Annotated in this window: 48 protein-coding genes (1 of these 48 running past the window's edge); 27 read left to right on the top strand and 21 right to left on the bottom strand. The window is 43.4% G+C overall.

The features are described 5' to 3' along the window. Positions 1 to 536, bottom strand: the 5' portion of a protein-coding gene (locus tag H8698_RS10485) for an aldo/keto reductase (protein ID WP_249313453.1). The gene continues 406 nt to the left of window position 1, outside the view; 536 of the gene's 942 nt are visible here — the first part of the coding sequence; its start codon is at positions 534 to 536; its stop codon lies off the left edge, out of view. Positions 537 to 687: 151 nt separating this feature from the next. Here H8698_RS10485 and H8698_RS10480 point away from each other — a divergent pair, with 151 nt between their 5' ends. Further along, a complete protein-coding gene (locus H8698_RS10480; RefSeq protein ID WP_249313452.1) occupies positions 688 to 3,081 on the top strand; it encodes an S-layer homology domain-containing protein in 2,394 nt (797 codons plus the stop codon). 59 nt (positions 3,082 to 3,140) lie between these two features. Here the strand turns inward: H8698_RS10480 and mgsA are convergent, their stop codons facing one another. The 10 genes from mgsA to H8698_RS10430 form a co-directional block, all read right to left on the bottom strand. Further along, positions 3,141 to 3,548, bottom strand: coding sequence for a methylglyoxal synthase (gene mgsA, locus H8698_RS10475; protein ID WP_177680196.1), 408 nt, complete (start codon positions 3,546 to 3,548; stop codon positions 3,141 to 3,143). Between the two features lie 263 nt (positions 3,549 to 3,811). Next, positions 3,812 to 4,435 carry a septum site-determining protein MinC gene (locus tag H8698_RS10470; protein WP_249313451.1) on the bottom strand — a complete coding sequence of 208 codons (624 nt, stop codon included), beginning with the start codon at positions 4,433 to 4,435 and terminating at the stop codon, positions 3,812 to 3,814. Between the two features lie 39 nt (positions 4,436 to 4,474). After that, a complete protein-coding gene (locus H8698_RS10465) occupies positions 4,475 to 6,538 on the bottom strand; it encodes a penicillin-binding transpeptidase domain-containing protein (RefSeq protein WP_249313450.1) in 2,064 nt (687 codons plus the stop codon). After that, complete coding sequence (gene mreD, locus H8698_RS10460; RefSeq protein WP_249313449.1) at positions 6,531 to 7,088, bottom strand: rod shape-determining protein MreD; 558 nt, start codon at positions 7,086 to 7,088, stop codon at positions 6,531 to 6,533. Before mreD ends, H8698_RS10465 begins: the two co-directional genes overlap by 8 nt. 20 nt (positions 7,089 to 7,108) lie before the next feature. Next, a complete protein-coding gene (mreC, locus tag H8698_RS10455; RefSeq protein ID WP_177680779.1) occupies positions 7,109 to 7,942 on the bottom strand; it encodes a rod shape-determining protein MreC in 834 nt (277 codons plus the stop codon). Positions 7,943 to 7,959: 17 nt separating this feature from the next. After that, complete coding sequence (mreB, locus tag H8698_RS10450; RefSeq protein WP_249313448.1) at positions 7,960 to 9,003, bottom strand: rod shape-determining protein; 1,044 nt, start codon at positions 9,001 to 9,003, stop codon at positions 7,960 to 7,962. A gap of 41 nt (positions 9,004 to 9,044) precedes the next feature. Next, positions 9,045 to 9,635, bottom strand: coding sequence for a Maf family protein (locus tag H8698_RS10445; protein WP_249313447.1), 591 nt, complete (start codon positions 9,633 to 9,635; stop codon positions 9,045 to 9,047). Further along, positions 9,626 to 10,159 carry a Gx transporter family protein gene (locus H8698_RS10440; protein ID WP_249313446.1) on the bottom strand — a complete coding sequence of 178 codons (534 nt, stop codon included), beginning with the start codon at positions 10,157 to 10,159 and terminating at the stop codon, positions 9,626 to 9,628. Before H8698_RS10440 ends, H8698_RS10445 begins: the two co-directional genes overlap by 10 nt. Further along, positions 10,149 to 10,514, bottom strand: a complete 366-nt coding sequence (locus H8698_RS10435) for a NusG domain II-containing protein (protein ID WP_177680771.1) — start codon at positions 10,512 to 10,514, stop codon at positions 10,149 to 10,151. Before H8698_RS10435 ends, H8698_RS10440 begins: the two co-directional genes overlap by 11 nt. Before the next feature lie 3 nt (positions 10,515 to 10,517). Next, positions 10,518 to 12,557: a U32 family peptidase gene (locus H8698_RS10430; RefSeq protein ID WP_249313445.1), complete on the bottom strand. Its 2,040-nt coding sequence runs from the start codon at positions 12,555 to 12,557 to the stop codon at positions 10,518 to 10,520. Positions 12,558 to 12,766: 209 nt separating this feature from the next. Here H8698_RS10430 and guaB point away from each other — a divergent pair, with 209 nt between their 5' ends. From guaB to H8698_RS10405, 5 genes are all read left to right on the top strand, one after another. Beyond that, positions 12,767 to 14,221, top strand: coding sequence for an IMP dehydrogenase (gene guaB / locus H8698_RS10425; protein WP_283245463.1), 1,455 nt, complete (start codon positions 12,767 to 12,769; stop codon positions 14,219 to 14,221). A gap of 30 nt (positions 14,222 to 14,251) precedes the next feature. Beyond that, positions 14,252 to 16,225 (top strand): DNA gyrase/topoisomerase IV subunit B, encoded by a 1,974-nt coding sequence (locus H8698_RS10420; RefSeq protein ID WP_249313443.1) that lies wholly within the window; start codon positions 14,252 to 14,254, stop codon positions 16,223 to 16,225. A 61-nt stretch (positions 16,226 to 16,286) separates the two neighbouring features. Continuing rightward, complete coding sequence (locus H8698_RS10415) at positions 16,287 to 16,634, top strand: Spx/MgsR family RNA polymerase-binding regulatory protein (RefSeq protein WP_249313644.1); 348 nt, start codon at positions 16,287 to 16,289, stop codon at positions 16,632 to 16,634. Continuing rightward, complete coding sequence (locus H8698_RS10410) at positions 16,631 to 17,167, top strand: GNAT family N-acetyltransferase (protein WP_249313442.1); 537 nt, start codon at positions 16,631 to 16,633, stop codon at positions 17,165 to 17,167. Before H8698_RS10415 ends, H8698_RS10410 begins: the two co-directional genes overlap by 4 nt. A 55-nt stretch (positions 17,168 to 17,222) precedes the next feature. Further along, positions 17,223 to 18,341, top strand: coding sequence for a uroporphyrinogen decarboxylase family protein (locus H8698_RS10405; protein WP_249313441.1), 1,119 nt, complete (start codon positions 17,223 to 17,225; stop codon positions 18,339 to 18,341). Positions 18,342 to 18,400: 59 nt separating this feature from the next. Here the strand turns inward: H8698_RS10405 and H8698_RS10400 are convergent, their stop codons facing one another. Then, positions 18,401 to 19,228 (bottom strand): AraC family transcriptional regulator, encoded by an 828-nt coding sequence (locus tag H8698_RS10400; protein WP_249313440.1) that lies wholly within the window; start codon positions 19,226 to 19,228, stop codon positions 18,401 to 18,403. A gap of 141 nt (positions 19,229 to 19,369) precedes the next feature. On the opposite strand from H8698_RS10400, the gene H8698_RS10395 reads away from it, so the two are divergent. Continuing rightward, positions 19,370 to 20,161 (top strand): ThuA domain-containing protein, encoded by a 792-nt coding sequence (locus H8698_RS10395; protein WP_177678491.1) that lies wholly within the window; start codon positions 19,370 to 19,372, stop codon positions 20,159 to 20,161. Then, complete coding sequence (locus tag H8698_RS10390) at positions 20,161 to 21,210, top strand: Gfo/Idh/MocA family protein (protein WP_249313439.1); 1,050 nt, start codon at positions 20,161 to 20,163, stop codon at positions 21,208 to 21,210. Before H8698_RS10395 ends, H8698_RS10390 begins: the two co-directional genes overlap by 1 nt. A 104-nt stretch (positions 21,211 to 21,314) precedes the next feature. Here the strand turns inward: H8698_RS10390 and rny are convergent, their stop codons facing one another. After that, positions 21,315 to 22,877, bottom strand: coding sequence for a ribonuclease Y (gene rny, locus H8698_RS10385; protein WP_249313438.1), 1,563 nt, complete (start codon positions 22,875 to 22,877; stop codon positions 21,315 to 21,317). Positions 22,878 to 23,090: 213 nt separating this feature from the next. Here rny and H8698_RS10380 point away from each other — a divergent pair, with 213 nt between their 5' ends. Beyond that, a complete protein-coding gene (locus H8698_RS10380; protein ID WP_249313437.1) occupies positions 23,091 to 24,395 on the top strand; it encodes a CCA tRNA nucleotidyltransferase in 1,305 nt (434 codons plus the stop codon). A gap of 100 nt (positions 24,396 to 24,495) precedes the next feature. Here H8698_RS10380 and H8698_RS10375 read toward each other — a convergent pair whose 3' ends face one another. Then, positions 24,496 to 25,299 carry an AraC family transcriptional regulator gene (locus tag H8698_RS10375; RefSeq protein WP_249313436.1) on the bottom strand — a complete coding sequence of 268 codons (804 nt, stop codon included), beginning with the start codon at positions 25,297 to 25,299 and terminating at the stop codon, positions 24,496 to 24,498. 186 nt (positions 25,300 to 25,485) lie between these two features. On the opposite strand from H8698_RS10375, the gene H8698_RS10370 reads away from it, so the two are divergent. Both H8698_RS10370 and H8698_RS10365 read left to right on the top strand, forming a co-directional pair. Further along, positions 25,486 to 25,989: a YgjV family protein gene (locus H8698_RS10370; RefSeq protein ID WP_249313435.1), complete on the top strand. Its 504-nt coding sequence runs from the start codon at positions 25,486 to 25,488 to the stop codon at positions 25,987 to 25,989. Positions 25,990 to 26,185: 196 nt separating this feature from the next. Next, positions 26,186 to 27,181, top strand: a complete 996-nt coding sequence (locus H8698_RS10365) for a sialidase family protein (RefSeq protein ID WP_249313434.1) — start codon at positions 26,186 to 26,188, stop codon at positions 27,179 to 27,181. 127 nt (positions 27,182 to 27,308) lie between these two features. Here the strand turns inward: H8698_RS10365 and H8698_RS10360 are convergent, their stop codons facing one another. The 3 genes from H8698_RS10360 to H8698_RS10350 form a co-directional block, all read right to left on the bottom strand. Beyond that, the gene (locus H8698_RS10360; RefSeq protein WP_249313433.1) at positions 27,309 to 27,863 is read right to left on the bottom strand and encodes a hypothetical protein; all 555 of its coding nucleotides are present in this window, start codon (positions 27,861 to 27,863) and stop codon (positions 27,309 to 27,311) included. Between the two features lie 24 nt (positions 27,864 to 27,887). Continuing rightward, positions 27,888 to 28,325: a cell wall hydrolase gene (locus H8698_RS10355; protein WP_177680096.1), complete on the bottom strand. Its 438-nt coding sequence runs from the start codon at positions 28,323 to 28,325 to the stop codon at positions 27,888 to 27,890. A gap of 105 nt (positions 28,326 to 28,430) precedes the next feature. Continuing rightward, positions 28,431 to 29,081, bottom strand: coding sequence for an HAD hydrolase-like protein (locus tag H8698_RS10350; RefSeq protein ID WP_249313432.1), 651 nt, complete (start codon positions 29,079 to 29,081; stop codon positions 28,431 to 28,433). Between the two features lie 359 nt (positions 29,082 to 29,440). On the opposite strand from H8698_RS10350, the gene dnaN reads away from it, so the two are divergent. From dnaN to H8698_RS10315, 7 genes are all read left to right on the top strand, one after another. Next, positions 29,441 to 30,544, top strand: a complete 1,104-nt coding sequence (gene dnaN, locus H8698_RS10345) for a DNA polymerase III subunit beta (RefSeq protein WP_249313431.1) — start codon at positions 29,441 to 29,443, stop codon at positions 30,542 to 30,544. Further along, positions 30,541 to 31,116, top strand: coding sequence for a ribonuclease M5 (locus H8698_RS10340; RefSeq protein ID WP_249313430.1), 576 nt, complete (start codon positions 30,541 to 30,543; stop codon positions 31,114 to 31,116). Before dnaN ends, H8698_RS10340 begins: the two co-directional genes overlap by 4 nt. Before the next feature lie 48 nt (positions 31,117 to 31,164). Then, positions 31,165 to 32,004, top strand: a complete 840-nt coding sequence (locus tag H8698_RS10335) for a hypothetical protein (protein ID WP_249313429.1) — start codon at positions 31,165 to 31,167, stop codon at positions 32,002 to 32,004. Between the two features lie 102 nt (positions 32,005 to 32,106). Continuing rightward, on the top strand, positions 32,107 to 32,586 hold the full coding sequence (gene greA / locus H8698_RS10330) for a transcription elongation factor GreA (protein WP_249313428.1): 480 nt from the start codon (positions 32,107 to 32,109) through the stop codon (positions 32,584 to 32,586). A gap of 143 nt (positions 32,587 to 32,729) precedes the next feature. Beyond that, positions 32,730 to 33,503, top strand: coding sequence for a ParA family protein (locus H8698_RS10325; protein WP_249313427.1), 774 nt, complete (start codon positions 32,730 to 32,732; stop codon positions 33,501 to 33,503). 4 nt (positions 33,504 to 33,507) lie between these two features. Further along, positions 33,508 to 34,374, top strand: a complete 867-nt coding sequence (locus H8698_RS10320; RefSeq protein WP_249313426.1) for a ParB/RepB/Spo0J family partition protein — start codon at positions 33,508 to 33,510, stop codon at positions 34,372 to 34,374. A 132-nt stretch (positions 34,375 to 34,506) separates the two neighbouring features. Then, a complete protein-coding gene (locus H8698_RS10315) occupies positions 34,507 to 35,022 on the top strand; it encodes a DUF4446 family protein (protein WP_249313425.1) in 516 nt (171 codons plus the stop codon). A gap of 54 nt (positions 35,023 to 35,076) precedes the next feature. On the opposite strand, the gene htpG is transcribed toward H8698_RS10315, so the two are convergent. From htpG to H8698_RS10295, 4 genes are all read right to left on the bottom strand, one after another. Then, a complete protein-coding gene (gene htpG / locus H8698_RS10310) occupies positions 35,077 to 36,957 on the bottom strand; it encodes a molecular chaperone HtpG (RefSeq protein ID WP_249313424.1) in 1,881 nt (626 codons plus the stop codon). A gap of 139 nt (positions 36,958 to 37,096) precedes the next feature. Next, positions 37,097 to 37,954, bottom strand: a complete 858-nt coding sequence (locus H8698_RS10305) for a stalk domain-containing protein (protein ID WP_249313423.1) — start codon at positions 37,952 to 37,954, stop codon at positions 37,097 to 37,099. Positions 37,955 to 38,068: 114 nt separating this feature from the next. After that, positions 38,069 to 38,611 carry a hypothetical protein gene (locus H8698_RS10300; protein WP_249313422.1) on the bottom strand — a complete coding sequence of 181 codons (543 nt, stop codon included), beginning with the start codon at positions 38,609 to 38,611 and terminating at the stop codon, positions 38,069 to 38,071. A 78-nt stretch (positions 38,612 to 38,689) separates the two neighbouring features. Further along, positions 38,690 to 39,457 carry an inositol monophosphatase family protein gene (locus tag H8698_RS10295; RefSeq protein WP_249313421.1) on the bottom strand — a complete coding sequence of 256 codons (768 nt, stop codon included), beginning with the start codon at positions 39,455 to 39,457 and terminating at the stop codon, positions 38,690 to 38,692. A gap of 300 nt (positions 39,458 to 39,757) precedes the next feature. Between H8698_RS10295 and rpoB the strand changes: the two genes are divergently transcribed. The 9 genes from rpoB to H8698_RS10250 all read left to right on the top strand — a co-directional run bounded on the left by rpoB (position 39,758) and on the right by H8698_RS10250 (position 57,315). Further along, positions 39,758 to 43,522, top strand: coding sequence for a DNA-directed RNA polymerase subunit beta (gene rpoB / locus H8698_RS10290; protein WP_249313420.1), 3,765 nt, complete (start codon positions 39,758 to 39,760; stop codon positions 43,520 to 43,522). A gap of 39 nt (positions 43,523 to 43,561) precedes the next feature. Further along, on the top strand, positions 43,562 to 47,320 hold the full coding sequence (gene rpoC, locus H8698_RS10285; RefSeq protein WP_283245453.1) for a DNA-directed RNA polymerase subunit beta': 3,759 nt from the start codon (positions 43,562 to 43,564) through the stop codon (positions 47,318 to 47,320). Between the two features lie 65 nt (positions 47,321 to 47,385). Then, on the top strand, positions 47,386 to 47,640 hold the full coding sequence (locus tag H8698_RS10280) for a L7Ae/L30e/S12e/Gadd45 family ribosomal protein (RefSeq protein ID WP_249313419.1): 255 nt from the start codon (positions 47,386 to 47,388) through the stop codon (positions 47,638 to 47,640). A gap of 64 nt (positions 47,641 to 47,704) precedes the next feature. Beyond that, on the top strand, positions 47,705 to 48,124 hold the full coding sequence (rpsL, locus tag H8698_RS10275) for a 30S ribosomal protein S12 (protein ID WP_177679776.1): 420 nt from the start codon (positions 47,705 to 47,707) through the stop codon (positions 48,122 to 48,124). 144 nt (positions 48,125 to 48,268) lie between these two features. Further along, positions 48,269 to 48,739: a 30S ribosomal protein S7 gene (gene rpsG, locus H8698_RS10270; protein ID WP_177679775.1), complete on the top strand. Its 471-nt coding sequence runs from the start codon at positions 48,269 to 48,271 to the stop codon at positions 48,737 to 48,739. 117 nt (positions 48,740 to 48,856) lie between these two features. Then, positions 48,857 to 50,938, top strand: coding sequence for an elongation factor G (fusA, locus tag H8698_RS10265; protein ID WP_346726844.1), 2,082 nt, complete (start codon positions 48,857 to 48,859; stop codon positions 50,936 to 50,938). 86 nt (positions 50,939 to 51,024) lie between these two features. Next, a complete protein-coding gene (tuf, locus tag H8698_RS10260; RefSeq protein WP_177679773.1) occupies positions 51,025 to 52,227 on the top strand; it encodes an elongation factor Tu in 1,203 nt (400 codons plus the stop codon). A gap of 210 nt (positions 52,228 to 52,437) precedes the next feature. Beyond that, positions 52,438 to 55,782 (top strand): carbohydrate-binding protein, encoded by a 3,345-nt coding sequence (locus H8698_RS10255; RefSeq protein WP_249313418.1) that lies wholly within the window; start codon positions 52,438 to 52,440, stop codon positions 55,780 to 55,782. A gap of 183 nt (positions 55,783 to 55,965) precedes the next feature. Continuing rightward, complete coding sequence (locus H8698_RS10250; RefSeq protein ID WP_249313417.1) at positions 55,966 to 57,315, top strand: MATE family efflux transporter; 1,350 nt, start codon at positions 55,966 to 55,968, stop codon at positions 57,313 to 57,315. The last annotated feature ends 356 nt before the right edge of the window (positions 57,316 to 57,671 follow it).

The following is a 57,671-nucleotide window of genomic DNA, read 5'->3' as shown; positions in this document are numbered from 1 at the left end:
TTTATCTGGCTCACACAGATGCGCGCCTTGCTGTGCTGCTTTGCATATTCATTTGCCTCTTTTATTCTGTCCGTTCTCCAGTTCGACACGCCGCACACCTTTGCCAACCCTGTTTTCACAAGTTCGTCTAAGGTGTCTACAATTTCGCCCACGGGCATTTCGCGGCAGTCCCGGTGAAGCAGATACACATCGGTGTAATCTGTGCCCAGCGCCGCCAGGCTGGCCTTTATGTCAGAAAAGATATTTTCCCTGTCCAGCCGGGGCTTATGCATATCCCCTGCCGGTGGATGCCCTCCCTTTGTTGTGAGAACAATTTTATCGCGGTTTTTCCGGGTTTTAAACCATCTGCCAATGGCCTCCTCGGTCTGACCGCCGCTGTAAACCCTTGCCGTGTCAACACTGCTTCCGCCGGCCTCGGTGTACATGTCGAGAAACATTAAATATTTATCCATATTCTCCTCGTCGCCATAAGTGTTCGGGCCGAACGTCAGCCTCTGCATGGCGACCTCATTGATTCCGTTAAAAAGCTTTATCATGTAACCCACTTCCTTTCCTGTTTATTATATCAAAGGGAGATTTTGGTGTCAATAAAATTGAAAAGCTTAGCCTCTTTTTTGCGAAAAACATTGATTTTTATAACAAAAAAATATATAATTGAAGAATGAATGAATTGATGGAGGAATGGAATTGAAAAAGCTCATTGCAATATTCCTGTTTGTTTTGATTATGCTGTCTTTTCCTGCAGGCGTATTTTCTGAAAACGAACAGCCGTGGGAAGCGGAATATACAAGAATTATCAGCCAAATTCCGACCAAAAGCCAAACAAAATATATTTTGGCCGACTTAGATTATGACGGCACGCCGGAGCTCATAGCCGGAGATAAAGCAATTGTTTCGGCCTATACGTTTCAAAACAATTCCGTGATAAAAATCACAGATAACAAAGATATTCCGATTCAATATTTTGAAAACCTGAAAACAGCACAGAACAGCCTGACAAACCTGACGGAGTTTATGGGCCAGATTGCAGACGGTTCGGACATTGTAACCTATAAAATGAGCTTTTCAGATGGGCTGCCCCACGTGGAGGTTGTGGCGATTGAGCACAGCGACCGCACCGGCACCTTTAAAGGCAGCGGTGAAACTCCCCAAAGCGTGCCGGACTGCACCAGCCTGGTGGCCGAATATCTGGCTGGATTTACATTAAAACCTTTTACGCTCTGTGTATTATCAGCCAAGGAAATTGACGCCGCCGGGTCTAAAATTGAAGCCATCGAAAGCTTTTTGAAGCGGTATCGTTTTTTAAGTGCCCTTTCCGACGACACGTCGGACTTTTCAAAACAGCAGCGGGAAGCAATAAAAAAAGCAGTTGGAGACGGCCTGTTTGCAAGCTTTGACAAAATTTCGCGGCTGAGCGGCACAGACGTGTTTGTTCAGTTTTATGTAAACGACGCCGCGCAGGCATCTTTTGTCTTTCCCTATGCAAAACAATATGCTGTGGTAACCAACGCTGACAGCACCTCCGGTGGACCGGGCGCCGCCGTGATTTACGGCCACGAGAGCGAGCTTGACATTTCGTATCTTTCTGGTCTGAAAACCCAGGAAAACGAGGCCTCAAACGTTTATATTGATTATACGAAAACCATGTCGTTCCGCGGAATTGACGATTATGTTAACTATTTATCTGCAGTTTTGTCCTCCTCCGGAAAAAACGCCAACGAAAACGGGAAAAAGGCCATTTCAGAATATATGGAGCATGCGGTAAACAGAAGCTCGCGGACGGAAATCAGAGCAAAAAACAACACGGTGACAGTAAATGACTATGGGGTATCGTTTATTGCGGAAAACGCGGCGGACTGTATGGAGCGGCTGTTAAAGCTGTGCGATTCCCAGGGGTTTTCCCAAATCAGGAAAGCACGCACCATTCCGGAGCTGGTTTGCGCTGATATTGACCTGTCACAGCCTGTCAGAATTGAATATGAAAAGGGCGTTGCCCAAAAGCTTGCCGGCGTATCTGGAATTCGGCTGATGCTCAGCGACAACCTGGGCATTTACATCACCGCGTCTGACCTGGCAAATTTAGAAGCCTCTTTTGATTTGTTCTGCATTGAATTTAAGAAAAACGGCGATGTTTTTTCTGTTGTGTTTACAGACAAAAACAACCAGACCATTGACTATATTAACGCGCCTGTGTGGTTTATCGTTCCTGCTCAAAGCGAATATTCCACCGTTATGGCCAGCTTTAAAGGCGGCACGGACAACTGGGGCGGGCAGTTCGACCCCAAGAACAAAACCATTGAATTTTCAACCAACTATTCCGGCGACTATGACATTGTGGAAAACGACATCACCATGAATGACATTGGCGGCGTGCCCTCCGGCACAAAGGAGGCCATTCGCTTTATGGTATCGAAAGGGATTTTTACTCTGGACAAGCACAACAATTTTAAACCGGAGGCTACCCTAAGCCGCTATGATTTTACGGCCGCTTTGGTAAAGATGTTTTATGCTACCAACGTGGATGCAAAGTCGGCGTTTTCCGATGTGCCGGAAAACAGCGAATTTTACCGCTATGTTGCCTCCGCTGAGGAACAAAACATTGCGGCGGGCTATGCGGACGGAACATTCCGCGGCAGCGAGCCGGTCTCTAAAGAACAGGTGGTTACCTTTTGCGGCAGAACGCTGACAGAAAAAAAAGGATATGCATATCCTGAAAACGACGATGCATATTTAAATTTTACCGACGCAGACCAAATTTCCCAGTGGGCGCGGCCGGACATTGCCGTTGCAGCCCAGTGCGGCCTGGTGAACAATGTGGGGGCCTTTTCTCCCTCCGGCGCGGTTACGCGGGCAGAGGGAGCGGAAATTCTTTATAAAACGTTTATGCTGCTTTACGATGTTTCACCTGTTACCACTGTGTCGTCCCTGCAATCCGGTGCGGACAGCGCTGTTTCGAACGCGCAGGAAACCTTTGACTTTGAATTTCGGGCGGCGCTTTGCATTTTAATTACCATTGTGCTGTTGTTCCTCTCTTATGTTCTTGTGAAAATCAGCAAGCGGAAAAAGGCGAAAAAGAAATAAAAAATGACAAAACGGCTGCTGTGCGAATGCACAGCAGCCGTTTTATATTCTACAGATTTTTATTTATCTTTTGGGTTTACAATGTCACGCCAGTCTAAATCGCCGCGCTCTAATCCCCGCACCAAAACCTCGGCCGTGGCAACATTGGTGGCTAACGGCACATTGTGCACGTCGCAAAGCCTTAATAGGGCCGAAACGTCTGGCTCGTGAGGCTGTGCCGTTAAAGGGTCGCGGAAAAACAGCACCAAATCGATTTCATTATAGGCAATTCTTGCTCCAATCTGCTGGTCGCCGCCCTGGGGGCCCGACAAAAATCTGTGAACGGAAAGGCCCGTTGCGTCTGACACCAACCCGCCGGTTGTTCCTGTGGCACACAGCATGTGCTTGGCAAGAATTCCTTTATATGCAATGCAGAACTGCACCATCAATTCCTTTTTCTTATCATGCGCGATCAACGCAATATTCATTCCATACCCTCCTGTCTGCAATTTTTAAATAAATGAATCATTTCGTGGTTATTTTACCATAAAGCAAAAATATTTGCTTGCAAGGACATTCTTGCAAAGCCGTCAATATGCACTTCTGCGCTTAGCGCAAATCGGCGGAGCCGAAGTCTTGCATAGCAAGGATTATCTGTGCATATTATACCATAGATAAGGTATGAAGTCCACAGCAAATTTCGTTTTTTTTGTATATTTCATATAAAGTTCACAATTATTTAACTTCTTTTTTATGTATATTGTTCAATTTTTATAGCATTTCCGGCAATATAGGCAATTTCCGGTACATTAGAAAACAACCGCTTAATTGCACTTTGCTTCACTTTAACCGACAAATCGCAGATTAAAAGCCGCTCGGGCATAAGCTTCATTGCAACCACAGCGGCGTCTTTTCTGCCGCCGGCACCGGCATGCACGCTGCCATATAAAGAGCCTAAAATAAACACATTTCCGCCGGCAATCACCTTCGCACCAGCCTCCACATCACCGATGACAACCAAGTTGTTGTCATATTCCACCGTTTCGCCGGCTTTCACCGTCTTTCTGCAAAACTTTGTAATGCCTTCATCCGTACCCAATTCGTCTAAGGGAGAATGCTTTTTGGGAATCATTTTCGGTTCTGTTTCAATGAACGTAACATCTGTTTCGCACAGGGCCTCGCGCACCGCGGGCTGAAGCAGATAAACCTCAGCTTCGGTAAGGGAGTTGCTGGTTAGAAAGACCTCCAGCGCAATGTCTTTAAAAAACTCTTTCGAGGCAGAAAGCTTTTCTATCAGCTCTGCGCGGCCTGTTTCAAAATCTGTATCGTCTACCGAAACGGAAATTCCTTTCGGGCTTCCTTTTAAAATAATCATTTGCAGCATGTCCTTTCTGTTTCACGTTAAAAATTTATGTTACGGAAGAAGCGTATATGGTTTTTCTTCTGTTGGTTTTTTATCGTCAGTTTTCGGTTTTTCAAAGTAGCTTTCCAATACTTCCCGGGCGACCCTTGCCGCCTTGGTTCCCGAATCGCCGTTTTCCAGCACCACACTGACGGCAATCTGGGGATTTTCCGCAGGGGCATAGCCGACAAACAGGCCGTTTGTGCCGCCGGGTACCTGGGCCGATCCTGTTTTGCCCGCAACAGACACGGGAAGGCCTGCAAACACGGAATAGGCCGTTCCCCCCGGTTCCGTTACCTTTAGCATTCCGTCCTTCACTGCGGTCAGCGCCTCTTTCGACGCACCTGCCATCTGGTTAATTTGGGGCTGCGCCGATTTTAAAATGGTTTCATCTGTTTCTGATTTCACAGCCTTTAAAAGCTTTGTTTTATAGTTTGTTCCCCCGTTGGCCAACGTGGCTGTGTAGTTTGCCAATGCTAAGGGAGAAAACAAGTTGTCCGACTGACCGATAGCGGCCTGAAGCACGTCCCCCGGATACCATTTCCCGCCGTTTTGCTCCCTGTTTTCCGGCGTTGCGATTTTTCCCTTTGCCTCTTCGCCGGAAAGCTCAACGCCGGTGAGACTGCCTAACCCAAACTTTTCAGCCGTTTCGGCAATTTTTTCAATTCCTGTGCGTCTTCCAACCTCATAGAAGAAATAGTTGCAGGACACGCCAATGGCCTCAGAAACGTTGATTGTGCCATGAGTTATGCCCTTTGTTCTGAAAATATTGCACTTAAATGTGCGGTCAAGATATTTATATTCGCCCTTGGTTTCCATTATTTCGTCCGGTTTCAGCACGCCGCTGTCGATTGCTGCAATGGTGGTGATGGGCTTAAACGTTGAGCCCGGCTCATAAAGCCCGGAGAGAGCGCGGTTAAACATAGGCTTTGATGGATCCTCCGCCATTTCATTATATTTTTCGCTGAATTCTGTAATATCATAGGTGGGATAAGACGCGGTGGCTAAAATTTCGCCGGAGTTTACGTCTACCGCCACCACCGACCCGCCGTTTTTTGAAGAAGCGGAGGATTTTGTCTCTTCCACCGTTTTCTTAAGTGTTTGTTCTGCGGCCAGCTGCAAATCCAAATCCAACGTTAAAATTACGGTATTTCCCGGTATGGGGTCTACCGATTCGATAAAGTTCGTCGACTCACCGTCAATTTTCCGCTCAATGCTGCTCACGCCGTCTGTGCCGCGCAGATATTGTTCAAAGGCCTTTTCAGCGCCCTGTTTTCCGATATAATCATTCCTGCCGTAGCCGCTGTTTTTCAGCTGGTCATACTCCGTACTGCTGATTTTGCCCACCCTGCCTAAAATGTGGGTGGCGGTTTGGGGGTAGAGATATTCCCGCACAGGCCGCTCATGCACGGCAACGCTGGGAAACAGGTCGGCGTGCTCTTTAATTTTTGTCACTGTTTCCATGTCGGCGTCTTCTAAAATGGTATAGGGCGCAGACACGGAAAACCCGTTTTTCTCCATTCCAAACCTTACGCCTGCAATTAGCCGTTTTTCTTTGTTTGAATAATTTTCGTCAATTTTATATTTTTCGCACAGCGCGTTCATTACGTCCGCTGCCGTGCTGTTTTCATCAAATCCATTTTCCGTTTTAAACTTTTTTTCCTGCTCGGCCTTATTTTTTTCTTCCTTGGGATATTGAAACCGGAAAGGAGAATCAAAAGAAATGGGCAGACTATCTTCATATTCCGCCGTGCTGCCCTTTTCTGTGAGAATTTTCAGCACATTTAAGATAGATGCATGTCGTTCCTGGGTTGTTTCGTTTACTTTTTCCAGCACAACAAAATATCCGGTGCGGTTGGTCACAAAGGGCCTGCCGTAACGGTCAGTAATCTCACCCCGCGGGGCAATTACCGGCACGGATAGAGACAGTCTTGCGTCCGACACGCTGCGATATTGCTTCCCACTTTTTAATTGCAGGGAAAACAATCTTGTAAAAATCATCACAAAAAACACCGCGGCAAAGACATACAGCACAAAATAGCGCCTGCGCGTGCTTTTTTTTAAGTTTCTATTCACGGCAAACACTCCTCCTCGAATCTTTGCTTACCGAGCATTTACACACAAACGGATATAGAATCGGTGTAACAATGCAATTATACAGCGCCTCGGGAATGATTTTATGGGTAAATGCAAAGCCAATCCGCGTTTCCCCCCACAAAAGAAAGTTCAGCCCAAATGTCGCCGCGCCATAGACAACAGACGCTGCAAGAACCCCCGCCGTTAACACCTTTAAGGACTTGTTGTAAAGACAGTCATGCAATGTAACGCACCCCAGCGATATGTATAGGTACAAAAGTGCGTCAAGCCCCTGAGGCCTTCCATTCAGCATATCCAGCAAAAATCCGCAGGCCGCGCTGAGCACAACGGCTGGCAGACCTCCTTTTTTTATACTGTAACACATGCAAAACACAAAAACAAGTCCCGGAACTACATGAAACACCGCGGCGGCATGGACAATGGTGGTTTGAACGACGATTAAAAACAAAACGAAAACGACGGCGAGCAGATATTGCACCGCGCTGCCCATAAAATCTGTTTTCGGTTGAAACCTGTTTAAAACCCTCATTTTTTGTGCCTCTCCCTGCTTTACTGTTTCGATTTAATTACCATTACCTCACGGATCCGCTCAAAATCCACTTCTGTATCTACAACCGCATAGTTGGTGTTTTTGGCGCTGTCCGTTAAAATTTCGCTGACGGTTCCAATTAATAACCCTTTCGGATAAACGCCCCCAATGCCTGAGGTTTCTATGGAGTCGCCGGCAACCAGCCCGGCGCTGTCGGCAATGAACGAAAGCTTTAGCTTGCCTTTGTCCTTTAGGCCCAAATCCCCTTCTGCAATGGCAATGTCCTGCGTTCTTGTCACTAAGGCGCCCACAGAGCTTTCCGGCTCGATAATGGAAGTAATTTCCGCCCAGTTGTCGCCCACCTCTGTCACCTTGCCCACCAGCGCCCGGCGCAGCACCGCCACGTCGTCTTTTTGAATGCCGCTGCTTGTGCCCTTATCCACCTTAAAGGTACCAAACCAGTTTCCTGCGTCTTTGGCAATGACCTCACAGCCCACCATATCATATTCCGTGCTGGTTTCCTTAAAATTCAAAAGTTCCCGCAGCCGCTCGTTTTCCTGTTTTAACGACTCAATCGACCGGGTTTCCTGTTTTAACACATCTATTTCTGTTTTTAACCGTTCGTTTTCTTCCCTGTAGGTATAAACATTTGAAAGCGCTTCAAAAAAACCGCCGACGCTTCTGCCCGCTTTGGAGAACACGCTTTGCACCGGGCTGAAAATAAACTGCGCGGCGCTGCTTAGCGGATTGGCCCTCCCCGCGCTGGTCAGCGAATAGGACACGCCCATAAATACGAATATCAGCGCCGTCAGAACCAAAACAACAATCAACCGTTTTTTTTCACGCTTTTTCATTCCTTCTGTCATCCCCTTTATTTGCGGCCGAACAGCCCCCTTTTTTGTTTGCGGGCGCCGTTTTGACTTCTGTCAGCAAGAACAGATAAGGCCATTCCCGCCCCAACGGCCACACAGTCTTCTGCATTTTCTGACACGGTAACATCAATGCCCGTCTTTTCCTGAATCAGCAAATCCAGGCCGGGCAGCTTTGCGCCGCCGCCCGTCAGCACAATGCCGCGGCTGACAATGTCTGCGGCAAGCTCCGGCGGCGTATTTTCCAGCGTGTCCCGCACCGCGCCGATCACCTTGCTGATGGTCCCCGCAATGGCACCCCGCACCTCGGACGAGGTAATGGTGAGGAGCCTCGGCAGGCCGGAAGCCAAATCGCGCCCCATTACGGATATGCTCTTTTCCTCACAGGAGGGATGGGCAGTTCCGATGCTGATTTTAATATCTTCCGCCGTCCGCTCCCCAATCATAAGATTATATATATTTTTTACATACTCTGCAATATCTGCATCCATTTTGTCGCCTGCATAGCGGATGGAGGTGCTGGCCACAATTCCTCCGAACGACACCACCGCCACCTCGCAGGTGCCGCCGCCAATGTCCACCACCATGCTGCCGGTGGCCTCGCTCACGGGAAGCTCCGCCCCCAGTGCCGCCGCCATTGGTTCTTCAATCACATAGGCGTTTTTGCCGCCGGAGCGCATTACCGCCTCTAACACCGCCCGGCGCTCAACCTCCGTCACGCCAAAAGGCACGCAGATGGTGACATGGGGGCGCATTACGCCGCCGGGGCAGGAGCGTTCGATAAATGCTTTTAACATGGCCTGCGTCACATCAAAATCTGCAATTACGCCGCCTTTCATGGGACGGATAACCATCACCTCATCCGGCGTTCTGCCAATCATGTTTTTGGCTTCCCTGCCAACGGCCAAAACCCTGCCGCTTTCGCTTTCTACCGCCACAACCGACGGCTCTTTCAGCACAATTCCCTTCCCCTTGCAGTAAACCAGCGTATTTGCTGTTCCCAGATCCACACCAATATATTTTGTCAACGAAAATTCCTCCCTCATAATTTATGTAAGGTTTTGCTGCTGAGGGATTTCAATTTGTATTAAGCCATACAGTCTATGTCAAACTCCGCTTTTAAAACCTGGGCCAGTTTGCAAACAGGCAGCCCCACTACGTTAAAATAGTCGCCGTCTAATTTGTCCACAAACAGAGCGCCCCTGCCCTGAATGCCATAGGCGCCGGCCTTGTCCATTGGTTCGCCTGTTTTCACATAGGCGTCGATTTGTTCTTTTGTTAACGCAATAAAATGCACCTTTGTCTCCACATAAAAGGACTCGCTTTTGGCGTTTTTTGTGTTCATAACCGTAACGCCGGTTAAAACGCTGTGCCATTTCCCCGCCAGGGCGGATAAAATAGCCTTTGCATCTTCTTCATCGCTTGGTTTTGTTAAAATGGTTCCTTCTGACACCACAATGGTGTCCGCCCCGATGATAACAGCCTCTTTGCCCTCACTTTTCACAATTGAGGCAACAGAAGACGCTTTTAACAAAGAGAGCTGTTCCACAACAAAAAAGGGCGGCAGCCCTTCCTCTATGGTTTCGTCCGCGCAGCTTGTCCGCACGGAAAAGGTAAGTCCCATTGCGCCTAACAGCTCTTTTCTTCTGGGCGACCCCGACGCAAGTATTATTTCCATATATTGTTGTCTCCATTCTTGCTTTTAAAATTCTTTTCCATGCAGAGGGGTATAATTCGGTTTGCCGCATATCCGGTGAGGCTTCCGGCAACAGCCGAAACCAGTAAAAGCGCCGGAAAATAGCGGAACACCCCAAGGCTTTCCAGCACGGCGGCGCAAACGGCAAGCTGTCCCAAATTAAAAAACGCAGCGCCAATGATGGATAGTCCGATTTCGGAAACTTTGTCCCTTAACATCATTTTTGCCGCTGCCATGGACAAAACAGACAAAACCGTTCCTGCACAGCCGTAAAAAAAGGCAAAAAATCCGCTGTATAACACAGAGGACAAAAAGCACCGTAGAACGCCAAAGGCAAGCGCCGGCTTTGCACCCATCAGGCAAAACACCACCATGGTAACAATGTTTGCCAGGCCGATTTTGCCGCCAGGCACTACCAAAAACGCAGGAATCAGGTTTTCAAAATATCCCAAAACCAACGCCAAGGCGCAGAACAGGGCAAAAACCGCCGTTCTTTTAGTATGCAACGCCGTCCACCTCCCCGCTTCCTTCGATTTTCACAATCAGCCTGTGGGGCAGGCAGACAATCATTTCTCCGGATTTTTGGATTTCGCCGATACACTGTCTGTCTTTGCAGTCCGAATCTATTACCCTTGCACCCTTTTTAGAAACTTCTATTTTATTATAGCCGAATTCCGTTTGAATTTCAAGTGTTTTAGGCTGGCTTAAAGCGTCTTGCTGATACCGGGCATATTCTTTCCCGCCAAGTTCAATTACAATGGTTTCACGGCCTGTTTTCGCAAAAATTACATTTGAAAACAGCAGAAGAAAAACCGCCGATAAAAGCACGCTCCAAAAAATAAGTTTGTCCGTTTTCGTCATGGCTTATTCAACTCCGCGGTAAAAATGTCCCCTTGTGATTTTATCAAACACACTCCGGGGCGCTTTTCCCATTAACCCCGCCTGATACGCTGAAAGCACTTTTTTTACCTCGTCCCCGGTTTCCGTCGTGAACACCAGCCGAATTGCCCCGGCGTTCAGCGAGACAATATCGTCTAATTTGTCCGCCATGTAAAGAGGCACGCTGTTTAACATCACGTTGCGGCACCCCTCGCACAAAACCGGAAACCGCTCGCCCTTTCTGTCGCACAGCTCAAAAAATCCTTCTCCCTTTGTGCACCGGTATGCACTTTTGATGACGCAGTTTTCCAGAAGCATAACCGAAAGCCTGCCATATGCTATGACCTCTGCCGGCACTGCGCAATGATCTGTGATTTGCTTCATTTCCTTCAGGTTCAGCTCCGGCGATAGCGTTACCCGTTTCATTCCGATGGAAGATAATATTTTCATTGTTTCGCTGTTTGTTACGTTTAGCCGTTCCCCGCCGCACATAATTTTTTCTTTGGCGGCCTCTATCTGGCCAATGTTCTGCACCATAACCCGGGCCGCACTTTCTAAATGCAGTGTTTCGCCCTCTTTGGTCAGGGGCGGAAGCACGCAGACGTCTTTCTCGGTTCCAAACCGGCGAAACAAGTCATAAGACAGATATTTTGCTTTAATTCCGCAGGAGGCGGCTGCCTCCATCTGCTCTTTTGTGCGCACCTGAACACAAACTTTTGGCGGCCTTGTCTCTCGCTTGGCTATTTGTCCGATTGCTGTTATTTTGTTCACGTTCCGCCGGTAAGATGCGCAGATTTGTTCCTGCAAGTCTGCGCACACCTGCCGCCGCAAGCTGTTCAGCGCGGATACGGGCACAAAGGGCTGCCCCTCTGTTTCTGTGGTGATTTTTTTCACGACAAAAGCCGTGTCTCCCAGCTTTCCGATTTGCTCTTTGGCACGCATTTTATCAAAAGCAGCGCTTTTCGCCCTTTCACAGGGCGCTCCTGCCGCATTTGCCGAAAAGCCGTCACATTCCGCCGCCAGCGCGAGGGGAAGCCCCTCCCGGGCCGTAAGGCGAAAGGAAATAGCCCTTTTTTTGGCGATGTCCGTCTGTTGAATTTCTGAAATCAAGTCTTTCGACGCAGTGACCTTTTCCGTTCCGGTATAGTCCATTAACTTATCAAAGCCCCTGCCGTGAAAATATCCGCTACCTGAGCCGCCGCGGGAGAAAAACGACAGCATGTCCTGAATTCCCGCCCTGTCTGCCGCGCCCTCCATTGCCTGTTTATACACCCTTGTCACCACGCCTGCATATTCCGGGCTTTTCATTCTGCCCTCAATTTTGGCAGAATCTGCAATGGTTTGAAACTCGTGCATGTGCTCTGCCAGGCACAAATCCTTCATGCACAGCAAGTTTTTCGCATTTGTAACGGCCTGTCCGTTCCGATACAGCGTATAGGGCAGGCGGCAGGGCTGGGCACAAAGCCCCCTGTTTCCGCTTCTTCCGCCAATAATGCTGCTTAAATAGCACTGGCCGGACCAGCTCATGCACATGGCCCCGTGGACGAATGCCTCAAGCTCTATCGTGGTTTTTGCATTTATTGATGCGATTTCTTCTTTCGACAGTTCCCGGGACAGCACCACCCGGTTTGCCCCCAGCTTTTGAAGCAAATTCACACCGTCTGCTGAGCAAACCGTCATTTGTGTGCTGGCGTTGAGCCTGATATCGGGCGACAGCTTTCTTATGGCGCATAACAGGCCCAAATCCTGTACGATAATGCCGTCTGCGCCTGTTTCTGCCAAGAACGAGGCAAAGGACAGCGCATCTGAAAATTCATCCTCTTTGATTACGATGTTAACGGTTACATACACCTTCACCTTGTGCAGATGGCAAAAATCTACCGCTGCGGCAATTTCCTCGTTTGTAAAATTGTTTGCATTTCTGCGGGCGCTGAAACACTTGCCCCCTATGTAAACGGCGTCTGCGCCGCACCGCACCGCGGTTTTTAAAGACGCAAAGTCCCCTGCCGGCGAAAGTAGCTCCATGTTATTCCTCCACATTGTATAACTTATCTATTTTAGCATACCACAAAAATGTGAATATCTCATTACATTTCCTTTAATTTTAAATTTCGTGCAGTGCAAAGTTTTCCTTGATTTTGACATTGAACTTTGTTATACTATATGGTAAAAAGGTAGAGTTATAAGCTTTTTTCAAACAAAACTGACTACAAATTGAGAAAGGGTGCAAAATGATGAACAAGGTGATTAAAGAAGGGCTGACATTCGACGACGTATTGCTGGTTCCTCAAAAAAGTGAAGTTACCCCCGATATGGTGGAGCTGTCTACGCAGCTTACAAAAAATATTAAACTCAACATTCCGCTGATGAGTGCGGCAATGGACACGGTAACAGAATCGGCAATGGCAATTGCAATGGCCAGGGAGGGCGGCATTGGCATTATTCATAAAAACATGACCATTGAGGCCCAGGCCACCGAGGTGGACAAGGTAAAACGTTCGGAACACGGCATTATCATTGACCCGTTCTATTTGACGCCCGAGCGCACATTGGAGGACGCCGACAATTTGATGGGCAAATATCGGATTTCCGGCGTTCCCATTTGCGAAAACGGCAAGCTGGTTGGCATTTTGACCAACCGGGATTTGCGGTTTGAAACCGATTTTTCAAGAAAAATCAGCGAAGTGATGACCAAGGAAAACCTGGTTACTGCTCCGGAGGGCACCACGCTTACGGAAGCGCAGGAAATTTTAAGAAAACACAAAATTGAAAAGCTGCCCATTGTGGATGGCAGCGGCATGCTCAAGGGTTTAATCACCATTAAAGACATTGAAAAAAGCGTAAAATATCCCAACTCCGCAAAAGATGCCAACGGAAGGCTGTTAGTCGGCGCGGCGCTGGGCGTGACAAAAGACGTGTTAGACCGGGCCGGCGCCCTTTACGACGCAAAGGTAGACTGCTTTGTGTTAGACTCGGCCCACGGCCACAGCGCAAACATTATAAAAGCTGTGGAACTGGTAAAAAATAAGTTTCCGGATATTTCTTTAATTGCAGGCAACATTGCCACGGGCGAAGCGGCGGAGTGCCTGATTAAGGCGGGGGCAGACGCAGTGAAGGTTGGCATTGGGCCCGGCTCCATCTGCACCACCAGAATTGTTGCAGGCATTGGCGTGCCGCAGATTACGGCGATTTCAGACGTATATGAGGTTGCAGACAAATATGGTATTCCTGCAATTGCAGACGGCGGAATTAAATATTCCGGCGATTTACCCAAGGCCATTGCGGCAGGTGCAAATGTGATTATGATTGGCAGCCTGTTTGCCGGCTGCGAGGAAAGCCCCGGCGTGGAAGAAATTTATCAGGGCAGAAAGTTTAAGGTTTACCGCGGCATGGGCTCCATTGCCGCCATGGAGGTCGGCTCGAAAGACCGTTATTTCCAGACAAACACGAAAAAACTGGTTCCCGAAGGTGTTGAGGGCCGCGTTCCGTTTAAAGGCGCGGTGGCCGACACAGTTTATCAGCTGATGGGAGGTCTGCGTTCCGGTATGGGTTACTGCGGCACGAAAACAGTTGAGGATTTAAAGAAAAACGGAAAATTTATTAAAATTACCGGGGCCGGCTTAAAAGAAAGCCACCCTCACGATATTTCCATTACGAAGGAATCGCCGAACTACAGTGTGCAATCGTAATGTTTCATTAATTTTGAAAGGCTGAACTGAATGAAAAAAAAGTATGGTGACAACAGCATATCGTCTTTAAAGGGCGCAGACCGTGTGCGCCTCCGTCCCGGCGTTATTTTCGGCTCCGACGGGATTGACGGCTGTGAACATTCGTTTTTTGAGATTTTGTCAAATGCAATTGACGAAGCAAGAGAAGGGTTTGGGAAGGAAATTGAGATTACCCGCTTTGCGGACAAGTCGATCGAGGTGAAGGACAACGGGCGCGGAATTCCTATGGGGTATAATGAAAATGAGAAGCGCTACAACTGGGAGCTGGTGTTTTGTGAGCTTTATGCCGGCGGAAAATATAAAAACAACAGCGGCGAAAACTATGAATACAGCTTAGGGTTAAACGGTCTGGGCACCTGCGCCACACAGTACAGCTCGTCTTATATGGACGTGAATGTGCAGTATGGCGGAAAAAAATATTCCATGCACTTTGAAAAGGGCAACCCGGCAGGCGAGCTTGTGGTTGAGGAGGTAAAATCAAAAAAAACGGGGAGCACCATTAAATGGCGGCCCGACACAGAGGTATTCACCGACATTAACATCCCTTTGGAATATTTTCAGGACGTGTTAAAACGCCAGTCAGTTGTAAATTCCGGCATTAAGTTTATCTTGTATAACCAGACGGCGGACGGCTGGGATATGTATGAATATCTATATGAAAACGGCATTATGGACTATGTGAAAGAAATTTCTGCCGGAAAGGAATTTACCCCCGTATTCACCTTCGATGCACAGCGCCGGGGGCGCGACCGGGAGGACAAACCTGACTATAATGTAAAAATGCAGTTTGCCTTTTGCTTTAACAACGAGATTAATATGATTGAATATTACCACAACTCCAGCTTTTTAGAGCACGGCGGCGCGCCGGACAAGGCGGTGAAAAGCGCCTTTGTTTCGGTTTTGGACAAATATTTAAAAAATAACAATAAATATAACAAAAGCGAAAGCAAAATCAGCTTTGTGGACATATCCGACAGCTTAATCCTCGTTTCAAACTCCTTTTCCACCGTTACAAGCTACGAAAACCAGACGAAAAAGTCCATTACCAACAAGTTCATTCAAGAGGCCATGACAGAGGTTTTAAGGGAGCAGATTGAGGTTTGCCTCATTGAAAACAAAGAGGCGGCGGAAAAAATTGCCCAGCAGGTTTTAATTAACAAGCGCAGCCGGGAAAGCGCCGAAAAGGCAAGGGTGGCGGCGAAAAAGAACCTGACCGGCACTTTAGATATGACCAACCGCATTAGCAAGTTCATTAACTGCCGCACGAAGGACATTGACCGGCGGGAAATTTACATTGTGGAGGGTGACTCTGCCTTAGGCTCCTGCAAAAAGGGACGCGACGCAGAATTTCAGGCAATTATTCCCGTCCGCGGAAAGATTTTAAACTGCCTAAAGGCGGACTACGGTAAAATTTTTAAAAACGACATCATTACGGATTTGGTGAAGGTGTTAGGGTGTGGCATTGAGATTAAAAGCAAGCACTCGAAAGACATGTCCACGTTCGATTTGGACAATCTGCGCTGGAGCAAGGTTATCATCTGCACCGACGCCGACGTAGACGGCTATCAGATCAGAACGCTGATTCTCACCATGATTTATGTTTTAATGCCCACGCTGATTAAGGAGGGTAAGGTGTATATCGCTGAATCCCCGCTGTTTGAAATTACCTGCGGGAAAGACACCTATTTTGCATTTAACGAAATGGAAAAACAGGAAATCACCGAAAAGCTGGGCAGCAAAAAGTACAAAATTCAGCGCTCAAAGGGGCTTGGTGAAAACGAGCCGGAAATGATGTGGCAAACCACCATGAACCCCGAAACCAGGCGGCTGGTTCGCGTTACCTATGACGACGCAGGAAAAACCTTTGAAATGTTTGATGTTTTGCTTGGAGACAATTTGCAGGCCAGAAAAGAATTCATTGCGGAATTCGGCCATAAATTTCTCGACTTAGCGGACATTAGTTAAACGAAAAATGTGACCGGCATTGTGCCGGTCATTCTCATATTATGAAAGAGGTGTTTTTATGATTCATTTTATTTGTTACCCGAAATGCTCCACCTGCCAAAAAGCAGAAAAATGGTTAGAGCAGCACGGTTTGGAGTTTGATGTGCGGGACATTAAGCAAAACAACCCTACCTATGAGGAGCTTTCCCAATGGCACAAACAAAGCGGCCTGCCGCTGAAACGTTTTTTTAACACCAGCGGGCTTTTGTATAAGTCCATGCAGCTAAAGGATAAACTGCCTGAATTCAGCGAGGAGGAACAGCTGAAACTGCTCTCCACCGACGGAATGCTGGTGAAACGGCCAATTTTAATTAATGAAAACACCGTTTTGGTGGGGTTTAAAGAAAGTGAATGGGAGAAGCTGTTATGAAAGCAATATTAGAAACCCAGCGGTTAAGTTTGCGGGAAATGACAAAGGACGATTTTCCAGCTCTGTGTAAAATTCTTCAGGACACAGAGGTGATGTATGCCTATGAGCATGCTTTTTCTGATGAAGAAGTCGCCGAGTGGCTCGATAAAAACCTGACCCGTTATGAAAAAGACGGCTTTGGACTTTGGGCAGTGGTTTTAAAAGAAACCGGTGAAATGATTGGCCAGTGCGGCCTGACACTGCAAAATGCCGATGACAAGGAAGTTTTAGAGGTGGGCTATCTGTTTCAAAAAGCGTTTTGGCACAAGGGCTATGCCACAGAAGCCGCAATTGCCTGCAAAAATTATGCCTTTCAGGTGCTTGGGGCAAAAGAGGTATATTCTATAATCCGCGACAACAATCTTGCCTCACAGAACGTGGCAAAGCGCAACGGAATGAAAGTTTGCGGGAAAATTGTAAAACATTATTATAATATGGATATGCCCCACCTGCTGTTTAAAACGGAAAAAAACTGCATTACAATTGACAATTGAACACCGGTGTGGTATAAAAGGATTATAAAAATGAAATATGCCGGAGGTTCATAAAATGGCCATAAAACATATTCGCAGCAAGTGGAACGGCACCATGACCGACCGCGAGCGGTTTAACAGGCAAATGCATTATAAAAGCGTTGACAGATGCTTTAACATGGAATTTGGATATTGGGACGAAAACTTTGATCTTTGGGATATTTTTGTTGACAACGGAATTCGGTCAAACGAGCAGGCTGCAGAGTTTTTCTCTTTTGACCGTTTCGAAATTGTCGGCGGCGTGTGCGACTTACACCCAACCTTTGAAGAAAAAGTGATTGAAGACCGCGAAAGAACAGTGATTATGCAAAACACCGACGGTCTTTTAGCAGAGGTTACAAAGGGCTCGGCCTCCATTCCGCACTACATGAAATCTTCCATTGTCACTCCCGAAGACTGGAAAAGAGTGAAGGAAGAAAAATTTGTGCGCAACGACCCTGCAAGAAAAGTGGATATAGCAGCGCTGAAACAAAAGCATCCTGCTGACCGCGATTATGCCTTAGGCGTTGACTGCGGCTCAATGATCGGAAGAATCCGCGATATGCTTACATTTGAAGGCACTGCCTATGCGTGCTACGATTATCCAGACATGGTGGAGGATATGGTGGAAACGCGCTGTGTGCTCATAGAAGACTTTTTAGACCAAGTGCTTCCTCATTTTGACTTTGATTTTGCTTCTGGCTGGGAGGATATCTGCTATAAAAACGGCCCGATTGTTTCTGTTAATTTCTTTAAAGAGGTGGTTATGCCCAGATATAAAAGAATTAACAAAAAACTGAAAGAATATGGCATTGACGTTTGGTATACGGACTGTGACGGAGATGTAAGGCCAATATTGCCGTATTTGCTGGAGGGCGGAATTAACTGCCTGTTCCCTTATGAGGTAAACAGCTGCGCACACCCGGCAGAGCTGTTAGACGAATATGGCCGTGACCTGATGATTATGGGCGGCATTGATAAAATGCAGTTAAAGGCGGGAAAAGACGCCATAAAAGATTATTTAAAAAGTGTCGAAAGACTGGTTGCCCGCGGGGGATATATTCCTTTTTGCGACCATCGCTGCCCTCCTGATGTTTCCGTTGAAAACTATTTATATTATCTTGATTTAAAAGAAAAAATGTTTGGTATGAAATGATATATGATTCTTCATATTACCGATGCAGCATTTTGCTGCATCGGTTTTTTTTAGCTGTTTTATTTTTTGCTCAGTGCTAAATATTCCTTAGCTGTCGTGCCGGTGTGTTTTTTAAAGAATTTACAAAAATAAGGCAGGTCCTGAAAACCAAGTCTTTCTGATATTTCACTTACCGTCATGGTATTGCTCAGCAGTAATTTTTTTGCATAATCTACCTTTACACCAATTTGGTATTGTACAGGGGGAAGCCCGGAATATTTTTTAAAGAGTCTTCTGAAGCAGCTAGTGCTTACATGACACATAGCAGCAATTTCTGCAATGCTTTTGTCAAAAGATATGTTGTTTTCAAGGTAAAGAATTCCTTTTGCAATCTGTGAAAATTCTTTTGAATTAATATTTTTTAATCTACGTGCGTCGCTTAATTCTGATAAAAACTTGTATAATATCGACTTTATCATGGCAAGTGACTGGACCGGCGAAAGATATAAGCTAATAATTTCTATAAACAATGTTTTATTGATCCCCTGTACATCTGATAGCTTCATAATATGGGAACAGAAAACAAATGGCATTCCACTTAAATCTGTGGTAGTAAATTCAATCAGCATAGATGATGTTTTCCCCTTAATCGTATGATGAAAAACCGTTTTATATTTTGCCCCCTGAGGAATATACACAATTTCGCCCTTTTTAACAAAAAATCGCTTATTGTTATCTAAGATATATTCTGCAGTGCAGTCTTCTACATATAAAAGAGCTGATGTAGGCCGCCCTGTATGAAACACCGTATCAAACACATGATTATTTTCCCAGCATTGGTTCATTGCAAAAACATTTATTATGTGATAATCAATTGAAATAAGCTGTTCCATTTTTACACAATTCATTTCATTCACCTCAGTTTTACTGTATCACAAGTTTTTCTGAAAATCAATCATAAAGAAGCGAAAAATACAATTTTCAGCGTGTAAAATACATTGTATTGTTGCTTTTATCACTATATAATACAGTTAAAAGGAGGTTTATTTATGTCAAAAATTAATGTTACAGTTTGGAATGAATTTATTCATGAAAAAAAAGAGGAGGCCATTACAAAAATATATCCTCAAGGAATTCACGGCGCAATTGCGCAAATTCTGCGAAGTGAGGAAACAATGCAAGTTAGAACTGCAACTCTTGATATGCCGGATCACGGGCTTTCAAATGAAGTTTTAAACAGCACCGACGTTTTAATCTGGTGGGGGCATATTGCCCACGAAAAAGTTTCTGATGTTGTGGCGGAGAGAGTGAAGCAACGGGTATTAGCCGGCATGGGACTGATTGTGCTCCACTCCGGACATTTATCCAAGCCGTTTGTGAAGTTAATGGGAACGTGCTGCCGCTCTAAGTGGCGTGAAAATGATGAAAAAGAACGAATTTGGATTATTGAGCCTTCTCACCCAATTTCGCGGAACCTGCCGGAATATATTGATCTGCCGCAAGAAGAAACGTATGGCGAACGATTTGATATACCAACACCTGATGAATTGGTGTTCATTAGCTGGTTTTCCGGTGGAGAGGTTTTCAGAAGCGGTTGTTGCTATAAGCGGGGACTTGGCAAAATATTTTATTTTCGTCCCGGACACGAAGCATACCCAACTTTTTATCGTAAAGATATCATTCAAATATTAAAAAATGCGATAGAATGGGCAAAACCTTCAAACGGACCGACCCCCTCTTTTGGATATTTTGATGCATTAGAAAATATATCCAATAAATATGAAGACGCAGATGAAAGTGTGAAAAAACATGAAAACTTGTATAAACTGGAGGATGTATAATGGTAAACATTGGAATTATTGGAGTTGGAGGAATTGCTAACAGCACACACATTCCTCAGATTTTAGAAAGCAACGGCGGACAGCTATGCGCCATTTGCGACATTGATAAAAAACGACTGCGTCAAACAGGTAAAAAATATCATATTCCGCCGGAACTTCAATTTGAAAACTACTTGGATTTAATCAACTGTGAAAAAGTGGATGCTGTGGAAATTTGTACACCGAATTATCTTCACGTAAAAATGGCACAAGATGCTATTGCCGCTGGTAAAGCGGTAAATGTTGAAAAACCGCTGTCGGTTAACTTTGGTGAGGCAAGTAAGTTAAACTCTTTTGCTGCCAATCCTACCGTGCCGAATATGATGTGCTTTTCTTACAGATTCATGCCTGCGGTGCGGTATGCAAAAGAAATTTTAGATAAAGGAATGCTTGGCAAAATTATTAGCGTAAATGTGGAGTATTTAAAATCCAGTGCCTTTTCAAAAGACCGTCGGTTAGAATGGCGTTTTATAAAAAAATATGCAGGAACTGGTGTTTTAGGTGATTTAGGCGTGCACTTGATTGATATGGCCCAGCTTTTAATTGGCGAAATGAAACGTGTATGTGCAACTTGCGGCATTGTTATAAAAGAACGTCCAAAAGAAGGCAGCAAGGAATTAGGAGCTGTTGAAACCGATGATTATTGTAACTTTCTTGTTGATTTTGAAAACGGTGTTACTGGTACATTTTCCATCACAAGATGTGCAATCGGTCACAACAACACAATCAAATATCAAATATTCGGTACGAAGGGCGTAATTTCATTTGATTTAACCCGGACGGATATCTTACAGGTCTGTTTGGGCGAGATTGATACCGAAAGCTGTGGAATGCACGAGATTAAGGTTCCCAAAAGATTCTCTATTTCCCAGGAGCAAATGTTCATAGACTTGTTAAACGGTAAAGAATGTTCACTTTTACCCACCATTGCGGACGGTTTAAAATGTCAAAAGATTTTAGATGCATTGCTTTTATCCTCAGAAAACAAACAATGGGTTGATTTAATATAAAAACACTTAAAAAACGGCACCCCCGAAAATAACGGGGGTGCCCAAATCTATATTGAGTATAATTATTTCACTTAATCACTCTATATATATTTCAATTTTTAACGCTATTTTGCGTACTCAACTGCTCTTGTTTCACGAATTACGTTAACTTTAATCTGCCCCGGATATTCCAGTTCATTTTCGATTTTCTTAACGATGTCGCGGGCAATGAGTGTGATGCTGTCGTCCTTAATATTTTCAGGACTAACCATAATTCTGACTTCTCTGCCAGCCTGGATTGCAAATGATTTTTCAACGCCCTCAAAGGAATTTGCGATTTCCTCAAGCTTTTCAAGGCGCTTTATGTACGATTCGATATTCTCTCTTCTTGCACCCGGCCGCGCCGCTGAAATTGCATCTGCCGCCTGAACGATAACTGCAACCACTGTGGTTGCTTCAATATCGCCGTGGTGCGCCATAATCGCGTGGACAATATCTTTGCTCTCTTTATATTTTTTCGCAAGGTCTGCACCAATGGTAACGTGTGAGCCTTCCATTTCATGGTCGGCAGCTTTACCCAAATCGTGCAAAAGCCCTGCCCGTTTTGCCATGGTAATGTCGGCTCCCAGCTCGCCTGCAATAAGGCCTGCTATGTGGGACACCTCAATGGAATGTTTCAGCACATTTTGTCCATAGCTGGTGCGGAACCGCAGTTTGCCCAAAAGTTTAATAATTTCAGGATGCAGGCCGTGAACGCCGGTTTCAAACGTTGCGTTTTCACCCTCCTGCTTAATTTGTGTTTCAACTTCTTTTTTCGCCTTTTCATACATCTCCTCAATTCTTGCCGGGTGAATTCTGCCGTCAACAATGAGTTTTTCCAGCGATAGTCTTGCAATTTCACGCCTTACCGGGTCGAACCCTGAAAGGATAACCGCCTCCGGCGTATCGTCGATAATTAAATCAATTCCGGTGAGTGTTTCCAGCGTTCTGATGTTACGTCCCTCACGGCCGATAATTCTGCCTTTCATTTCCTCATTGGGCAGGTTCACGACGGAAACAGTTGCTTCTGCAACATGGTCGGCCGCACATTTCTGAATGGCGCCCGCAATAATGTTTTTCGCTGTTTTTTCGGCGTTTTCTTTTGCCTGAGCTTCAATGTCTTTCACCATAATTGCCGCTTCGTGCTTCACTTCGTTTTCAAGCTTTTCCAGTAAATACTGTTTTGCTTCGTCTTTCGACAAACCGGCAAGCTGCTCTAACATGTTTAACTCTTTTTGTTTTATCTTTTCAATTTCTTCCCGCAGTGCATCAAGGTCTTTATCCTTTTTGCTTAAAGCTTCTTCTTTTTTCTCGATGGCATCTGTTTTTTTATCGAGATTTTCTTCCTTTTGCTGAATTCTCCGCTCCTGCCTTGAAATCTCGTTGCGCCTGTCTTTTATTTCCTTATCAAGCTCTTGTCTTGATTTATGGTTTTCTTCTTTTGCCTCTAAAATGGCTTCTTTTTTCTTGCTTTCGCCTTCTTTTTTGGCAGCTTCAATAATCCGTTTTGCTTCTGCTTCAGCAGAACCGATTTCTGCTTCGTCTTTCTTTTTTCTGGAAGCGTCGCCCATTTTAAATGCGATAACCCACGCAACAATAATCAAAACAAGTGCGGCAGCACATATTATGATTAGTGTTAAATCATTCATTTCCTATAACTTTACCTCCTTCTCCTATTATTGTTTAAAAAGCACTTTTATACTACCTTAATATAAAAACACACTTTTATTATACAATCTTTTTGGCAAACTGTCAATATTTTTCAATTATTTATTTCACGTCTGGCCCCTTGACCTGTGTTTTGATTTTCTATATAATGGATATGATAAAAGAAAAAGGAGGCGGGCGCAACGAAAATAAAGATGCCAAACACGGTGAACCGCATTATTAACACGTTCATAAAAAACGGATTTTTCGCCTATGCCGTCGGCGGCTGCGTTCGGGACAGCCTGTTAAATACAGTTCCATCAGACTGGGACATTTGCACTTCGGCACTTCCCAAAGACATAAAACGGCTGTTTCAAAAAACAGTTGACACGGGAATTCAGCACGGAACCGTCAGTATTTTATTAGACGGCGGAATTTTTGAGGTGACCACGTTCCGCTGTGACGGTGATTATAAAGACCACCGCTGGCCGGAGCATGTGACCTTTACAAAATCCATTACAGAGGATCTTGCCCGCCGGGATTTTACGGTGAACGCCATGGCCTATAACGAAACAGAGGGATTTATTGACCCCTTTGGCGGCGCTAAGGATTTGAAAAACAAATGCATAAAATGTGTCGGCGACCCTGACACAAGGTTTTTAGAAGACGCACTTAGAATGCTGCGGGCTGTGCGCTTTGCTGCACAAAAGGATTTTAAAATTGAAGAAAAAACTCTGGCTTCCATTCAAAAAAACGCCGCTTTGGTTCAAAATTTAAGTGCGGAACGGGTGATTGCAGAGATTACAAAAATTTTGTTGTCTGACCATTTGGAACAAATAAAAACGCTTTATGATGTTGGAATTTTGCGGTTCATTATGCCTGAACTATGCAAATGCTTTGATACGCCCCAAAACATTAAATGGCACATTTATGACGTGGGAACCCACAGTTTAACGGCGGCACAGTTTTTGGAGAAAAAATCCTACCTTCGGTTCAGCGCTTTGATGCATGACTGGGGAAAGCCCGGTACAAAGGGAAAAAATCCTGATGGGAGCGACAGCTTTCGCAATCATGCGAAGTTAAGCGTCGCGCTTGCGGAGGATTTTTGTAACAGGTATAAGTTCAGCAACGCAGATAAAAGTAAAATACTGCGGCTGATAAAATTTCATGACAGACAGATTTTACCGGAAAAAAAATATATTAAGCGCGCGGTAAATGACGTTGGGGACGACATTTTTTTAGACCTGATCAATTTAAAGAGGGCGGACTGCAAAGCACAGAATTTTGCGCTTACCGCTCCGCGCCTTGAAACATATGATGAAATTGAGCGGCTTTACCGTCAAATAAAAGAAGACAAGGAGTCTTTTTCATTAAAACATCTTGCAGTTAACGGCAATGATTTAAAAGCTTTGGGACTTGAAGGAAAACAAATTGGCAAGGCGTTATCCTTTTTGTTATACCATGTGATTGACCACCCGGAAGACAACCAAAAAGAAATTTTATTGAAAAAAATAAAATAATAAATTCATTGCAGACATAAAAGGCGTGATTTTCGTTAAATGAAACAAAACGCGCCTTTTTTGTATTAATTGAAATGACTTTTCGGTATAACCGAAATAATTATTTTTTATATTTAGAAGGGAGCTCTCTCATATATTTTTTAAACACTTTTGTAAAATAAGACATATTATGAAAGCCGCACATGAAAGCAGCTTCTTGCACGGTTTTGCCGCTTAGAATAAGCTCTGCTGCCCTTTTACAGCGATAATTATTAATATATTGAAATATCGTCTGTGCTGTTATTTTTTTAAATTCCCGCGATATACTATATTTATCCATTAATACATTTTTTGATATTTCATCTAACGAAAGCGTTCTGTTATAGTTCTGTCTGATATAATTTATTGTTTGTCTAACCGTTTCCAGCGATTTTTTTTGCATTGATTTATTAACTTTTGATATGTGATGTTCACACAATTCAATTAATATTTTCAAAACAATTTCTTTTGATTTGGCAACTCTGCAGATATCCTTATTATTGTTATATATTGTTTGTAAATTATTCAATAAGTCTATAAATGTTTTGCTCTTAAAATGAGGTTCAAATAGAAAGGCCGTGTGATCTATATCCGCCTGTTCACAAAATTTTGTGTCAATAATAAGACAGGAATATTTTAAGTTATTTTCCGTTCCGGTATGGTGTATTACGTTTGAGTTCACTACTACAATATCGTTTGTAAGAAAATGATGTTTTTCCCCGTCCAGCAATACGGTTCCTTCACCTTCTTCACACACTTGAATTTCCAGATTTTCATGCCAATTTGCTTCATTGCTGCAATTTTCCGGCGTTCTTTCCAACCCAACGTAAAGTGTAAACGGCAATTTACTCTTAAAACCGAAATATTCTTCATATCGAGTATTCATCAATAAATGTTCCTTTCTTGTAATGAATTGCATTTTGCAATATAGTGTTATTTTTATCCAATATACGGCATTGTTCTTCTGTTAAAACTCCTATATACTTTCATTATAGAATGAATTAATAAATATAGCAATCATTTTAAACCATTTTTACGAACATTTTTAAGCCGAACGGAGAACAACATAGAAATGATCATAATAACTCAAATTTTTGGTATAGCGGCAATGATATTTCTTTTTATGCTTTATCAACAGCAAAATCGCAAGCATTTACTGGTATGCAAATTATGTGCTAATTTTTTTTGGTCGGTTCATTATTTATTTTTAGGGGCATACGGCGGAATGATACCAAACTTTGTAGGAATTTTCAGAGAACTCGTTTTTGTAAATAGAGAGAATAAAAAATGGGCAAATCATATAATTTGGCCGCTTGTCTTTATTATTCTGAATTGGGTACCGGGACTTATCACTTATAAAACTGCTGTTAATCTATTACCGATAACGGCATCTTCATGTGTTACTCTATCTCTGTGGTGTAAGAAACCGAAAATCACAAAAATAATATCCGTACCAGTATCAATTATGTTTATGATATATGACGTTTTTGTACATTCATGGATTGGATTCATAAATGAAAGCATTGCGCTTTCTTCAATTATATTTTATTTTATAAAAGAAAAGAGGAATGTTTAACATGATGCAAACAAAAAATTTATTTCTTCCTGATATTCATACAACAAAAGAACATAAAATAATAGAAAGCGGACCAATTCTTGATTATTCCAATATTTTAAGAGCTGACATATCATACGACATAAAGGAAAAAAGTGATTGTTTTGCGGAAGAAATTGAAAAAAACTTTTTATCAGATTTCAAAAAAAATGGGGATATGATGGTACATGTGTCCAGTTTTGCTTTTATTAAAAACGTGATATATATGACTTACTATGCAAGTCAAAACAATGAGGCGGAGGATCCAAAATATCATACTGCCCGTCTTGTATATTGTCCTGCAGATGATGTGGAAAATAAGACATATATAGACCTGCAAGCTGCTGGTGATACCTTTGGAGGGAAAACCGTTGATGCCGTATATGATACAATTTTAATGCACAAAGATGACGAAACAATCTATCTGATGTGGACAGCCATGCTATCGGGAAATTATTACAGACTATACCGTACTTTTAACACCTCTGAAAAAACATTCAGTGAAATAAAGATTAATAAACTTAAAATCGATGATTTCATTTGTGATTTTAGTTATTCCGGTATTCAAACGATATTTGCCGAAAAAAATTTAGGATATAAAAAAATGTATTCTGATATTGGCATTATGCAAAAAATTTCATCAAGAACAGAAAACGGCGAAGTTTATTATTACACAGGCGCATACAGCGGAGATCATACGTTTATTATAAAAAGCAAAGATTTGGAAACATGGGAGTTTGTTGCACAGCCTGATTTTGTTAATGAATCGAAATGGGAAAACGCCACCTATGTGAAGGATGATAAATGCTATTATTTTGTCAGACAAAAAGACGAGTCACCATACGGTTTTTTAACCGTTTATCATTTAAAAGAAAAAATATGGGAAAAACCGGTGCTGATAGAGGACTGTCAGTCACGGGCAGATTTTATTGAATATGGCAATCATTTATATCTGTTTCATGCACCCATTGACAGAGAACATATCGGCATCGTCCACATTAATTGCAACAACATTAAAGACAGCAGCATTGTGTTACAGGCAAAAATGAAGGAAAGCTGCTTTTATCCATTTGTTCAATATGGAAACGGTGCGTTATATATGTCATATACGGTAAACCGTCATCATATTAAATTGGCAAAATTCGACGCAAAAAATTACCTGAATGCATTATAATTTTTTAGCAAATCTGAAAAAAATTACGTTACTGCTTATGCTGTAATCCCCTTATCGCAGACAAAAAATTTAATGCTCTGCAATAAGGGGATGGAGCAAATAGAAAAATATAATACTTTTCGTTTATTTAAACAAATTTTCTATTTGTGCTTCGCATTACGCTGTTTGCCTGCGTGCCGTTGTTATATCCTCTCGGTCTTACACCAGGCTCGTAAAATGTAACAAACTTAATAGAGAAAATGTCGCACACAATATATCTGTTTTGCAGTTCCTCATACAGCACAACAAATCCTCTGCCAACGGAATATAGAATCCCCATTTTTTCCGTCATGGCCTGAGTTCCAATTAAAAATTCAATCATCACAAACTGACCTAAGTTTTCCGATAAAATCTGCTGCATAGATCCCTGAAAGGCAGGAGTGTCAAAATCACCCTGGGGCGGTGTTGTAATGGTTCCTGACTGCTGGTTTTCCGGCGTTTCTGTCATTTCTGTCTGTGCCGGAACATTTTCCGGATCGTTATTTTGCATCATCCTGTCTCTGGCAGAATCAGACATGGTATATGTAGTAGTCCCTGAACCAATGGTCATTCCAGACCGCTGCGGCGGCAGCATTGTTCCATTGCCGTCTATATGGCAGGTTTGACCGCCGGAGCAGTTAAAAAAATTATTTCTTTCCATCATCGAAAACATCCTTTCTATTTTTGATTATGTCTGCGCATAAGCTTCCGTCGGGTTATAAAAACAATGGTTTCCAATTCTGATTACAAAAAAACCAACATCTGACGGAAAATTTGGCCTGCAGTTTGGTGAAAAAGGGTTGTAATACCACAGCGAAAATGCAACCGTTCCGATTTTGTTTCCTGCAATTGCCCAGTTTGCAATATCATAGTGAATTTGTTCCGGCCGCATATTATAAATGTTTTGCGGATTATATCTTCCGCCAATGGTTTCCCGCAGGCAGTCGAACTGCCCCGGCTGGTATAACACATCCCGTAATCCATTGTTTACTCTGCCGTATTCTCCATATCCTACTGTAGCCCTGTTCATAATCACAGTTGCAACAGCTTTCATTCCTGTGTCTCCTTCGCCTCCGGCTTCGCACAAAATCGTTCGTGCCAAAAGCTCTACATCAGAAAATGCCATAACACTCCCCTCCGCCTTCTAACGTCTGCTTCCATTATATGTAATGAAAACAATAAAGTGACAAAAAAAAGAAGTGGAAATTAATAACCACTTCCGTTTCAATCATTACTGTAATATAAAACTTTTGGTTTCTGCCACTGTTTTTGCAAAGTGAATGCATCCGGCTGTTTCAAGTTCAAGCCTGCTCCCATAGCCATACAGCACGCCCAGAACCTCCACATGGTTTTGATGCGCTCCTTTTACATCATTTTCTCTGTCGCCCACCATTAAAATTCTGTCTTTATGAAATCCATTTTGGGTGATCACATAGTCAATAATATCTGCTTTTTCATTTCTCGTTTCGTCCATGGTCGCACCGGCCAAATAATCAAAATATGGTGCGATTCCAATCCGTTTTACAATTTGTTCTGCAAATTTCAGCGGTTTTGAGGTGGCAAGGCACACCGTCATTCGATTTTCTTTTAATGTTTTTAACATTTGGTCAATTCCATCATACATAGAAAGCTGATAAATTCCTTTTTTGACAAAATTCTCCCTGTATTTCACTAAAGCCAGCTCTGCGTTTTTTTCGCTCATCTGATAATATTTCATAAATGCCTGAACCAAAGGCGGCCCTAAAAACAGGCTCAACTTCTCGTCGTCTGTTTCTTCTATATCAAAAAATTTCAGTGCATACCGTATTGAGTTAAAAATGCCTTCTTTTGAGTCTGTCAGTGTTCCGTCCAAATCAAAAAGTATGATATCCCTGCCCTGCATGTTTTTCCTCTTTTCTGCATAAATTTAATTTATTTTATCATATTTTACTTTAAATTTCAAATCGTTTATGGTATAATAATCGTAAAAGAAAAAAAGTTATCCACAGTTTTTTGTGTATAAACTGTTATCTGTTAGATATTTGCCTGTTCATTATTTTATAAATTACATTTTTTTACATATTGTGTGGATAGACCTGTGAATAGTCTAAATTTATACACAGATTGAGAACATACTTATCCGTAAGCCTTTTTCGCGAAATACAGCCTTGAAACGAGGTTTTCCACAGAATTAACAGACACTACTACTATAACTACTAAAATATTATATATTTTTTTAATATAACGGAGGATTTTTTGAAGATGAATTTAAAATGCAAACGAACCGATTTGATTGAGGCTGTGAATATTGTAGAAAAAGCCGTTCCCGTTAAAACGACGCTTCCCATTATGGAGGGGATCTATTTAGAAGCCAAGGACGATTGTTTTCATTTAGTCGGCAATAACATGGATTTAGGGCTGGAATGTGTCATTCCTGCCGAAGTGAAAGAAAAAGGCATGGTTGTAGTGAAAGCAAACCTGTTCAGCGTGGCAGTGAAAAAGCTGCCTGATTTTGAAGAAGACGTTTATTTAGAGGTTGACGACAAGGAGCAAATTAAAATTGCCTGCGGCAACGCAAAATTTGATTTTGCAACCGCTTCAGCAGAAGACTTTCCCCTGCTTCCGTTGGTGGAAGATGAAAATTGTTTTGAAATAAAAGAAACATATTTAAAGAATATGGTGCGCCAGACAGTTTATGCCATCAGCACCAAAGAGGATAAGCCCGTTTTAACCGGCATTTATTTTGACATTTCAGACGGAACTATTCATGTGGTAGGTTGCGACGGATATCGGGTGGCAATTCGGAAAGAAGAAATAGACACAGACAAGGAAATTAAATTTATTTTGCCGGGAAAAAATGCAAAAGAGCTTTTGTCCATTATCGGCGACAGTGAAGATTCTATTCAGATTTCCCTGTCGAAAAACAACGTAAAAATGTCTCTAAAAAACTGCACCTTTGTTTCCAGAATTATTGACGGGGAATATTTAAACTATAAATCGGTTGCTGACCACAAAAACAACCTTGTAATTGAGGTGGAAACAAAGAAAATTTTGAATTCCATCGACAGGGCGGCGATGATTGTCAGTGAATCGGCTAAATCCTATGTTCTGTTAAACATTGAAGACGACAATGTGTTTATCAACTGCGAAAGCGTTATGGGAAAAGTGAACGATAAGTTCAGTGTGAATATGATTGGCGAACCCATGCAGATTGCATTTAATCCACGATATTTAATCGACGCATTTAAAAATGTAGACGACGAAACGGTGAAATTCAGCTTTTCCACACCGGTTACGCCAACGGTTATCAGTCCTGTTGAGGGCGACCGTTTTACCTATATTGTTTTGCCCGTCCGCATGAAATGATTACTGTAAAAGAAACCATTGTTGTTGAAGGCGCTTATGACAAAATAAAACTCAATTCTATTGTGAACGCAAATGTGTTGGTGACCGGCGGATTTTGTATTTTTAAAAATAAGGAAATGCAGCGTTTGATGAAACGGCTTGCACAGAAAGACGGTATTGTAGTGCTTACGGATTCTGACAGGGCAGGCTTTTTAATCCGCAATTTTATCAAGAGCTGTACAGCCGGTGAAACGGTTTATCATGCGTTTATACCGGAATTAAAAGGGAAAGAAAAGAGAAAAACAGAGCCTGGAAAGGAAGGGCTTTTGGGCGTTGAAGGAATGGAAGCAGACGTTATTATCGGTGCTTTGCAGCGCTCGGGCGCTACCCTTTTTGGGGAAACCAAATTAGATTGTAAAAATGAAATTACAAAGCTGGACCTTTACCGGGCCGGCTTTTATGGAAAAGAAAACAGCAAATTGAAGCGGGAAGAATTTTTAAAGCAAAACGGCCTTCCAACAAAAATATCGGCAAATATGCTGGTTGATGTGTTAAATTTGCTGTTTCACAAAGAAGATTTAGAATTATTTTAAGATTTCCTCAATATATTGAGTTATATCAATATATTGAGGTGTTTTTTTATGAAGAATTGTTATATAACTGCTGCAGAGAAATTTTCAAAATTTGATTTGCTTTTGTTTCGCTGTTTTGGGTGTAAAAGATTATTGAAAAAAAATATGGTCAATAAAAATGGTTTGAACGTAATTAAAATACCATTGCCGCCAAAGATGAAAGAAAAACAAAAAAAACGTTATTTTACAAGATTTTGTGCATATTTACACGATATGGATGTACAAACGATTTGTGTACAAAATATACAAGATCATTTACTGCAGTATTATTTGCGGTGTGAATTTCAAATTATGAAAGGAAGCGCCATTTTCTATGAAATGTTTCAAGACTTTTTAACCTATTTTGCTGAAAAAAAAGGATATCATTTAAATGAATGTGATCTGGTTTTGATATCAAACAATCCAAAAGAAGTAAAAAAATACATGTTAAAATGCGTTCGGATTGTAAAGGCAATCAGCGTATATACAACAAATCCGGGAAAATTTGAGAATTTAGCAAATGAATTCCGAGAAAAATACGGTATTTTTATTCATATCAAGGGTAAAAATGATAAGGTGAAAAAATATAATAAGATTTATATTAACTGTGAGGCAGACAGAATTGTAGACGAAGGATTTTTTCAATCCGTAAATCTTATTGATATTTATAAAATTTACAAGGGCGGATTCAGTGAAATTTTATTATCGTATAAGACAAATGAGGAGGAATTTCTAAAGGAAAACAGAGTGATAAAAAATTTATCCTTCACAGAGTTTTATTTTAAAATTCAACAGACAAATATCGACAAAATAACAATTCCGATCTTTTTAAAAGATAAAAATTATAAAATTGTGAATATCAGAAAATAATGATTGACAAATCGTTGTTTTTCACTTATAATATCTTAGTAAAAGTTGCTTATCCGCCCATAGATAAGTATGAATGTTATTTTATGTGGGAAGAAAGGCAGAATGAAAATGGATAAAGAGATTGTACTTACCTATAATAGACTGAAAGAGCTTGAGGCAGAGCTTGAATATTTAAAAACAGAAAAAAGAAAAGAAGTTTCAGAAAAAATTAAAGTGGCAAGAGGCTTTGGAGACCTTTCTGAAAATGCGGAATATGATGAAGCAAAAAAAGAACAGGGCGAAGTGGAAGTTAAAATTGTGAGCCTTGAAAAAATGCTGAAAAATGCAAAGGTGATTGACGAGGACGAAATTGACACCAGCAAGGTTGCCGTCGGAACAAAGGTCAAGATTTATGATATGGATTTTGAAGAAGAAGTTTCTTATGAAATTGTGGGATCTACCGAAGCGTCGCCGGACCAGAACAAAATATCTGATGAATCTCCTCTGGGAAGGGCTTTAATCGGTGCGAAACCGGAAGAAGTGGTAACGGTGGAATCTCCCAACGGCGAATATCAGGTTAAAATTTTAGAAATTTCTAAATAAACTATATTTTTTTAGAGAGACAATATTGTCTCTCTTTTTTTTGTTTCACGTGAAACATTCTTTTCTGATAAAACGATTGAAATGCAGACCAAACAATGGTATAATAATAATTACAATCTTAAAAAGAAAGGTATTTTACAAAAATGGGAAAAGTCATCGTAATTGCCAATCAGAAAGGCGGCGTGGGAAAAACAACAACTTCCGTCAATCTTAGCGCATATTTGGGCGATTTAAAGAAAAAAGTGCTGTTGATTGATAGTGATCCCCAGGGGAATGCTACCAGCGGCTTTGGAATTGACAAGGATCGTGTGGATCATTCGTTATATGATGTTTATATCAATGAAATTCAGTTGAAAGACGCAATTATAGAAACAAAATATAAAAATTTGTGGGTTTGCCCGTCTAATGTGAATCTTGCAGGTGCCGAAATTGAACTGGTTGCTTTTGAAAAGCGGGAATTTTTGCTTCATAGCGCCTTGAAACAAATTAAAAATGAGTTTGATTTTATTTTGATTGACTGCCCTCCTTCTTTAGGACTTTTAACGTTAAATGCGTTTGCCGCGGCAGAAAGTGTGATAATTCCCATTCAATGTGAATATTATGCGTTAGAGGGGCTTGGCCAGCTGACAAACACAATATCTTCTTTAAAGCAGAATATTAATGAGCAGCTTGAAATTGAAGGAATTTTGCTGACCATGTTTGACAAGCGCACAAATTTATCTGCTTTGGTATATGATGAGGTAAAAAAATTCTTTCCGGAAAAGATTTTTAAAACCGTAATACCGAGAAATGTGCGGCTGAGTGAAGCGCCAAGCTTTGGGGAACCAATTTTATCGTATGATAAGTTTTCAAAAGGGGCGTTTGCATATAAAGCGCTGGCAAAGGAAGTAATTAAGAAAAATGTGCAGGAGGCATAAATAGATGGCAAAACGGGGACTTGGCAGAGGGTTAGACGCGCTGCTCAGCGCAGAAAGCGTTGTTGAAACTACTACAGAGCGGGAAAAAGATGTTAAAATTATTAAAATAACGCAGATTGAGCCGAACAAGACACAGCCGCGTTCTGATTTTGATGAGGAAAAGCTGAATAGCTTGGCAGACTCTATTTTAGAATATGGCGTATTGCAGCCAATTGTTGTAAAGCTGAATTCAAACGGATTTTATACGATTATTGCCGGAGAACGCAGATGGCGGGCGGCAAGAATTGCAAAGCTGAAAGAAATTCCTGCAATTGTGAAAAGCTTTGATGAAAAAAGTGAAAAAGAAGTAGCTCTCATTGAAAATTTACAGCGTGAGAATCTAAACGCAGTTGAAGAAGCATTGGGAATTAAAGAACTGATGGATGTTTATGGTCTGACGCAGGAGGACGTTTCAAAAAAAATCGGCAAAAGCCGGTCTGCAGTGGCAAACAGCGTGCGATTACTAAATTTGCCGGACAGTATTAAGGCGTTTATAAAAGATGGCGTACTTTCTATGGGACACGCAAGGTCGATTTTAGCTTTAGAGAATGAGAATCTCATGAATATGGTTGCAGAAAAAATTATTCAGGAAGATTTCAGCGTACGTCAGACGGAAAACTATATTAAGTCGCTTCTTGTTGAAAAAAAGACGAAAACAGTTTCAAAAGCGGAAGAAGAGCTGATTCGGTATATAAAAAGCCTGGAAGAATCTCTTTCTTCTGACTTGGGTACAAAAATTAGAATTGTGAATAAAAAAAACAAAGGTAAAATTGAAATTCCTTATTCTTCTGCGGAGGATTTTGAACGAATTATACAATTAATTAAGAAATAACAAAAAATGGGATTTTAAAATATTATCTAAATTCTAATTTCAGCGGGTTACTAATACTAATTTACATATTTTGAATAAAAACAGTTTAAAGTGTAAATTTGGCGTTCTGATAAGGTTGAGGGGAATAAGCAAATGAATATTTTGGGAAACGATGTGTCTACAACATTAATTTTAACCTATGCAATTTATATTTCTGTACTTTCCATTTTGATTGCCATTGTGAGTGTTGTTGTGGCGGCTCGGACAAACGGTAAACTGAAACGTGTTTTAAAGGACAAGGCAGGAAAGGATATTACGGAATCAATTGTTAGCTATTATAAAAAATGCAATGAAATTGCAGGATATTTTAAAAGCTACGAAGAAAAAATAAATTATTTGGAGCGGCAGGATTCCGCCTGTGTGAAAAAAATTGGTTTGGTAAAATATGACGCTTTTCATGAAAATAAATCGAAGTTAAGCTTTGCTGTGGCGCTGTTAGATGAACGGGACACGGGATTTGTATTAAATGGAATGTATGTCCGCGGGCAGACTGTGACCTATTTAAAGCCTGTTGTTGAAGGACTTTCCGATTATGAATTAACGGAAGAAGAAATTGAGGCCATTAACAGTGCAAGAATGCAGTATGAAGAAAAAATGAAACAAAAATAATGTTTCACGTGAAACATAAAGAGACCCCACCGATAAGATGGGGCCTCTTTTTTATTAGATTAATTCACAAATATTGTTAGAAAATTCAATAGGGTCGTCCACAGTTAAGCCTTCAATGAGAAGTGCGCTGCCATATAAAATGTCGGCATATTTTTTGAGCTTCTCTTTGTCAGAAGCAAACAGTTCCTTAATTTTTTCAAACACCGGGTGGTCAACGTTAATTTCCAGAACCCGCTCTGCTTTCACCTTTTGGTCTGCCGGCATGGAATTAAGCACCTTTTCCATTTCAATGGAAAGCTCGCCACCGCTGGTAATGCACACCGGGTGAGATTTTAATCGGGTTGAAGCTTTCACGTCTTTCACTTTGTCGCCCAATGCATCTTTCATAAAGAGAAAAATTTCTTTGTTTTCTTCGCTTTCTTCCTGCTTTGCTTCTGTTTCAAAGCCTAAATCACCGGATGATACCGATTTAAATTCTTTTTCTTCATATTTGCCCAACATTTTAATTGCAAATTCGTCAATATCGTCGGTAAAGCAGAGAATGTCATATCCCTTGTCTTTCACCAGCTCTGTCTGGGGCAGCTTTTCAATTTTTTCGTTACTTTCTCCACAGGCATAGTAAATGAACTTCTGGTCTTCCGGCATTTTTTCAATATATTCTTTTAAAGAAACCAGTTTCTTTTCTTTGATGGAATAGAACAAAATTAAATCCTGAACAAGCTCCTTCTCCCGGCCAAATTCGTTATAAACAGAGAACTTTAGCTGGCGGCCAAAACCGGAATAAAACTTTTCATACGTTTCTCGGTCGTCTTTCATCAGCTTTATTAGCTCGCTCTTGATTTTTTTCTGCAAATTTTTTGCAATAATTTGAAGCTGACGGTCGTGCTGCAGCATTTCCCTGGAAATATTCAAAGAGAGGTCGGCAGAATCCACAAGTCCCTTCACAAAGCTAAAACAGTCGGGAAGTAAATCTGCACACTTGTCCATAATTAAAACGCCGTTGGCGTAAAGGGCAAGGCCCTTTTCAAAATCTTTTGAATAGTAGTCGTAAGGCGCCCTGGCAGGCAGGAACATCAGCGCCTTGTAGCTGGTAATGCCGTCTGCGCTGGTATGAATCACAGCGGCAGGATTGTCATAGTCAAAAAACTTTTCTTTATAAAAGTTGTTATAATCTTCGTCCTTCAGCTCTGATTTATTTTTCCTCCAAATAGGTACCATGGAGTTTAAGGTTTCATCTTCAAAATAATCCTCATATTCCGGCGTTTTGCCCTCGCCCTCTGTTCCCGGTTTTGGACGACTTTTCTTCACCATCATTTTAATGGGGTAACGAATGTAGTCGGAATATTTTTTGATGATGCGCCTGATGGTATATTCACTTAAAAATTCGTCGTAATTTTCTTCGTCGGCATTGGATTTTAAAGTAAGTATAATTTTGGTTCCAACCTCGTCTTTTGCAGATTTGGTCACGGTATAGCCGTCGGCACCCTCAGACTCCCATTTGTATGCGTCTTCCTCGCCGTATTTTTTACTAATGACAGTAACCTTGTCTGCCACCATGAACGCGGAATAAAAGCCAACGCCAAACTGGCCGATAATATCGTGGTCTTCCTCATGCTCCAAATCGGATTTAAAATCAAACGAACCGCTTTTGGCAATGGTTCCTAAATTCTCCTCCAGCTCTTCTTTGGACATGCCGATACCGGTATCTGAAATGGTCAGCGTACGGTTTTTTTCGTCTGTTTCAATCCGGATATAATAATCATCCTTATTAAAGGTAATGTTGTCGTCCGTCAGGGCGATATAATAGAGTTTGTCGATAGAGTCACTGGCATTGGACACTAATTCCCGCAGAAAAATTTCCTTATGAGTGTAGATGGAATGAATCATCATGTCTAAAAGCCGCTTCGACTCTGACTTAAATGCTTTTTTCGCCATCTTGAAAACCTCCAAAAAAAATATAATTAGCACTCTCGAACTCCGAGTGCTAATTATATTTTAACATTTTCACTTTATTTGTCAATAGCTTTTAGCAATGTTTTAATAATCTGTTAAAAAAGTGAAAAAATATTACAATTTATAGATAAAAATCATGATTGCCGATTCTTCTGAAAAATGTTCGGTTGTTAATAATCCAAGAGCTTGTGGCAATTCTCGGATTTAAAAAATACAGGCTTTCCGATGCATAGTTTTCACCACGCAAAGCGCGCTTCGCGGCAACAACGCTGTCACCCAATGGCGTATTGTAAATTGTGCCGTTCAAAATGGGGGTGAACTGAACGCCGTAATTCCTGTCAAAAATTACATCATAAATGTTATTTGCAAAAAGCGGGCTTTTCACACGGTTTAATACCACATTTGCCACAGCAATTTTTCCAATCATGGGTTCTCCCTGGCTTTCGGCGTTCACAATTCTGGAAAGCCAGTAAATGTCGTTGTCGGTATATCCCCTGTCCCCAATCATGGAGGCGGGCACCGTAACGCCCTGCGCCGTAATGTTCACCGTATAGGTGGAGGCATTCCAGCCCACCTTTGTGCTCAGTGTTTCCGCCACAAACCGCACCGGAACATAAAACCGGTCGGCCTTAATGACAGACGCCGTGTCCATTGTCACATTTTTTCCGTTTACCACCGCTGTTTTGTTATTTTTCTTTAACACGATTGTTGTATTTTTCCGTGTGATGGTTGCAGTAGATGATTTCTCATTCCAGTCAATTCTGTCTGCCCGCAGGGCTTCGGTTACGGCGCGGATGGGCACCATTGTGTAGCCCCCCTCCAAGTAGCCGGGGGTGTCAGATTTTATATAGTTTCCGTTCACGGTCAGACAAACGGGCGTCTCAAACAGTGTGTCGTTTGCATTCGCAACTGTTCTTGAATTTTCAAACATTGTGCTGGACAATAGAAGGAAAACAAGCGCAAGAATAAATTTCTTCATAAATTAACAAAAACCTCCCTTGCGCATCACTCGTTTTCCAGTATAATGAATATTCTGCATAAAATCAATGCAAAATTTCTGGAAAATCGGTAAAATCAAGGAAGGTTTTAAAGATTATTCTTTTGTAAACACGGTGTTTTGAATGAACGACTGCACAACGCTGTCGTTTATATCCACATAAACAGACAAGGTTACGTCATACCCTTTCACGTGGCCCATATACTGCGTTTTGCCATAGTCCGGCATGCTTACCCCATAAAACGCAATTCCGTTTACCGTAATGGGGCTAACCTCAGATGCAGTTCCTTTTGCGGCAATGTCCTTTGCCTTTTGCGCAACCTCCTGTTCAGAGGTGCCGGTTTCATAATACGTTACGTCCAAATAGGTCTGACTGTCGTCGTAAACAGTGAAGAACCCGGCGTCGCTGTTAATGCTTCTATCCTCGGCTTTAATCCCTTGAGGGAGCACAGTGGAAAAGTATTCTTCAAAATTATATTTAATGTTATTTCCCTCCGGCGACGTAGAAACCTGGGAGTTCAGCCCGGACAGGTTTTCTTCCTGCGCACCCTGGGAGGGTGTGCCGCCGCTTTCTTTTTTACATGCGGCAAACGAAAGGCTCAAAGCCAAAGCAATGGCAATGCATATTATTTTTTTCATTTTTTGTAGTTCCTTTCTTATTTTTTCTTTTCTCATTATAAAGAAAATATGAAAAAAAATCAATGTTTTTTTAAAATATTAATAAATTGTTGCAATTTCCTTCAAAATTTCATGGTGACAGCCTACGGTGGCCGCTAAAATATCACAGTTTGAAAAAATATTAATGTCGCCGCCTGAAAAATTTGTGATAATCCCACCGGCTTCCTGCAAAATTAAAGAACCTGCGGCAAAGTCCCATGGCTTTAAGTTTTGCTCGAAATAGCCGTCTGTGCGGCCTGCCGCAACAAAGCATAAATCAAGGGCGGCACTGCCGCTTCTGCGTATATCCTGCGCTTTTAAAAAAACATGTTTCAATAATTTAAACAGCTTGTCCGCCCGCTCTTTTTCATAGGGGGAGGTGCCTATGGAAATCAGTGCATCTGAGAGCGAAGCGGCGCCGGACACGTGAATGGGGATTCCGTTCAAATAAGCCCCACGGCCGCGTTCTGCGGTGAACAGCTCTTCAGAAAACGGATTATAAACCACACCCTTTGTGACAATGCCGTTTTCAACAAGCGCTAAGGACACCGCACTCATTTGATAGTCGTGAATGAGGTTTGTCGTCCCGTCTACAGGGTCTAACACAAAAACCGCTTTGCCGCGGTCAAATGAGCTGGTTTTATCCTCCTCGCCTAAAAAGTCAGCTTCAGGAAACTGTATTTTCAGCTGTTGCTTAATTTCGTTCTGCACGCTCAAATCTACAGCGGTTACAAAATCCGCTGCGCCTTTTTCTGTAATTTTTCCGGCCTGGCTGCGGTCTAAAATTATGTCTTTCACAGAAATGACGATTTTAATTAATGTTTCCACGTTTTTATGCTCCTTTTCTTTTTTTCAATTATATAGGAAGAAAGTAAGCCTGTCAACGAAAAGGGTCAAAAATTTTTTCAAAATTTGCAAAAAAAGCTTGACTTATAAAATGAACTGTGGTAGTATAATAAAATGCATTATAATCTCAAAATGGTATATTATGCATTAAAATCGGCAGTTGAGACTGCCGGGGGGTTAAAACTGTATTTTTGTAATATGACAATACATAAATTTAACCTTTGTAATCCTGAGTTTCGCGGATAAGGCTCGGATAAAAATTTGAATGAGGTGGTTGAGCTTATGGTACATCCGATTCAGTTGGGCAGAAATCAGAGAATGAGTTATGCCAAAATCGATGAGGTATTGGAAATGCCAAACCTGATTGAGGTGCAGAAAAACTCATATAACTGGTTCTTGGAGGAAGGCTTGAAAGAAGTCTTGCGCGACATCTCTCCCATCACCGATTATACAGGAAATCTGATTTTAGAGTTTATTGACTATAAACTTGAAACAAACAGAATCAAATATTCTGTGGAAGAGTGTAAGGAAAGAGACACAAATTATGCGGCACCGCTCAAAGCAAAGGTGCGTCTGATTAACAAGGAAACGGGTGAGGTCAAAGAACAGGAAATATTCATGGGTGATTTCCCGCTGATGACGGAACAGGGTACCTTTATTATCAACGGCGCTGAGAGGGTTATTGTCAGCCAGCTGGTGCGCTCGCCCGGAATTTATTATGCCATGGAGCATGATAAAACAGGAAAAGAGCTCTATTCCTCAACTGTAATTCCCTATCGGGGAGCCTGGCTTGAATATGAAAACGACGTAAACGATGTTTTGTCAGTGCGTATCGACAGAACAAGAAAAATTCCCATCACCGTGTTAATCCGGGCGCTGGGCGTTGAAACAGACGGCGAAATTCTGGATTTGTTTGGTGAAACCGAAGCTCTTTTAAATACATTGGAAAAAAGCAGTGCAATTCAGTCGTCAGACGATGCACTGATTGAAATTTATAAAAAGCTCCGCCCAGGGGAGCCTCCCACGGTGGAAAGCTCAAAAAGCCTGCTGTTTGGTCTGCTGTTTGACCCGAAACGTTACGATTTGGCCGGTGTTGGACGGTATAAGTTTAACAAAAAGCTTGCCATCAGCGCAAGAATTGCCAATCAGGTAGCCAAAGAACCCATTGCCAACCCCGAAACCGGCGAAGTGATGATTGACGCCGGGCAGTTTATTTCAAGGACTGCGGCTGAGGACATTGAAAAGGCCGGCGTGAACCGTGTTATTTTAGACGTAAACGGCGCACCCGTTGTTGTGTTCTCGAACGGCATGGTAGACCTTAACGATTATATCTCATTTGACGCTTCTGATATTACGCACGAAAAGGTCAGCAAAAAGGTTTTAGACGAAATATTAGAGAATTTTGAGTCGGAAGAAGAAATAAAAGACCAGCTGCAAAGAAGGCTCGACGAGCTGGTTCCGAAACATATTATTATCGACGATATTATGGCGTCCATCAACTATCAGATTGGACTGTTATACGGCATTGGAACAACCGACGACATTGACCATTTGGGCAACCGCCGGCTGCGCTGCGTGGGTGAGCTGCTGCAGAACCAGTTTAGAATTGGCCTTTCCAGAATGGAGCGTGTTGTCCGCGAGAGAATGACCATTCAGGACTTAGATATTGTAACGCCCCAGGTGCTGATTAATATCCGCCCCATTGTGGCAACCATAAAAGAATTTTTTGGCTCGTCCCAGTTGTCCCAGTTCATGGACCAGTTAAACCCGCTCTCTGAGCTGACACATAAAAGAAGGCTTTCGGCTTTGGGGCCGGGCGGTTTATCCCGTGAGCGTGCGGGCTTCGAGGTCCGCGATGTGCACTATTCCCACTATTCGAGAATGTGCCCCATTGAAACACCGGAAGGCCCGAACATCGGCCTGATTTCTTCCCTGGCAACCTATGCAAGAATTAATGAGCATGGGTTTATTGAAGCACCCTACAGAAAGGTTGACAAGGAAAAGGGCATTGTAACAGATGTGATTGAATATATGACGGCGGACGTAGAGGACGAATATATTGTAGCCCAGGCCAACGAACCGCTGGACGAGGAAGGGCATTTTCTGACGAAAAAGGCCACCGTCCGCTACCGCGATGAGATTTTGGAAGTGGAAGTTGGCAAGGTTGACTATATGGACGTATCGCCCAAACAGGTGGTTTCGGTTGCTACGGCCATGATACCATTTTTGGAAAACGACGACGCAAACCGTGCCTTAATGGGCGCCAACATGCAGCGCCAGGCGGTTCCGCTTCTGCGCACCGATTCCCCCATTGTGGGAACGGGTATGGAATTCCAGGCGGCAAGAGACTCCGGCGTGGTTGTTTTGGCAAAAGAAGACGGCGTGGTTTCTAAAGTAAGCGCCGACGAGATTGTAATTAAAGAAGATAACGGAAATTCTCATAAATATAAACTGATTAAATTTACCCGTTCCAACCAGGGAACCTGCATCAACCAAAAACCCATTGTTTCCGCTGGTGAAAAGGTGAAAAAGGGCGACATCATTGCAGACGGCCCGTCTACCAACAACGGCGAAATTGCACTGGGCCGCAACATTTTAATCGGTTTCATGACCTGGGAAGGTTATAACTACGAGGACGCAATGCTCATCAATGAAAAACTTGTTCGTGATGACATTTTAACCTCCATCCATATAGAAGAATATGAGTGCGAAGCACGAGACACCAAGCTGGGTGCGGAAGAAATTACCCGCGACATTCCCAACGTAGGCGAGGACGCACTAAAAGATTTAAATGAGCGCGGCATTATCCGCGTGGGTGCAGAAGTCCGTTCGGGTGACATTTTAGTGGGTAAGGTTACGCCAAAGGGCGAAACAGAGCTCACGGCGGAAGAACGTCTGCTCCGTGCAATTTTTGGCGAAAAAGCAAGGGAAGTGCGCGACACATCGCTGCGGGTTCCCCACGGCGAAGCAGGCATCATTGTAGATGTTATCACCTTTGACCGGGACAAGGGCGACGAGCTCCCCCCCGGCGTAAACCAGCTGGTTCGTTGCTATATTGCACAGAAACGTAAAATCTCCGTGGGCGACAAAATGGCTGGCCGCCACGGTAACAAGGGTGTTATCTCCAGAATTCTTCCGGAAGAAGACATGCCGTTTTTACCGGACGGCACACCTTTGGAAATTGTGTTAAACCCGCTGGGCGTTCCGTCCCGAATGAACATTGGTCAGGTTTTAGAGGTTCACCTGGGCCGCGCGGCCAAAGAGCTTGGCTGGAAAATTGCCACCCCTGTTTTAGACGGCGCCACAGAAGAAGATATTATGGCAACACTAATTGAGGCGGGGCTGGACACAGACGGCAAAACAGTGCTTTACGACGGCAGAACCGGCGAACCGTTTGATAACCGGGTAACCGTAGGCATTATGTATATCTTAAAATTGTGCCACTTGGTTGACGACAAAATCCACGCACGTTCCACCGGCCCATATTCATTGGTTACGCAGCAGCCTTTGGGCGGTAAAGCTCAGTTCGGCGGACAGCGGTTTGGTGAAATGGAAGTTTGGGCGCTGGAAGCTTACGGTGCGGCATATACATTGCAGGAAATTCTAACAGTGAAATCGGACGATATTGTTGGACGTGTGAAAACGTATGAGGCCATTGTGAAAGGAGACAGCGTTCCCCAGCCGGGAATTCCGGAATCGTTTAAGGTTTTGATTAAGGAACTTCAGAGCTTGTGTCTTGACATGAGGGTGTTAGACGAAGGCGGCAACGAGGTGACCTTGAAAGACTCCTCTGAGGAGGAAGAAGAGGCGAACCTGGGTATGACCGTAAGGGACGACAAAGCGTTTATCAACCTCGACATGGACGACGAGGAAGAAAGCACCGAGGAAGCGGAAGAGGAATTAGACGGTGTGGACATTGAGGAAGATGAAACCCTTTTCATTGAGGAAGAAGAGGAAACGGTAAGCGAAGAGGATGATTTTGAAGACGAGTTTGATGACGAAGATGATGATTCAGGCTTCTTCGACGACGAGTCGGATCTTTTGTAAAAACGCTGAATCAAATTCTTGTAAATGGAGATGAGACGATTGTCAGAAAACACATTTGATGCAATAAAAATAGGTCTCGCATCGCCGGATATGATCAGAAGCTGGTCCCACGGTGAGGTAAAAAAGCCGGAGACAATCAACTACAGAACGCTGAAGCCGGAACGCGACGGCCTGTTCTGCGAGCGTATCTTCGGCCCAACAAAGGACTGGGAGTGCCACTGCGGTAAATATAAACGAATTCGTCACAAGGGAATTGTCTGCGACCGCTGCGGCGTTGAAGTAACCCGTGCCCGCGTCCGTCGTGAACGGATGGGTCACATTGAGCTGGCGGCACCGGTTTCCCACATTTGGTATTTTAAGGGAATTCCGTCCCGCATGGGCCTTTTGCTGGACATGACGCCGAGAATGCTGGAAAAGGTATTATATTTTGCGGCATATGTGGTTATTAACCCCGGCGCACGCACAGAGCTGGAAAAGAAACAAATCCTGTCGGAACAGGAATACAGGGAATACAGTGAAAAATACGGCGACCGGTTCCGCGCCGGCATGGGTGCGGAAGCAATTAAAGAGCTTTTAGATGAAATTGACTTAGATGCCCTTTCCAAAGAAATTAAAACGGACTTAGAGGGCGCCTCGGGCCAGAAAAAAGTTCGCCTGATTAAACGGTTAGAGGTTGTGGAATCGTTCCGGCTTTCGGGCAACAACCCGTCTTGGATGATTTTAGACGTGATTCCCGTCATTCCGCCGGATATCCGTCCTATGGTTCAGTTGGACGGCGGCCGGTTCGCGACAAGCGATTTAAACGATTTATACAGAAGGGTAATTAACCGAAACAACCGTTTGAAAAAATTGTTGGATTTGGGCGCTCCTGAGATTATTGTAAGAAATGAAAAAAGAATGCTGCAGGAAGCCGTTGACGCGCTGGTTGACAACGGCAGACGGGGCCGCCCCGTAACCGGTCCGGGCAACAGACCTTTAAAATCCCTTTCCGATATGCTGAAGGGAAAACAGGGCCGTTTCCGCCAGAACCTTTTGGGAAAACGTGTGGACTATTCCGGCCGTTCTGTTATCGTAGTAGGTCCGGAACTGAAAATTTACCAGTGCGGCCTGCCGAAAGAAATGGCAATTGAGCTGTTTAAGCCTTTTGTAATGAAAAAGCTTGTAAACGACGGTGTTGCCCACAACATTAAGAGCGCAAAACGCATGGTGGAACGCTTAAAACCCGAGGTTTGGGACGTTTTAGACGACGTTATCAAAGACCATCCGGTGCTGTTAAACCGCGCGCCTACCTTGCATAGATTAGGTATTCAGGCATTCGAGCCGATTTTGGTAGAGGGCAGGGCATTGAAGCTTCACCCGCTGGTATGTACAGCATATAACGCGGACTTTGACGGCGACCAGATGGCGGTTCACGTGCCGCTGTCCCCGGAAGCGCAGGCAGAAGCAAGGTTCTTAATGCTTTCCGCCAACAACCTGTTAAAACCCCAGGATGGCCGTCCTGTTACCGTTCCTACCCAGGACATGGTTTTGGGCAGCTATTACCTGACGCTTGTAAAACCAAAAGAAGTGAAAATTACCGATCCCGGTGACTCTGAGAATTTTAAAGAGGGCCAGATTGTAAACTACATGTACTCCGTGCCCGGAAAGCCCAGCGTTTTGGCAGAAAATGCCGAGCTTGAGTCTGTTGGAAAGCGGGCGGCCGCCTTTACGGAGGAGGACTGTTACCAGGGTGAAGTTGGAGAAGGAAAAGTATTTTCCTCCTTTAACGAAGCATTTTTGGCTTACACCAACGGCGTTGTCGGGCTTCATGCGCCAATCCGCGTCCGCATGACCAGCGAAGACGGAGATTCCGGCATGATTGACTGCACGGTAGGCAGGCTGATTTTTAACGAATACCTTCCCCAAGATTTGGGATTTGTAGACAGAACACTTGCGGAAAACAAGTTTGTTTTGGAAGTGGATTTCCTCTGCGGAAAAAAACAGCTGGGACAAATTATTGATAAGTGTATCCAGGTACATGGCCTCACCAAAACAGCCGTTGTGCTTGACACCATTAAAGCAATGGGCTTTAAATATTCCACCCGGGGCGCAATCACTGTCAGCGTATCTGACATTGAGGTGCCGGAAAAGAAAAAGACGCTGCTTGCCGCTGCGGAAGACCGTGTGGACAAAATTACAAAACAGTTTAACCGCGGTCTGATTTCTGATGAAGAGCGTTATAAGCTTGTAATCGAAACCTGGACCAAAACCATAGACGACGTCACAGACGCCCTGATGGACAACTTAGACCAGTATAACCCCATCTTTATGATGGCGGACTCTGGCGCCCGTGGTAGTAAAAACCAGATTCGTCAGCTGGCTGGTATGCGTGGACTGATGAACGATACCTCCGGTAAAATCATCGAGATCCCAATCAGAGCAAACTTCCGTGAGGGCTTAAATGTGCTGGAATATTTCGTTTCATCCCACGGCGCAAGAAAAGGTCTTGCCGACACGGCCTTAAGAACCGCCGACTCGGGTTATCTTACCCGCCGTTTGGTTGACGTATCTCAGGACGTTATCATCCGCGAGGAGGACTGCGGAACCGCCGACGGCATTGAGGTTATGGCAATCACCGAGGGCAAAGAGGTAATTGAAAGCTTAGAAGACAGACTTTCCGGCCGGTTCCCGGTGGGCAACATTGTCCATCCGGAAACGGGAGAGATTTTAGCAACGCCGGATACGCTCATTGACGAAAAGCTTGCAATTCAAATTGTAAAAGCCGGCGTAACGAAAGCGACGATCCGCTCCGTGCTGACCTGTAAATCCAAGGTTGGTATCTGTGCAAAATGTTACGGCTCCAACTTGGCAAGCGGAAAAATTGTGCCCGCAGGTGAAGCGGTGGGCATTATTGCGGCACAGTCTATCGGCGAGCCGGGTACGCAGCTTACCATGAGAACGTTCCACACCGGCGGTGTTGCCGGCGACGACATCACACAGGGTCTTCCCCGTGTTGAGGAGCTGTTTGAGGCAAGAAAGCCCAAAGGCCTTGCAATTTTAACAGAGATTGCAGGCAGGGTTAGCATTGTTGAAAACAAAAAGAAACGCGAAATTGTTGTAACCAACGACGAAACAAAAGATGCAAAGACCTATTTAATTCCATATGGGTCGCGAATTAAGGTATTGGAGGGCGACATGCTTTCTGTGGGCGACGAGCTTACGGAGGGAAGCATCAATCCCCATGATATTTTAAGAATTAAAGACGTTACCGCTGTTCAGCAGTATTTGATTAAAGAAGTGCAGCGCGTTTACAGACTGCAGGGTGTTGACATTAACGACAGGCATATCGAGGTTATTGTGCGCCAGATGCTCCGTAGGGTGCGGATTGAAGAATCGGGCGACACGAAATTTCTGTCCGGCTCGTTGGTGGACATCAATGAGTTCAATTCCGTAAACGAACAGCTGATTGCAGAGGGCAAAACGCCCGCTGTGTGCTCCAGAATTATTCTCGGAATCACAAAGGCAGCCTTAACGACAGATTCGTTCCTGTCCGCTGCGTCGTTCCAGGAAACCACCAGGGTTCTTACGGAAGCCGCAACCAAGGGCAGGGTTGATCCGCTGGTCGGCCTAAAAGAAAATGTCATCATAGGTAAGCTTGTTCCCGCAGGTACCGGCATGACAAAATATCAGAATACACAGATTGAGCGGAACACGCCGATTATCGCATCCATTGACGAGTATGACAGCGATTTTGTGTCGAGAAATATGGACTATATCGGCTCCAATGTAATTCCGGATGCAGATGAAGAAGTTCTTTAAAATTTTTAATTGACACGAAAGTTTCAATATGGTAGAATAAGAAATGGTGTTTGTAGAGGAAAGGAATGACGAAACTTATGCAGACCGATTTGCTTAACGCCCCGTTTTTTGTGGGACTGAAGCAATCTACAGATGCAATTAAAAACGGAAAAGCGGCTAAGGCTTTTGTTGCAAACGACGCAGACGACCATGTTCGCCTGCCGTTTGTGGCGCTGTGCAGCGAGCATGGGGTTCCGGTGGAGTTTTGCGAAACCAAGGCAAAGCTCGGTAAGGATTTTGGAATTAATGTGAGTGCAGCCTGCGCCGTGCTTCTAAAATGATTTATGCTTTATATTATGTTTTATAATATAGATTTATTATTTGAAGAAAGGAGGAAATCGTTTCATGCCTACGTTTAACCAGCTTGTGAGAAAAGGTAGGGAAACTTCTGTAAAAAAATATACAGCGCCGGCTCTTTTAAAGAACTTAAATACGCTGAAGAAGAAAACTACCAACTTAAACTCTCCTCAGAAAAGAGGCGTTTGCACTTCTGTTAAAACAATGACACCGAAAAAGCCGAACTCGGCACTTCGTAAAATGGCCAGGGTACGTCTTACAAACGGTATTGAAGTATCTGCTTACATTCCCGGCGTTGGTCACAACCTTCAGGAACACAGCGTTGTTTTAATCAGAGGCGGCAGAGTAAAAGACCTCCCTGGTGTAAGATACCACATCATCCGCGGCACATTGGATACTGCGGGCGTTGCAAACCGTAACCAGGCGAGATCGAAGTATGGCGCGAAAAAAGCAAAAGCAAAGAAATAATTTGCGCTAAAATCACATAGGTGTCGGTACGTTATTCATGAAAGATTTCCTGTAATATTGTACTGCACTGACGATGTCAAACAAAAAGTTTGCATTGAGTACCTGTGATTTCATTTCACAAAAATAATGAAGGAGGGAAGAAAGGTGCCAAGAAGAAGTTTTATTGCGAAAAGAGAAGTATTGGCTGACCCGGTTTACAACAGCACGGTTGTTACACGTTTGATTAACAATATCATGCTGGACGGTAAAAAAGGTACCGCACAGAAAATTGTGTACGGTGCATTTGATATCATCAAAGAAAAGACAGGTAAAGAACCTTTAGAGGTGTTTAACGCTGCAATGGCGAACATTATGCCTGTTTTGGAAGTAAAAGCAAGACGTGTCGGCGGTGCTACCTATCAGGTTCCGATTGAAGTTCGTCCTGAAAGACGGCAGACGCTGGGCCTTCGCTGGCTCACGCTTTACAGCCGCGCAAGAGGCGAAAAGACCATGAGGGAAAGACTGGCAGCAGAGATTATGGACGCTGTGAACAACACAGGTTCCTCTGTGAAAAAGAGAGAAGATACGCACAAAATGGCAGAAGCAAACAAGGCTTTTGCACATTACAGATGGTAATTTTAACGGAAACGATCATAAATTGTTAATTTTCACGGCAAAGCCGTGTATCCGTGAAATTTTTGGATAAAATATTGCGTGATACTCACGTATTATTTGAAGAAAGGAGGAAATTTGGTGGCAAGAGAATATTCTTTAGCAAAAACAAGAAATATCGGTATCATGGCACATATTGATGCCGGTAAAACCACCACGACAGAAAGAATTTTGTTCTATACAGGCGTCAACCACAAAATCGGTGAAACCCATGAGGGTGCTGCAACGATGGATTGGATGGCACAGGAGCAGGAAAGAGGTATTACCATTACCTCCGCTGCTACAACCTGTCACTGGCTCAATCATAGAATCAATATCATCGATACCCCGGGACACGTTGACTTCACCGTTGAAGTTGAGCGTTCTCTGCGTGTGTTGGACGGCAGCGTAACGGTTTTCTGTGCAAAAGGTGGCGTTGAGCCCCAGTCAGAGACTGTTTGGCGTCAGGCTGACACCTATAAGGTTCCGCGTATGGCTTATGTAAATAAGATGGACATTATGGGTGCAGACTTCTATAATGTTGTCGACATGATGAAAACGAGGCTAAAATGTAATGCTGTTCCAATTCAAATTCCAATTGGTTCGGAGGAAACATTTAAAGGTTTGGTTGACTTAGTAGAAAACAAAGCATATGTTTACTACGATGACCTTGGGAAAGATATCCGCGAGGAGGAAATTCCCGAAGATTTAAAGGAAAAGGCAGAGGAATATAGAATTAATATGCTGGAAGCGGTTGCTGAAACCAGCGAAGAACTGATGGAAAAATATTTGGAGGAGGGAACTTTAACCGTCCCCGAAATTAAAAAGGCTCTTCGTGCAGGCACAATTTCCAACGAAATCGTTCCTGTTCTGTGCGGAACATCCTATAAAAATAAAGGTGTTCAGAAGCTACTTGACGCAATTGTTGATTATATGCCCGCCCCGACAGACGTTGCCGCAATCCGCGGAACAGATCCTGCCACAGGCGAAGAAGTGGAAAGCCCGTCTTCTGACGACGCTCCGTTTGCCGCTTTGGCATTTAAAATTATGGCAGACCCCTTTGTTGGTAAGCTGTGCTTTTTCCGCGTATATTCCGGAACGCTGGATGCCGGTTCCCACGTTTTAAACTCTACAAAAGATGTGAAGGAACGTATTGGCCGTATTCTGCAGATGCATGCAAACGACAGAAAGGATATTGACAAGGTTTATTCCGGAGATATCGCTTCGGCCGTTGGTTTAAAGAGTACCACAACCGGTGATACACTATGCGACCCGAACCACCCGATTATCTTAGAATCCATGGAATTCCCTGACCCGGTTATCCGTGTTGCAATTGAACCGAAAACTAAAGAGGGCCAGGAAAAAATGGGTATTGGTCTGGCAAGGCTTGCAGAGGAAGACCCGACCTTTAAAACCTATACGGACGAGGAAACAGGGCAGACCATCATCGCTGGTATGGGTGAGCTTCACTTGGAAATTATCGTTGACAGACTCATGCGCGAATTTAAGGTAGAAGCGAACGTTGGTAAGCCCCAGGTTGCTTATAAGGAAACCATTCGGAAAACGGTTGAAGTGAACCATAAATATGCAAGACAGTCCGGTGGTAAAGGCCAGTATGGTCACGTTGTAATGACGTTAGAGCCCTTAGAGGCAGGCGGCGGATATGAATTCGTAAATAAAATTGTCGGCGGTGCCATTCCGAAGGAATATATCCCGGCAGTTGACGCAGGTATTCAGGGCGCAATGCAGACCGGTGTTTTGGCAGGCTACAACGTAGTTGACGTTAGGGTTACCTTAATCGACGGTTCTTACCACGAAGTTGACTCATCGGAAATGGCGTTTAAAATTGCTGCGTCCATGGGATTTAAAGACGGCTGTAAAAAGGCAGATCCGGTATTAAAAGAGCCTATCATGCAGGTTGACGTCATTGTTCCTGAGGAATATATGGGCGACGTTATGGGCGACTTAAACTCACGTCGCGGACAGATTCAGGGTATGGAAGCACGTCCCGGCGCGCAGATGATTCATTCGTTTGTTCCGCTTTCTGAAATGTTTGGTTATGCAACAGAGCTTCGCTCCAGAACACAGGGCCGTGGTCAGTATACCATGCAGCCCAGCCATTATGAGGAAGTTCCCAAGAGCATTCAGGAACAGATTATTAACTCTCGTACGAAAAAAGATTAATTTTCTATTGATTTTTTTCGTATTTAATTGTAAAATAAAACTAATAAAAAACTAAAACTAAAATAAACATTTAGGAGGAAAACAAAATGGCAAAAGCGAAATATGAGAGATCAAAGCCTCATGTTAACATTGGTACAATTGGTCACGTTGACCATGGTAAGACAACATTGACAGCTGCAATCACAAAGGTTCTCAGCTTAAGAGGCGCAGCAGATTTTAAAGCTTACGACCAGATCGACGGCGCACCGGAAGAAAGAGAAAGAGGTATTACAATCTCCACCGCTCACGTTGAGTATGAAACAGAAAACAGACACTATGCTCACGTTGACTGCCCGGGACACGCTGACTATGTTAAGAACATGATCACAGGCGCAGCACAGATGGACGGCGCTATCTTAGTTGTTTCCGCTGCAGACGGTGTTATGCCTCAGACAAGAGAGCACATCCTGCTGGCAAGACAGGTTGGCGTTCCTTACATCGTTGTATTTATGAACAAGGCTGACCAGGTTGACGATCCTGAGCTGTTAGAGCTCGTTGAGATGGAAATTCGTGAACTTTTAACAGAGTATGAATTCCCGGGTGACGACACACCGATCATCACAGGTTCTGCTTTAGCAGTTTTAGAAAGCGATTCAACAGACATCAATGCACCTGAATATGAGCCCATCTTAAAGCTCATGGACGCTGTTGACTCTTTCATTCCCACACCGGAACGTGCTTCTGGTCTTCCGTTCTTAATGCCAGTCGAGGACGTATTCTCCATCACAGGCCGTGGTACGGTTGCTACAGGCAGAGTTGAAAGAGGAACACTGAACTTAAATGATGAAGTTGAAATCACAGGTTTAGCTGACGAGCCGAGAAAAGTTGTTGTAACCGGTATCGAAATGTTCAGAAAGCTTCTTGACCAGGCTGAAGCAGGCGACAACATCGGCGCGCTTCTCCGTGGCGTTCAGAAGAACGAAATCGAAAGAGGCCAGGTTTTAGCAAAACCCGGCACAATTCATCCCCACACACAGTTTAAGGGTGAAGTTTACGTTCTGACAAAGGAAGAAGGCGGACGTCATACACCGTTCTTCAACAACTACAGACCGCAGTTCTATTTCAGAACAACGGACGTTACAGGCGTAATTAAGCTTCCCGACGGCGTTGAAATGTGCATGCCCGGCGACAATGTAACCATGGAAGTTGAACTGATTACACCTATCGCTATTGAAGAAGGACTCCGTTTCGCTATTCGTGAAGGCGGCAGAACAGTTGGTTCCGGCGTTGTATCTTCTGTTATTAAATAATTCATTATTTTTTGACATAAACGGCATAGTCTAAATAGACTATGCCGTTTTTTTATTGTGAAAATAAACAAATTTTAAGGCATTTTTTTGATAAATTGAACAAAATTAATAAATTTTTATATTAAATTCTTTCTTTTACAGGTCAAATATGATACAATAAAAGCGTATAAATATGTAATGACGCATTACAAGAGAGAGAGGGAGACAAAAATGAGGACAATGCAAAAATGTTTATCATCCTTTTTAGCTGTTTCTGTTATTTTAATGTCACTGCTCATACCAATGGCCGCAGCAGCAGACGAATGTAAAATTGAAACGGCTGGAAACGCAGTGAGAATTATTCCGACAAACACATCTTTTACAAAAGATACGGCCCGGGAGTTTATATTCACGGTTCCCGAAGCCGGTGATTATGCGGTATTTTTTTCACAAACAGCAGCTAAAAACGACTACACTGTTACCTTTACCCCAACAGCGGGCGGGGAAACCGTTTTGTTCAACACGGGCAAAACATCAGAACAGAGCGGAAATAATTACAGCTATATCCGTGTAGGCGCAGCAGGCGGAGCAAAATCAGCCTCATCAACACTTCCAGCGGGAGAATGTACCATTGCAATTACACCAACTGTTGCAGATGCTGTTATAAATTACATTGATATCAGATGCACCACCATTTCCGTAGATGGGTCTAAGCAGGCCATTTATCCTTCCGATTACAATGCATATGCGAATGTTGGTTCTCCTGGACATGTTAACGGCATGATTAACAATGCGAACACAAAAGTGCCCGGTTATACGTATGTGTCGGATTACAACAGCGATTCATTTACAGCAAAGCGGACGGACGACCGTTACATCCACGTAAACGGCGGTGTGACCGTGACTTATAAGCTAAATGTTCAAAAAGCCGGAAACTACGCTGTTATGGTGGATCAGCGTTTCTATTCTTATAATGCAAAAGCAGATGAAAGCACAAATAACCGAACGGGCTCTATGGTGTTGGCTTTAGACGGCGAACAGGTCTACACAAAGAGCGATACGATTATAGTAAAGGGAAACGGCGGAACGACAGATGACGGAACCCGCGAGTGGCACATTGTTAATATGGCGCTGACCGAAGGCCCCCACGAAATTACATATAAAATGAATACCCTGGGGTCTTATTTCTATCATTTCACCATTGAGGAATTGACAGAGTATAACGATAAGGTTGTCACTGTGGACAATAACCTGACAAGAATAGAATCAGATGCGTCTGCAAAAACAATTGCGGCAGGAACGACCAGGAACTTTGAATTTACCGTTCCGGTTACCGGCTCCTATATCTTTGCAACGCAGCATCCAAAAACATTTTCAGGTAAGATATCTGCCACAGTAAGAAACCAGTCCACATTGGAAACCACAGAAATTTACAACGGCACCTGGGCTGACGACCAGAATAGTAAATATGCTAAAATTGGCGATAGCAAAACACAGCCGGTGATGTTAGAGGCCGGTGTTGCCTATGAGCTTTCCATTACACCAGACACCGAGCTTACGGCAGATTTCGTTGACGTTTTAAGAACAGAAATTCCCATAGATGGAAAAACAGCAATTCCGCCGCAATATATTACAGATTCAAACTTAACGTTAACGCATTTAAACAGCGACGACACAACAGGCACAGTGATCCCATCCGAGGGCTACACCCTTGTAGGCGATTACAGAAGCCAGGAGCTTGCGTCTCCGTCTGAAGGCACCCTTATTGGTGTTTATATGAACAATAATGGCAGCTATGCTTCCTATACGCTTGACGTACAAACACCTGGGTACTATAAATTTGACATTGCCGCTGGCCATTGGCAATCTGAAGACCTCACAGGAAAGCTGTTTTTCGCAATTAACGGCGCAGGGTTTGGTTCCGATACCTACAGTGCTACAGCGGCGGTAAAAAACGATACACTCTCTACGCCTGCAATTTATTTAGGCACTGGCAAGCAGACACTGACCGTTACCAATAAGAGTGGAAACGGCTGTGGGATGTATTTGAAATATCTGTTGGCGGAACCCGCAAGTGCCGGAACCGGCATTGTGGACGCAACAGAGCTTCCGGCAACGGTTGTTCCCAATCTTGCTTCCGATTTTACCGGACTTATCGGGGCAGACGGAATGGCTCTCGATAACGGGCAAAGCATATCTTGGAACATTGAAACCACAGAAATTGCCGCTGATTTAAGACTGCTCAGCGGAACAATTCCGGAAGGCGCACAGGTTTCGGTTAAAATAGACGACGCTGCGGCGGAAACGGTTCTTCTTTCGCAGCTGGGAGTGCTTTTTGAAAGCAAATCCTTTACTGCCGGAACACACGTTTTAACCATTCAGTCCCTAACCGACGGCGTGGTGTTGGGCCAGTTGAACCTGTGTGAACACAAGGAGCCAGTTCAAATTGTCGCAGGCGCAGCAAGAACAAAAACAGATTTGACAAACGGGCTGTTGCTAAGCGGCAGCGGAAGTCTTGAGGCAGCTGCAGGAACATTGAATCCGTCATCCTGTTACCTAATCACATTTGATATTGCAGACCAGGGCTATTACACTGTTTATGTAAATGCAACTATATTGCAGTGCAGCTATAAAGCATATTTTGATGGTGTTGACGTGACCAACAAATGGTATTATGCCACAGGGTCGAACAGCACAGAACCGGCGAAATCGGCGCAGGATAAAAAGCTTGCGGTTCCAATGCAGCTTGATGCCGGACAGCATACCTTTATTTTAGAAAGCTTAGAGGGTTATACGGCCAATCTTTCCAGCCAAATTGAACTCCGTCGGGTAGATGGTCCGTTATATGCAGACGTATCAAGCGGCGAGCGGGTAATTCCTGCGTGGGACTTCATTTCTTCAAATGTTACGACAGACGGATGGTGGTTTGCACATCAATATACCCAGGGGGCGCAGATGGATAAAACCGCCAAGGGCTATGAAGATTTTGTAGTCCGCAACGTGGTTTTAGACAGTGCAAGCGGTAACCAGGGCTGGACATATTCCGTTACAGTTCCTGAGGACGGATTATATGATTTTGGTTTTTATCATTCTAATGCTACCTCGGGTGTACGGGTAACGGTGGACGACAATCCCGAAGTAATATATCGTCCAACGAGTGCCTCCACAGTTACAAAATTTAATGCTCCCGACCCGATGTTCCTTACGGCTGGAACGCATACTGTTACGGTGCGGAAGGAAAGTGTTGCCGGAACGCTCAGATTTAACGGCCTAAGCTTTACAAAACGCAGTTCTGTAACTGTTGATGAAAAAAGCCATTCAGCTCAGGTTTGTGTTGGCTTTGAAATCGCTGTAACCGGTAAGGTTGTCACAGCACTGTACAGCGGACCGGAACTCGTGGGTATTTCCATAACGGATGCGGCAAACGCAAAGGACGTAAACGTTCAGGTGAAAAACCTTTCTGCCACGCCAGATTCCGCCAAGGTAATGGTTTGGAGAGATTTAGACAATGTGGAACCTTTGATGAAAAATATCACTTTTAGTGCGGATACGCAGGAATGGATTGCAATAAAATAAAGTTTTCTACAAAAGATAACCCCCCTTATGACAGCGTCGTAAGGGGGATTACTGTTTAGGCAAATAATGGGTTGACAAAGTATGGTTTGCGTAGTAAAATAGGTAGCGTATGATTTGGGCAGCGCAATGAAACGACCTGTTTGACGGATCTTTTGTGTCCGGGAAAGGGAAGCGGAGTTTATCATGAAACGAAACGCACCGGTAAAAACAGCGGAACTAATTAAAATCGCAATACCTTGCCTAATCGAGCAATTTTTGCTCGTTGTCGCCGGCATTATTTCCACCGCCATCGTAGGCAGATTGGGCAAAGCCGAGCTTACCGCAGCAACCATGTGCGCAAATTTGGTGGGGTGGCTGCAATGTATGTATGTGGGGCTGTCTGTTGGCTCAACAATTGTCGTTGGACGGATTTGGGGCGCAGGAGATAAAGATGGCGTAAAAGACGTGTTCGATCAGTCGCTAAAGCTCAACATCATGATTAGTGTCACCATTATGATTATTCTTCTGGTGCTGAAAAAACAAATTATCGGTCTGTTTTTCGGCGGTGCAGAACAGTCGGTTTTAGATAATATGTATTTGTATATGCCTTATTGCATGGCAAGCATGCCGGCTACGGCTTTCACCACAATCGTCGGCTCCTCACAGCGGGGAACAGGGGACAATAAAACTTCGCTGGTGGGCACGGCTTCATTAAATATTTCAAATGTCATTTTAACACCAATTCTCATTTACGGCGTATCATGGCTGAATATACCGGCTATGGGGCTGACTGGCGCCGGAATTGCCTTTGTTTCTGTGCGGTATATTGCCGTTATCTGCCTGACAATTTACATTTTCGCCACCAAAAAACCAATTCTTCCCCGCCGCTGGAACTTAAAACTGAAAAAGGAAACCATTCTGCGTATCATTCATGTTGCAGTTCCGTCGGCCGTGGAACAGTTTTTGTTCCAGGGTGGATTTGTAATGCTGCAGACCGTGCTGATAACCTTTGGAACGGTTTTTCAGGCGGGATATCAAATCGGGGCGAACCTGAACGGAATCATCTGTGTTCCGTCTCAGGCTATTTCTGTGGCCACCACAGCGCTGATTTCTCAGGCACTGGGATCAAACAGTTTAGACGATGCAGAAGAAATCGTAAAGGCAAACAAGTTCATCATATGGTCGGTTTTCAGCGTTATTGGCGTACTATTTTTCTTCGGAGCACCATTGTTGGTTAAGCTATATACAAATGAAACAGAAGTGATTCAAGAAGCTGTCTTTTTTGTGCGGCTTTTTGCAGTGGAATCGTTTGCGGTAGGATATATGCAGGCGATGACCGGCGTGCTAAAGGGGGCCGGCGATGTGCGATATACTGCCATAACCAGTGCTATAGCCCTTTGGGGCGGCAGAATTTTCGGCACATGGATACTGGCGAAAATAACCGGAAACGGTCATGTTGCAATGGCAATCGGTCTCAGTCTGGATTTCTTCTCTCGGGCATTTTTATATTCAAGAAAAGTTAAAAAGGGGAACTGGCTTCATATTAGAGTATAATTTTTATCAATATATAGTGGCATAGCGAACGAAAAATACCAAAAGAAGTGTTTTTATATTGTTTATGAATATTGAGGAAAAAGAAGTAAATATAGCAAAAAAAAGAGAAAATAAAAGATAATATGCCGTATATTTTAAAAATCGCGTTAAATCGACGTTAAAATAGTTGCAAACAACATAAAATCCGAGTATAATTATAAAAGTCGCCTCAAGAAAAGACAAAAAAGAGGTAACACACAGAACCTTGAAAAATGAACAGTGCAGGCTTGAAGATTCTTTGAGAGAAGAATTCCGAGTAATTTTGGATAAAGACAGAGATATCGGTCAAAAGGATATCGCTCCGCAAGCGGAGTTGA

Source organism: Congzhengia minquanensis, assembly GCF_014384785.1.
Lineage (GTDB): Bacteria > Bacillota > Clostridia > UBA1381 > UBA9506 > Congzhengia > Congzhengia minquanensis.
The sequence above is the reverse complement of the archived record's forward strand: the minus strand, read 5'-3'. Positions and strand labels throughout refer to the sequence as shown.

Bases quoted from the DNA above. Each gene is read 5' to 3' on its own strand.
- H8698_RS10375 (WP_249313436.1), bottom strand. From the start codon at position 25,299: ATGAATACTCGATATGAAGAATATTTCGGTTTTAAGAGTAAATTGCCG.
- H8698_RS10315 (WP_249313425.1), top strand. From the start codon at position 34,507: ATGAATATTTTGGGAAACGATGTGTCTACAACATTAATTTTAACCTAT.
- H8698_RS10400 (WP_249313440.1), bottom strand. From the start codon at position 19,228: ATGAATTGTGTAAAAATGGAACAGCTTATTTCAATTGATTATCACATA.
- htpG (WP_249313424.1), bottom strand. From the start codon at position 36,957: ATGGCGAAAAAAGCATTTAAGTCAGAGTCGAAGCGGCTTTTAGACATG.
- H8698_RS10370 (WP_249313435.1), top strand. From the start codon at position 25,486: ATGATCATAATAACTCAAATTTTTGGTATAGCGGCAATGATATTTCTT.
- H8698_RS10280 (WP_249313419.1), top strand. From the start codon at position 47,386: ATGACGAAACTTATGCAGACCGATTTGCTTAACGCCCCGTTTTTTGTG.
- rpsL (WP_177679776.1), top strand. From the start codon at position 47,705: ATGCCTACGTTTAACCAGCTTGTGAGAAAAGGTAGGGAAACTTCTGTA.
- H8698_RS10300 (WP_249313422.1), bottom strand. From the start codon at position 38,611: ATGAAAAAAATAATATGCATTGCCATTGCTTTGGCTTTGAGCCTTTCG.
- H8698_RS10410 (WP_249313442.1), top strand. From the start codon at position 16,631: ATGAAAGCAATATTAGAAACCCAGCGGTTAAGTTTGCGGGAAATGACA.
- H8698_RS10350 (WP_249313432.1), bottom strand. From the start codon at position 29,081: ATGCAGGGCAGGGATATCATACTTTTTGATTTGGACGGAACACTGACA.
- mreD (WP_249313449.1), bottom strand. From the start codon at position 7,088: ATGAGGGTTTTAAACAGGTTTCAACCGAAAACAGATTTTATGGGCAGC.
- H8698_RS10430 (WP_249313445.1), bottom strand. From the start codon at position 12,557: ATGGAGCTACTTTCGCCGGCAGGGGACTTTGCGTCTTTAAAAACCGCG.
- H8698_RS10360 (WP_249313433.1), bottom strand. From the start codon at position 27,863: ATGATGGAAAGAAATAATTTTTTTAACTGCTCCGGCGGTCAAACCTGC.
- H8698_RS10355 (WP_177680096.1), bottom strand. From the start codon at position 28,325: ATGGCATTTTCTGATGTAGAGCTTTTGGCACGAACGATTTTGTGCGAA.
- H8698_RS10395 (WP_177678491.1), top strand. From the start codon at position 19,370: ATGTCAAAAATTAATGTTACAGTTTGGAATGAATTTATTCATGAAAAA.
- mreC (WP_177680779.1), bottom strand. From the start codon at position 7,942: ATGAAAAAGCGTGAAAAAAAACGGTTGATTGTTGTTTTGGTTCTGACG.
- tuf (WP_177679773.1), top strand. From the start codon at position 51,025: ATGGCAAAAGCGAAATATGAGAGATCAAAGCCTCATGTTAACATTGGT.
- H8698_RS10445 (WP_249313447.1), bottom strand. From the start codon at position 9,635: ATGGAAATAATACTTGCGTCGGGGTCGCCCAGAAGAAAAGAGCTGTTA.
- H8698_RS10435 (WP_177680771.1), bottom strand. From the start codon at position 10,514: ATGACGAAAACGGACAAACTTATTTTTTGGAGCGTGCTTTTATCGGCG.
- H8698_RS10325 (WP_249313427.1), top strand. From the start codon at position 32,730: ATGGGAAAAGTCATCGTAATTGCCAATCAGAAAGGCGGCGTGGGAAAA.
- H8698_RS10255 (WP_249313418.1), top strand. From the start codon at position 52,438: ATGAGGACAATGCAAAAATGTTTATCATCCTTTTTAGCTGTTTCTGTT.
- H8698_RS10365 (WP_249313434.1), top strand. From the start codon at position 26,186: ATGATGGTACATGTGTCCAGTTTTGCTTTTATTAAAAACGTGATATAT.
- rny (WP_249313438.1), bottom strand. From the start codon at position 22,877: ATGAATGATTTAACACTAATCATAATATGTGCTGCCGCACTTGTTTTG.
- H8698_RS10470 (WP_249313451.1), bottom strand. From the start codon at position 4,435: ATGATTATTTTAAAAGGAAGCCCGAAAGGAATTTCCGTTTCGGTAGAC.
- rpoB (WP_249313420.1), top strand. From the start codon at position 39,758: ATGGTACATCCGATTCAGTTGGGCAGAAATCAGAGAATGAGTTATGCC.
- H8698_RS10380 (WP_249313437.1), top strand. From the start codon at position 23,091: ATGCCAAACACGGTGAACCGCATTATTAACACGTTCATAAAAAACGGA.
- mgsA (WP_177680196.1), bottom strand. From the start codon at position 3,548: ATGAATATTGCGTTGATCGCGCATGATAAGAAAAAGGAATTGATGGTG.
- mreB (WP_249313448.1), bottom strand. From the start codon at position 9,003: ATGAGGGAGGAATTTTCGTTGACAAAATATATTGGTGTGGATCTGGGA.
- H8698_RS10405 (WP_249313441.1), top strand. From the start codon at position 17,223: ATGGCCATAAAACATATTCGCAGCAAGTGGAACGGCACCATGACCGAC.
- guaB (WP_283245463.1), top strand. From the start codon at position 12,767: ATGAACAAGGTGATTAAAGAAGGGCTGACATTCGACGACGTATTGCTG.
- H8698_RS10320 (WP_249313426.1), top strand. From the start codon at position 33,508: ATGGCAAAACGGGGACTTGGCAGAGGGTTAGACGCGCTGCTCAGCGCA.
- H8698_RS10335 (WP_249313429.1), top strand. From the start codon at position 31,165: ATGAAGAATTGTTATATAACTGCTGCAGAGAAATTTTCAAAATTTGAT.
- greA (WP_249313428.1), top strand. From the start codon at position 32,107: ATGAAAATGGATAAAGAGATTGTACTTACCTATAATAGACTGAAAGAG.
- H8698_RS10390 (WP_249313439.1), top strand. From the start codon at position 20,161: ATGGTAAACATTGGAATTATTGGAGTTGGAGGAATTGCTAACAGCACA.
- H8698_RS10420 (WP_249313443.1), top strand. From the start codon at position 14,252: ATGAAAAAAAAGTATGGTGACAACAGCATATCGTCTTTAAAGGGCGCA.
- dnaN (WP_249313431.1), top strand. From the start codon at position 29,441: ATGAATTTAAAATGCAAACGAACCGATTTGATTGAGGCTGTGAATATT.
- H8698_RS10250 (WP_249313417.1), top strand. From the start codon at position 55,966: ATGAAACGAAACGCACCGGTAAAAACAGCGGAACTAATTAAAATCGCA.
- H8698_RS10340 (WP_249313430.1), top strand. From the start codon at position 30,541: ATGATTACTGTAAAAGAAACCATTGTTGTTGAAGGCGCTTATGACAAA.
- H8698_RS10305 (WP_249313423.1), bottom strand. From the start codon at position 37,954: ATGAAGAAATTTATTCTTGCGCTTGTTTTCCTTCTATTGTCCAGCACA.